At 47.9% G+C, this 45,249-nt stretch carries 43 protein-coding genes, 1 rRNA gene, 1 pseudogene and 1 riboswitch; of the genes and pseudogenes, 34 read left to right on the top strand and 11 right to left on the bottom strand.

What is annotated here, in order from left to right; translation table 11 throughout:
* A pseudogene (locus tag QMA35_RS09870) lies at positions 1 to 119 on the top strand (ISAs1 family transposase); the annotation flags it as partial.
* Positions 120 to 206: 87 nt separating this feature from the next.
* On the opposite strand, the gene QMA35_RS09865 reads toward QMA35_RS09870, so the two are convergent.
* The 3 genes from QMA35_RS09865 to QMA35_RS09855 all read right to left on the bottom strand — a co-directional run bounded on the left by QMA35_RS09865 (position 207) and on the right by QMA35_RS09855 (position 2,751).
* Positions 207 to 422, bottom strand: a complete 216-nt coding sequence (locus tag QMA35_RS09865) for a hypothetical protein (protein ID WP_281646979.1) — start codon at positions 420 to 422, stop codon at positions 207 to 209.
* Positions 423 to 738: 316 nt separating this feature from the next.
* Complete coding sequence (locus QMA35_RS09860) at positions 739 to 915, bottom strand: hypothetical protein (RefSeq protein WP_281646978.1); 177 nt, start codon at positions 913 to 915, stop codon at positions 739 to 741.
* A 183-nt stretch (positions 916 to 1,098) separates the two neighbouring features.
* Positions 1,099 to 2,751: a hypothetical protein gene (locus QMA35_RS09855; RefSeq protein WP_281646977.1), complete on the bottom strand. Its 1,653-nt coding sequence runs from the start codon at positions 2,749 to 2,751 to the stop codon at positions 1,099 to 1,101.
* Between the two features lie 234 nt (positions 2,752 to 2,985).
* On the opposite strand from QMA35_RS09855, the gene QMA35_RS09850 reads away from it, so the two are divergent.
* The 4 genes from QMA35_RS09850 (at position 2,986) to QMA35_RS09835 (ending at position 8,934) form a co-directional block, all read left to right on the top strand.
* Positions 2,986 to 5,766: a hypothetical protein gene (locus tag QMA35_RS09850; RefSeq protein ID WP_281646976.1), complete on the top strand. Its 2,781-nt coding sequence runs from the start codon at positions 2,986 to 2,988 to the stop codon at positions 5,764 to 5,766.
* A gap of 476 nt (positions 5,767 to 6,242) precedes the next feature.
* Positions 6,243 to 6,351: riboswitch (TPP riboswitch) on the top strand.
* A 76-nt stretch (positions 6,352 to 6,427) separates the two neighbouring features.
* Positions 6,428 to 7,207, top strand: coding sequence for an ABC transporter ATP-binding protein (locus QMA35_RS09845; protein ID WP_281646975.1), 780 nt, complete (start codon positions 6,428 to 6,430; stop codon positions 7,205 to 7,207).
* Positions 7,204 to 7,953 carry an ABC transporter permease gene (locus QMA35_RS09840; RefSeq protein ID WP_281646974.1) on the top strand — a complete coding sequence of 250 codons (750 nt, stop codon included), beginning with the start codon at positions 7,204 to 7,206 and terminating at the stop codon, positions 7,951 to 7,953. Before QMA35_RS09845 ends, QMA35_RS09840 begins: the two co-directional genes overlap by 4 nt.
* 30 nt (positions 7,954 to 7,983) lie before the next feature.
* Entirely contained in the window at positions 7,984 to 8,934 is a 951-nt protein-coding gene (locus QMA35_RS09835; RefSeq protein ID WP_281646973.1) for an ABC transporter substrate-binding protein, read from the top strand.
* A 95-nt stretch (positions 8,935 to 9,029) separates the two neighbouring features.
* On the opposite strand, the gene QMA35_RS09830 is transcribed toward QMA35_RS09835, so the two are convergent.
* Complete coding sequence (locus tag QMA35_RS09830) at positions 9,030 to 9,743, bottom strand: hypothetical protein (protein ID WP_281646972.1); 714 nt, start codon at positions 9,741 to 9,743, stop codon at positions 9,030 to 9,032.
* A gap of 470 nt (positions 9,744 to 10,213) precedes the next feature.
* The gene (locus QMA35_RS09825; RefSeq protein WP_281646971.1) at positions 10,214 to 10,486 is read right to left on the bottom strand and encodes a hypothetical protein; all 273 of its coding nucleotides are present in this window, start codon (positions 10,484 to 10,486) and stop codon (positions 10,214 to 10,216) included.
* Positions 10,487 to 11,251: 765 nt separating this feature from the next.
* Here QMA35_RS09825 and QMA35_RS09820 point away from each other — a divergent pair.
* Together QMA35_RS09820 and QMA35_RS09815 are read left to right on the top strand one after the other, a co-directional pair.
* Positions 11,252 to 12,850 (top strand): ABC-F family ATPase, encoded by a 1,599-nt coding sequence (locus tag QMA35_RS09820; protein WP_281646970.1) that lies wholly within the window; start codon positions 11,252 to 11,254, stop codon positions 12,848 to 12,850.
* Between the two features lie 147 nt (positions 12,851 to 12,997).
* Positions 12,998 to 13,294 carry a hypothetical protein gene (locus QMA35_RS09815; protein WP_281646969.1) on the top strand — a complete coding sequence of 99 codons (297 nt, stop codon included), beginning with the start codon at positions 12,998 to 13,000 and terminating at the stop codon, positions 13,292 to 13,294.
* Between the two features lie 12 nt (positions 13,295 to 13,306).
* On the opposite strand, the gene QMA35_RS09810 is transcribed toward QMA35_RS09815, so the two are convergent.
* Positions 13,307 to 14,956: a long-chain fatty acid--CoA ligase gene (locus tag QMA35_RS09810; RefSeq protein WP_281646968.1), complete on the bottom strand. Its 1,650-nt coding sequence runs from the start codon at positions 14,954 to 14,956 to the stop codon at positions 13,307 to 13,309.
* A gap of 82 nt (positions 14,957 to 15,038) precedes the next feature.
* On the opposite strand from QMA35_RS09810, the gene QMA35_RS09805 reads away from it, so the two are divergent.
* Positions 15,039 to 15,569, top strand: a complete 531-nt coding sequence (locus QMA35_RS09805) for a YcgN family cysteine cluster protein (RefSeq protein ID WP_281646967.1) — start codon at positions 15,039 to 15,041, stop codon at positions 15,567 to 15,569.
* On the opposite strand, the gene QMA35_RS09800 is transcribed toward QMA35_RS09805, so the two are convergent.
* Positions 15,538 to 16,971 (bottom strand): hypothetical protein, encoded by a 1,434-nt coding sequence (locus tag QMA35_RS09800; RefSeq protein WP_281646966.1) that lies wholly within the window; start codon positions 16,969 to 16,971, stop codon positions 15,538 to 15,540. The genes QMA35_RS09805 and QMA35_RS09800 overlap by 32 nt on opposite strands.
* 410 nt (positions 16,972 to 17,381) lie before the next feature.
* Between QMA35_RS09800 and QMA35_RS09795 the strand changes: the two genes are divergently transcribed.
* Positions 17,382 to 18,626, top strand: coding sequence for a lipoprotein-releasing ABC transporter permease subunit (locus QMA35_RS09795; RefSeq protein ID WP_281646965.1), 1,245 nt, complete (start codon positions 17,382 to 17,384; stop codon positions 18,624 to 18,626).
* Entirely contained in the window at positions 18,619 to 19,311 is a 693-nt protein-coding gene (gene lolD, locus QMA35_RS09790) for a lipoprotein-releasing ABC transporter ATP-binding protein LolD (protein WP_281646964.1), read from the top strand. Before QMA35_RS09795 ends, lolD begins: the two co-directional genes overlap by 8 nt.
* A 54-nt stretch (positions 19,312 to 19,365) precedes the next feature.
* Here the strand turns inward: lolD and QMA35_RS09785 are convergent, their stop codons facing one another.
* Positions 19,366 to 19,659, bottom strand: coding sequence for a hypothetical protein (locus QMA35_RS09785; RefSeq protein WP_281646963.1), 294 nt, complete (start codon positions 19,657 to 19,659; stop codon positions 19,366 to 19,368).
* 59 nt (positions 19,660 to 19,718) lie between these two features.
* On the bottom strand, positions 19,719 to 20,255 hold the full coding sequence (locus tag QMA35_RS09780) for a DUF2062 domain-containing protein (RefSeq protein ID WP_281646962.1): 537 nt from the start codon (positions 20,253 to 20,255) through the stop codon (positions 19,719 to 19,721).
* 197 nt (positions 20,256 to 20,452) lie between these two features.
* Between QMA35_RS09780 and QMA35_RS09775 the strand changes: the two genes are divergently transcribed.
* The 8 genes from QMA35_RS09775 to murB are packed head-to-tail and all read left to right on the top strand — an operon-like array spanning position 20,453 to position 27,406.
* Positions 20,453 to 22,771, top strand: coding sequence for a DNA internalization-related competence protein ComEC/Rec2 (locus QMA35_RS09775; RefSeq protein WP_281646961.1), 2,319 nt, complete (start codon positions 20,453 to 20,455; stop codon positions 22,769 to 22,771).
* Positions 22,772 to 22,812: 41 nt separating this feature from the next.
* Entirely contained in the window at positions 22,813 to 23,448 is a 636-nt protein-coding gene (locus QMA35_RS09770) for a MotA/TolQ/ExbB proton channel family protein (RefSeq protein WP_281646982.1), read from the top strand.
* Positions 23,445 to 23,867: a biopolymer transporter ExbD gene (locus QMA35_RS09765; protein WP_281646960.1), complete on the top strand. Its 423-nt coding sequence runs from the start codon at positions 23,445 to 23,447 to the stop codon at positions 23,865 to 23,867. The genes QMA35_RS09770 and QMA35_RS09765 overlap by 4 nt, the downstream gene beginning before the upstream one ends.
* Positions 23,867 to 24,886 carry a tetraacyldisaccharide 4'-kinase gene (lpxK, locus tag QMA35_RS09760; RefSeq protein ID WP_281646959.1) on the top strand — a complete coding sequence of 340 codons (1,020 nt, stop codon included), beginning with the start codon at positions 23,867 to 23,869 and terminating at the stop codon, positions 24,884 to 24,886. The genes QMA35_RS09765 and lpxK overlap by 1 nt, the downstream gene beginning before the upstream one ends.
* A gap of 37 nt (positions 24,887 to 24,923) precedes the next feature.
* Positions 24,924 to 25,103: a Trm112 family protein gene (locus tag QMA35_RS09755; RefSeq protein ID WP_281646958.1), complete on the top strand. Its 180-nt coding sequence runs from the start codon at positions 24,924 to 24,926 to the stop codon at positions 25,101 to 25,103.
* A gap of 22 nt (positions 25,104 to 25,125) precedes the next feature.
* Entirely contained in the window at positions 25,126 to 25,908 is a 783-nt protein-coding gene (gene kdsB, locus QMA35_RS09750) for a 3-deoxy-manno-octulosonate cytidylyltransferase (protein WP_281646957.1), read from the top strand.
* A complete protein-coding gene (locus tag QMA35_RS09745) occupies positions 25,905 to 26,378 on the top strand; it encodes a low molecular weight protein-tyrosine-phosphatase (RefSeq protein ID WP_281646956.1) in 474 nt (157 codons plus the stop codon). Before kdsB ends, QMA35_RS09745 begins: the two co-directional genes overlap by 4 nt.
* Positions 26,378 to 27,406: a UDP-N-acetylmuramate dehydrogenase gene (gene murB, locus QMA35_RS09740; RefSeq protein ID WP_281646981.1), complete on the top strand. Its 1,029-nt coding sequence runs from the start codon at positions 26,378 to 26,380 to the stop codon at positions 27,404 to 27,406. The genes QMA35_RS09745 and murB overlap by 1 nt, the downstream gene beginning before the upstream one ends.
* A gap of 81 nt (positions 27,407 to 27,487) precedes the next feature.
* On the opposite strand, the gene rne is transcribed toward murB, so the two are convergent.
* Positions 27,488 to 30,427 carry a ribonuclease E gene (rne, locus tag QMA35_RS09735; protein ID WP_281646955.1) on the bottom strand — a complete coding sequence of 980 codons (2,940 nt, stop codon included), beginning with the start codon at positions 30,425 to 30,427 and terminating at the stop codon, positions 27,488 to 27,490.
* A gap of 428 nt (positions 30,428 to 30,855) precedes the next feature.
* Between rne and rluC the strand changes: the two genes are divergently transcribed.
* Together rluC and QMA35_RS09725 are read left to right on the top strand one after the other, a co-directional pair.
* Entirely contained in the window at positions 30,856 to 32,007 is a 1,152-nt protein-coding gene (gene rluC / locus QMA35_RS09730; protein WP_348650939.1) for a 23S rRNA pseudouridine(955/2504/2580) synthase RluC, read from the top strand.
* 44 nt (positions 32,008 to 32,051) lie between these two features.
* The gene (locus tag QMA35_RS09725) at positions 32,052 to 33,020 is read left to right on the top strand and encodes a S49 family peptidase (RefSeq protein ID WP_281646954.1); all 969 of its coding nucleotides are present in this window, start codon (positions 32,052 to 32,054) and stop codon (positions 33,018 to 33,020) included.
* A 456-nt stretch (positions 33,021 to 33,476) separates the two neighbouring features.
* On the opposite strand, the gene QMA35_RS09720 is transcribed toward QMA35_RS09725, so the two are convergent.
* Complete coding sequence (locus tag QMA35_RS09720; protein WP_281646953.1) at positions 33,477 to 34,052, bottom strand: Maf family protein; 576 nt, start codon at positions 34,050 to 34,052, stop codon at positions 33,477 to 33,479.
* Positions 34,053 to 34,200: 148 nt separating this feature from the next.
* Between QMA35_RS09720 and QMA35_RS09715 the strand changes: the two genes are divergently transcribed.
* The 14 genes from QMA35_RS09715 to QMA35_RS09650 all read left to right on the top strand — a co-directional run.
* Entirely contained in the window at positions 34,201 to 34,746 is a 546-nt protein-coding gene (locus tag QMA35_RS09715; protein WP_281646952.1) for a YceD family protein, read from the top strand.
* Between the two features lie 20 nt (positions 34,747 to 34,766).
* Positions 34,767 to 34,946 carry a 50S ribosomal protein L32 gene (rpmF, locus tag QMA35_RS09710; RefSeq protein WP_281646951.1) on the top strand — a complete coding sequence of 60 codons (180 nt, stop codon included), beginning with the start codon at positions 34,767 to 34,769 and terminating at the stop codon, positions 34,944 to 34,946.
* 16 nt (positions 34,947 to 34,962) lie between these two features.
* Entirely contained in the window at positions 34,963 to 35,973 is a 1,011-nt protein-coding gene (plsX, locus tag QMA35_RS09705; protein WP_281646950.1) for a phosphate acyltransferase PlsX, read from the top strand.
* Between the two features lie 182 nt (positions 35,974 to 36,155).
* Positions 36,156 to 37,079: an ACP S-malonyltransferase gene (gene fabD / locus QMA35_RS09700; RefSeq protein ID WP_281646949.1), complete on the top strand. Its 924-nt coding sequence runs from the start codon at positions 36,156 to 36,158 to the stop codon at positions 37,077 to 37,079.
* A gap of 41 nt (positions 37,080 to 37,120) precedes the next feature.
* The gene (gene fabG / locus QMA35_RS09695; RefSeq protein ID WP_281646948.1) at positions 37,121 to 37,879 is read left to right on the top strand and encodes a 3-oxoacyl-ACP reductase FabG; all 759 of its coding nucleotides are present in this window, start codon (positions 37,121 to 37,123) and stop codon (positions 37,877 to 37,879) included.
* A 148-nt stretch (positions 37,880 to 38,027) separates the two neighbouring features.
* Positions 38,028 to 38,261 carry an acyl carrier protein gene (acpP, locus tag QMA35_RS09690; RefSeq protein WP_281646947.1) on the top strand — a complete coding sequence of 78 codons (234 nt, stop codon included), beginning with the start codon at positions 38,028 to 38,030 and terminating at the stop codon, positions 38,259 to 38,261.
* Between the two features lie 139 nt (positions 38,262 to 38,400).
* Positions 38,401 to 39,642: a beta-ketoacyl-ACP synthase II gene (fabF, locus tag QMA35_RS09685; RefSeq protein WP_281646946.1), complete on the top strand. Its 1,242-nt coding sequence runs from the start codon at positions 38,401 to 38,403 to the stop codon at positions 39,640 to 39,642.
* Positions 39,643 to 39,657: 15 nt separating this feature from the next.
* Complete coding sequence (gene pabC / locus QMA35_RS09680; RefSeq protein WP_281646945.1) at positions 39,658 to 40,482, top strand: aminodeoxychorismate lyase; 825 nt, start codon at positions 39,658 to 39,660, stop codon at positions 40,480 to 40,482.
* A 38-nt stretch (positions 40,483 to 40,520) separates the two neighbouring features.
* Entirely contained in the window at positions 40,521 to 41,570 is a 1,050-nt protein-coding gene (gene mltG, locus QMA35_RS09675; RefSeq protein WP_281646944.1) for an endolytic transglycosylase MltG, read from the top strand.
* A gap of 15 nt (positions 41,571 to 41,585) precedes the next feature.
* On the top strand, positions 41,586 to 42,236 hold the full coding sequence (gene tmk, locus QMA35_RS09670) for a dTMP kinase (protein WP_281646943.1): 651 nt from the start codon (positions 41,586 to 41,588) through the stop codon (positions 42,234 to 42,236).
* A complete protein-coding gene (locus QMA35_RS09665) occupies positions 42,229 to 43,227 on the top strand; it encodes a DNA polymerase III subunit delta' (protein ID WP_281646942.1) in 999 nt (332 codons plus the stop codon). The genes tmk and QMA35_RS09665 overlap by 8 nt, the downstream gene beginning before the upstream one ends.
* A 36-nt stretch (positions 43,228 to 43,263) precedes the next feature.
* The gene (locus QMA35_RS09660; RefSeq protein WP_281646941.1) at positions 43,264 to 43,611 is read left to right on the top strand and encodes a PilZ domain-containing protein; all 348 of its coding nucleotides are present in this window, start codon (positions 43,264 to 43,266) and stop codon (positions 43,609 to 43,611) included.
* Between the two features lie 4 nt (positions 43,612 to 43,615).
* A complete protein-coding gene (locus QMA35_RS09655; protein WP_281646940.1) occupies positions 43,616 to 44,401 on the top strand; it encodes a TatD family hydrolase in 786 nt (261 codons plus the stop codon).
* A gap of 503 nt (positions 44,402 to 44,904) precedes the next feature.
* Positions 44,905 to 45,249: ribosomal RNA gene (locus QMA35_RS09650) — 16S ribosomal RNA — on the top strand; the annotation flags it as partial.

The raw sequence follows: 45,249 nt of genomic DNA, 5'->3' as shown, positions 1-45,249 counted from the left end.
ATAACCTGCACTGGGTACTGGATGTTTCGTTCTCCGAAGATGCTTGCCAGGCTAAAGCGGGAAATAGTGCTGAGAACCTATCGATTCTCAGGCGTATAGCATTGAATACGATCAAGAAAAACAAAGGCAATAAAAGCATTAAAAGGCATCGGAAAATAGCAGGCTGGAACCGTGAGCATTTGGAAATGCTTCTTTGCTCTATCGTACTAGATTGATGCAATCGCCCTGGACATTTCCCCGACATCACGCTTAAGAATTTCCTTTCTTGCTGGCGTTATACGACTGGACGTTTCGACGGAAGCCATAGTTCTGTCACGGTCTGAGCGCCACGTTTCCCGCAATCTCTGATCTGCTTCCTGAAAAGCCTCTGGCTGTGGCTGGCTGACTGTTAAGGCAATAACCAAAGTTGTCAAGAATTTCATTATTGTCCCCTCTGATTGTTGTTTTTATCTGTTTATTGTTATGAATACCGGAAATGTTCTTCTTTAAACAGGGCATGGCGGGAATAATTATTAAAAACTGTATTCTTTCGAGCTTTCGCAATCTCTAAGGTTTTTCGCAAACCTGTATGGCTTTGTATCAAAGAGTCATAGATTGTTTACCCTCCTAAAGCGGAGGAATTCCACGGCGTTGCGAGTTAACGTGGATACTATTAGGGGAGATGTCCGGTTTTTAACAATAACAGTTTGACCAGTATTCCGCTGGTGCACCGGCGAAGGCGGCTTTCATGAATGCGGCTCAGTCTTCTGTTGTGGAAATGCCATTCAAGCCCTCTACCTTGTCCAGTTGATCCAGCTCCGCTTCAGAACTGCCCAGATAAATCCAGCCTTTGCTGGTGTTAACACCGATTTTGCAATGGTGAGTATGATGACGAAAACGGTCAGACCACTGGATTGAAAACCTGATACGGGACACCGCAGTTATGATGCTGTAAGTTTTTTTAGGACAATCCAGAGCGGATCTCATCGTGGAGGGGATGCGTGGAGCCTCCCATTAAAGATTCCGAATACATTAGCGCAGACCAACTCCGTTATCATAAATTGTCATTGCAAAACGGGGCGGACCATACATTGTCCTGTACACAGGTCCCGACATTAGTCAGGCTGAGCACTCATCAGATAGGGGCATATATTTGGTAAGCTCTAATTGTGCTGAACCCAAACTATTTAGAATATCTTGGAACTTTTCTTTAATAGGAACCAATCTCTGCTCATCATCATCATCTAGTGCTGTATTCTGAAAACCCGCGAGCGCTAAATCTGACTGGTGAGATTCTACTACCTCTAGTAACAGTTTTTTTGCTGTTTCTAGGCTAGCTATTGATGATTTCACACGATTATCATTGTTCTTGATATACTGAAGGTCTAACAGGATTCCATGCTGCGTGAAGATACCCTGTGAACCTCCATGACTTGTGGAAGCGCATTCATTTAAATTGTTATCATCACTGACAGTAACACTAGCACCAGCATCCTGATCTGGCGTGTCAGGAAATGGTGATGGTGAGGCAGGGGCATAGAGTGTAACGTTATTAAAATCAGAAACCAAAACCATAGTAGCAGGTTTTACAGAGTGTACACCAGGCTTAAATGATAATAGCCAGTCTCGCCAGTTGATAATCTTATTCTGAGGCTCGCCCTCCTGTTTGAGTTCGAGAGTCACATTCATTGCGGCAAGACCTGCATCCAGTAAATGAGCCAGCTGCTTTTTTTCATGGATGGTGAATGCAGATTTCTTTGAAAACGCGGATCTTAATAAAAAATAGATAAACTCAGAATTCATAAGATCGTCCAGGCCAATATTAAACTCTGATCCAAGTTCACAGCTGGCATCTATTGTCCAGATATTGAGAAAGTTTTTAGCTGTATTCCATACATCAGAGCTCAGGCGTGATGCCCAGCGATTTTTGAAACACCGTGGATTTGTTACGGCTTTGCAAATGGCCGGCCATTGGTTTGAAAACATCTCCGATCCCGTTGCCTCCATATTCTCTTTAGGGCATGGCGAAAGGACATCACCGATATCGACTGGGTAGGTTTCGAACTCTTTATTGGCAATAAGTTCGATAAAACCTTCATGCTTTATGTTATAAGCGCCAAGAAGATTTGCAAAAGCAATGAGAAATGCACTTTTTACATTTTGTGGCTGAAGTGGTGAGTCTTCACTAAGGGCTCTGTTAATAAGAATAAGATAGAGATTAATCTCCAGTTTTGGCATGTTCTTTCTCTCTTCCCAGATTTCTAAAACACGGAGCCAATCATCAGGAGTAAAAGCTCTTCCTTCTCCATTTTCAAAAGTATGAAGGCTAGCAACAAGTTCAGTGATTGGCTCACGCAGACACGGAGCTTTTGTATGCTGTGAGAATGCCCATTCGGGGTCTGAGCCATTTATTTTCGTCGCCCGAAGATTGAGGTGATCACTTTCTTGGAATAGTTGGATATCCTGCCAAATATCTTGTCGGGCTGTAGACGACGATAGGTATTTGTCATGGTTTGCCAGACTTTGCTCCTTTGCATTCTGACCAGCTACAGCGGTTCGTTTGATGACTTTTTTGCTGCGATCCCTGGTTGACCCGGGTTTTGGAGCAGGGACATGTTCTGTAGCTTCTGTGGTAGATACCCTCTGTTTCTTGGTGGATTGTTGTTTCGCGCCCTGGTTGCGTGTGGCCCTTTTTTTCCTGACTTTTTCATGAGTGGGTACAACAGGGGGTGATCGATGATAAGTAACTTCTTTCTTAATACTGCCATCCACAATAATTATACCCCTTTCACTTAAGTGTTATTCAATGATTTAAATTCATAAGACCCTTTTGAATAAGAAATGTTCGGGTTGTAATATTTCTATGAATAACAATGTTGTTATGGAGTTGACTATTGCTATATGTAAATGTGTTCAGTAGTCAAGGGGAGTGGTTTTTCTGGATGTTGTTATCTGAATGTCCGTCAGGTATTTTTAAATAGATTGTGTTTAATTATGATGCACCATGTGAAGTCAACAGAGTCAGGTTTTGTTAAGCCAGTGGGGCGTAAAAGATCTCAGGCGCCCGAGGAGCCTAGTGATGGAGGGACAGTCTATAGGAAAAAAATAAAAACAGATTTTATTTATAGAGAAAAGCGTTCTTCGAAACGAATAGCTTCCAGAAAATTAGAGCCTGTATGTAGTAATTTGACCCTTAACAAAGGGACGCCCAATTTTAAAATAATTAATAGGGGGGGGCTTAATTTAAGATTTGGAGATGATGATAAGATAAAATATAGTGAGTTTATTCGTGAAATTCATTGTCTTCATTCTTCTAATGCCCAACATGGTTTGAAAGATACTTATTCTAAAAGTTTTTTAAAATCGGAAAACCATTATATTAGGGAAAGAAGGAATCAAGAAGTATATCAGAAAGGCCAGGATTTATTAGAGGAGTTACCACCACATGAGCTTCATTCAGGAAAGCTGTTTAAGGCTGTTGTAAAAGGTCAGCTGGTACGGGAGCTGGAAACAACACGGTGTGATGGGTGGTGCTATAGCTGGATTTATGACTGGTTTTTTCATGGATCACTTATACCAAGTGTTATGTTGGCCACACTCGAAGTGAAAACAGGCAATGGCAGGGAGATTTTGAGACATTACTTTCTTCTTGTTCCTGTCGATACAGACACTGAAGTGAAAAAGTGTTTGAAAAGTGAGAGAGTAAATACCCTTTACATTAGTGGAGAAGATAGCTGCAAAAAAGTGATAAGTGGAAGTGAGCTTTTTATATATGATCCATCATTTTGTAATTTATCACTATTTAATCCTGATAATGTTTTTAGAATGGCAAAAGATTATTGTGATATTGATGGATATACTCTTGATAGTTTTAATGTAAAAAAAGTTGAATTTTTTCAAAAAAACCCAAAATTGATGGGCTTTGAAGAAAGTGATGTTGCTTTTCTGGCAAGAAGGATATTGTTGGCATCAATCTCGTGGTTCTTTGATGGGGTTTACCAATTTAACTCGGTATATGATAATGATTGTGGTGTTATCAGCCAGTTAAAATTTGAACCATCAGATATCTGCCCGAATGAATTAAAAAAGGGTCTGAAATTCCATATTTCAACACTATATTGCCTGGCGAAAATTATTCCAGGAAGCTTGCTTCCAGAAGGTGGGGTCAGACCAAATAAGTTGGATGTTCTTCAGTGCTATAGGCCAGACCACTCCCTTTTTACATTGACATTAACAGAAACTCTCAAGGAATTATTACAAAAAGGGTTTGCACCTGGGGCTTGCATAGCAGCTTTATCTGCTGATCATGGTGGAAATAATGCGCTTAAGAATAAAGTACTGGTTCCCATTCCTGAAGAAATTTACAATAAATATTGTAGTAAACTGAAGGATCAATATGACTGGGCAAATCTGGGCGAAGCTCTTTTTGTTGAGCTGGGTATTGATACTGAACAAGAACCTCCTTCCTTTTCTAAAGTATTGATTATTTTATTTGAAAAATACAAAAAACCTGGCGAATTTGTCTCAAAGTTGCAGGCGTATATTGATACTTGGGGTGGAGTTGAATCCCGTGAATTTCGCAGATCTCTTGTTTTTAATCATAAAGAATTAAGATCTGATTTACAAAAGGCTATTGCTCTGAGTGGAAAAATGTATACTCCCCACTGTTTGTTGAAACATTGCATAAGACAATGCTGGCAGGATAAAGATCAGGAGTATAGTGAGATTATAAAGCGCTGTAAGCCAATACATACTCTGGCTGTTTGTGCCACAGAAAGTGAAGCTTACCAGCGGGCACTTGTAGAATACTTTCAGAATGCAAGTGAAAGAGAGTTGTCATTTAAAGAGATGGCTGAAGAACTTAATTTTAATCAGGGTGGACGTTGTAATATTTGTATTGCTCCTCCTGTTTCAGTTACTAAGAGTGGCAAGAGGATAGATAGCTGGAATGAGTTATTGATAGAAGAAATTATGACTGATTATATCAATGAAGACAAGGTTATTCCGAGAAGTATACCGCCTGAAGATAAATTAAAATTATTTATTTATAAGCTTAGTGATTTTTGCTGTGCAAGAAAACCACTCTGGTCTATGCGGTCATCACTCTTTAATAATAAAAGTATTATCAATATTATAAGCTCAGCTCACCCTGAACTTTCCAGATCTCAAGTTGAGAAAAATAATTCTTCGTGTTTGAGATATTTGTTGAAATTGTATCAATCTCCTGTGTTGAATGATGAAATAATACAGAGCAATAAGGGAAAGGCTGACTTTGATCTTTATCTTCATCCTTATGATGAGGTAATGATACTTGAACCTCATTCAAAAGAGTGGAATGAATCATTAACAATGTTCATTGAACACTTGCTTAGTGAAGGTTTTAATCTTACTAAAATATCTTACTTTTTTAGAGAAGGAACTATCAATCATAACAAGTATTCCATTCCTCTATCCGGTGGTTCTGGTTGCCACTGGACGTTTGTGGATTTAATTGTATTCCTGGAGGGGCAAGGTAAAAACACTGCTTGTCTAAGAGAGAAATTCAGTAAAAACAGGGCTTTTGATCTCGAGTTAAAACTCTATGAAAAGGATCAATCTGTAGGGGAATATGATGGTCTTTTATTTTATTATATGAATTACAGCATCAAAGATGAGGGAAGAAGAATCAATGCCCTTACTACTTTCGTCAATAGAAACAGTATAACTATACCTGAAAAAGCTGAAGAGTTTTCATCAAAAACCCAGTATTACGAACTGCTATTAGACCGTTTAGATGTAGAAGTGTGATTACGGCTCTGTTCACATCACGAATATGAAAATGAGCTAATGGCGTGCCGTTCAATGCGTTACAGGTACGCCCGCATTCGTTCCAGCGGTAGGGTTGTGTGCAAGCATGTCAGTTGTTCGGGGGACAATGTACTGAGAGATTTCAGGAACTCTTGGAATTGTGTCTGTTGCACGACGATGGTTCTAATTATACGACAGAAACCGGTGCTCAGAAGTATACGGAGTCTTTCAAGATAGTTCATGCCACCAATATCTATTGTGAGCAGAGCCGAACATCCGGTTGTAGGGTAATGCTGCCGATTTTTCCAGAAATACTTGGAGAAACCGAAATTTGGCTTGTGGCCCCCATGCCTGAAGTGCTGACTTTGGTATGTTCCTTGTTTCTCCTTAAGCAGGAATCTGCATGTTCGAGGTCAAGAAATAAAGACTTAGCAGCAAAAACAGGTGCTTTTTAAAATCAAAACCTATAGATTGCTGCACGTTGGTTGGGGTGTTGCCCGTATGTTTTGCGTAGCAGGGCGGCTGAGAAAGACCCACAGACCTGAACCAGATAATGCTGGCGTAGGAAACCGACAGGCCTGCTTACTCTGCCTGATACTGCACGTAGAAGGTATTCCCACCTGTCTGCTTCCTCCGCTTTCGGACGGAGCTTCCGCCTTTTATGTTTGATATCACTCTCCATAGTGCCGGGCTGGCCTATGGTGATAACCAGATTTTTGAGAACTTGAATTTAACTCTGGAAGGCGGTCACTGGACCTGCCTTCTGGGGGGTAGCGGTGTAGGAAAAACTACGCTGTTAAGAATGGTTGCAGGATTAACTGACGCCCTGAATATTTCTACCAGCGGCGAAGTTATCTGTAGTGATGACCAGCCACTGCAGGGGCGGATTGCCTGGATGTCCCAACAGGATTCACTGCTTCCCTGGGCCAGTGTTCTGGAGAATGTGACGGTCGGTGAGCAGTTGCGCAGTCGCTCTTTGTTTCGAAAAAAGAAACTGTCTGATGATGTTTTGGAACGGGCACTATCTGTACTTGATCGGGTAGGGCTTACTGACAAAGCTTCGACTTTGCCTCAGAATCTTTCCGGAGGTCAGCGTCAGCGAGTAGCGCTGGCTCGTACGTTGATGGAAAATCGTCCGGTTGTGTTGATGGATGAACCCTTTGCCGCTGTAGATGCCATTACCCGCCTTGATTTACAGGATCTTTCCTGCGAACTGCTTAGTGGGCGTACAGTGCTGCTGATTACCCATGACCCTTTGGAAGCCCTGCGTCTGGGGCACCGTGTTTACCATCTCCGCGGGAATCCCGCACAATTGACTGCCCCCATTGCGCCCCCTGGGCAAACGCCACGATCATTGGAAGACACTGAACTTATGTCTTTGCAGGGGCAACTGCTGGATCGTCTGCGCCATGAAGGGGCAGATGTGGGGGCAAGCTTGTGAAAGACTCTTTGAAACCGCTGATTGTACTGATCGGATTACTGTTGCTCTGGCAGGGTATCATTACCCTGTTTGATGTTCCGCCTTATATAGTTCCGGAACCTGGCGCCGTTTTCGACAGAATGATCGACGATGCCGGATTACTGCTGGAACATACACTGGTGACCTTCTCAGAAATGTTGCTGGGATTATTTTTAGGCGTGTTATTTGGAATATTGATGGCTCTGGTGCTGGTGTATTTCGCTAGGGTGAGACCATGGCTATTACCGCTGTTGTTGATTACTCAGGCAATTCCTGTTTTCGCTTTGGCACCTGTTTTGATGCTTTGGTTTGGTTACGGCATGGCCTCCAAAGTAGTGATGACAGTACTGATTATCTTCTTCCCCGTTGCTACCTGTTGTTATGACGGTTTACGCCATACACACCAGGGCTGGCTGGATCTGGCTCATACCATGGGTGGAAACTCCTGGTCCATGCTGCGAATAATTCGCTGGCCCGCGGCGTTGCCTGCCTTGGCCTCCGGTTTAAGAGTGGCTGTTGTTGTCGCACCCATTGGCGCCGTGGTTGGCGAGTGGGTTGGTTCCAGCGCCGGGCTTGGTTATTTAATGCTGCAAGCGAATGCACGACTGTGGGTTGATCTCATGTTTGCGGCGCTCACGGTTTTGGCCGTGTGCTCCGTTAGCCTGTACTACCTGACAGATTCCCTGTTGCGCTGGCTGATTCCCTGGCAGGAAAACACGGTTCACTGATTTAGCGGTAGTTCTGAAAGAGAAAACAATATGATGAAGAAAATGATAGCGCTGGTCTTGGGGTTAATGATGCCACTTGCGGCCATGGCGGCTCCCCAGAAGCCGGAAGAGTTAAAGCTGATGCTGGAGTGGTTCGTTAACCCGGATCATGGCCCAATTATTATTGCCCAGCAGAAGGGGTACTTCGATAAAACGGGTGTAAAGGTCACAATTCAGGAACCCGCTGACCCTGACCTGCCACCCAAGCTGGTCGCGGCAGGGGATGTGGATCTGGCAGTGTATTATCAACCCAGCTTGATTCAGGGGGGCAGTGATGGTCTGCCGCTATCCTGGGCGGGCTCTCTGGTGGCTACGCCTCTGGATGGTTTGATTGTATTGGCAGATGGTCCGATCAAGTCGCTGGCAGATATGAAAGGAAAATCCATCGGTTTTAGTGTGAATGGTTCCGAGAAGGCCATTCTCGATACCATGCTCGCACCTTATGGTTTGGGCTTTAAAGATGTCAAAATGGTGAATGTGGGTTGGAACCTGTCTTCCTCTTTGATGGCCGGCCGCGTTGATGCACTGTTGGGAGCTTACCGAAACTTTGAACTGAATAGTCTTGAGTTACACAAGAGCAAAGGCAAGATGTTTTATATGGAGGAAAATGGTGTTCCTCCTTACGATGAACTTATCTATATCGCTAACACTCAAACGGCCAATAAAGAGGCGATTCGTCGTTTTTTGGAAGGGGTTGAACTGGCAACTCAGTTTATTATCAATAATCCGGATGAAGCCTGGAAAACCTTTAAAGATTACAACCCCGGTACTCTGGATAACGAACTGAACAAACGCGCCTGGAGAGATACTGTGAATCGTTTTGCTTTACGCCCTGCGGCGGTCGATAGAGGCCGTTACCAGCGCTACGCCGAATTCCTGAAAAAACATGGCGAGATCAAGCAACTACCAGATATGAATAAGCTGATGCTGGAGCTTTATTAATCAACCTAATGCTAGCGGATAAAGCGTTTTGGAGAGAGTCAGGGCTTTTATCCGTTGGCTGGTTTTGTTTTGGTAACATGGCTCTACCTTTCCGTTTACCAGCTAAATCCGTAACCAATCCCACCGCCTTTAACAGAGCTGGCAATACCTGCCTTAATCTGAATAAGGTGCTGTTTGTCACCTCCCCATTTCTGGGAATAACCAGCAGCGAACGCTGTCTTGTTAGCATTGTTAGCTATGCCGAAACCAATCATTCTTGGTCGATCCATGGTTTGCGGAACCATGGCTAAGGCGCTGGCTAACGAAGCACTGTTACGAGATCGATTATCATACTTGTTCAGTCTGCTGCAGGCAGAACATCCAATATCAGCTTCTTTCTGAATGTCCTGAACTTCTTTTGCCAAGGGAGCCACAGTATTCTGTACCTGTTGTACATCTGTCTGCAGAGTGCTAACACTTCCCTGAACCTGTTGTAAGTTGCCCTGCAAAGGAGCAAGTGAATCATTGACCTGTTTCAGTTCAGACTCAAGTGGGTTAACCGTTTCGATAATGAAAGTTTTGGTTGCAAATTCACCAACTTTGGTTTGGTTGTTTACTTCCCATATATCCTTGTTTCCATGATCTGTACTCCTGAATATTTCCCCTGTTTTCATATCCACACCAATAGCGTATTTCTTAGCTCCCGCATCGTCATAAATACCGCCTCCAGTACCTGTTCGCACAACGTCGGGAATATCTGAATACAAATAGGAAGAACAAAAAAACAATGCCGCAGCGGTTGAAGTAGTATGGAGTACACGGGAAAACATAACGAGCCACCAGCCGACAAACCTGCAAGCATAGCCCAGGCCCTCAGGGTATGAAGGACATTAAAGCGAACGCTTTGCCTTTTTTTTGATAAGCCTTCCAGAGAGAGACAATGTTCTGGGGTGCAGATTCAGGTTCAACGGAAACGAAACCGTGTTTTTGATAAAAGTCTTGCAGGTGGTCGTAAGGGTAACACCACACAGATTCTGAAAAGTCAGAAAGAGATCGCTTCAACAGTTGCCCACCAACCCCAAGGCGTCTTTTGTCTGCTGCAACCCACAAACCTCTTAGCAGCCAGTTGTGTCCTTTTGGGGTAATACGAACTGCAGCCACGATCGATGTGTCTTGCCGTGCAATATAAACATGATCTTGTCTACCGCACTTGCCCTTATTGCCATGAGTTTTGTAGAACCGGTTAACCAGCCCAAGCTGGTTACCGGAGACTGGTGAAAAACTAAGATTGTCCACGAAATTAAATAAAGGTATCCAGCCAGGGTGTTTCTGGCAGCTGTTCAAGCTTGGCTATGTATTGTTTGGTGTCGAATGGTTTGCCACTACTCACCATCTTTTCCATTTCCAGCCCTAGAGCGCAGGCCATCATTTCAATGGCGTCCTCTTTCTCTGTACCGGTCATCACCAGCCGCATCAATTGCTCTTTGACTTCAATAGGGGTGCCTTCTTCTAGTTGGTTTTCGACGATGGTTTTCAGCTGCTCACCGTCGAGCAGGTCTTCTGTTTCAGACATTAGAGTTTCCGATGAAAAGATGGCGCCATCATAGACAAAACCCGGTTTAATTACGACCGGATACTGGCTGTGACGACACAGGCGGTGGTGTTGTCGGCCACATATTTCAGCGGCCCGCCGTAAGCTGATTTGTTGGCGGCTTCCAAAGTAAAATTAACCGTATATCTGGCTACCTGCTCTGGTGACAGCTTTTTTTCAGAAACAAGGTGGTGAATAAGTTTGCTCAGAGTTCGCAGTTTCTATTCGTCGTTGGGTTTCATCTTTATCAACACAAATCCGGTACTCCAGGCCCAAAAACTCTTCCACCTTGAACTCATCTCTTTTTAGTGGAACTGATTGACCCTCCACCTTGCCACTTATGGACGGGTAGTGTTCTGGCTCTAAAAGAACAATTTTGTCAGCGGTGTAGGCCGTTTTACCCTTACGTACAATCGAGTGAGCTTCAACGGTTAAGCCTTCGCAATAAGGAATAGTTTGTACAGTTTGAAAACTGTGATGCTTCACTGCCGGTATTGGCGCTGTGGCTGGTAATTACGAGAGTTATCGACAGAGTCATTTGCAGAAGGTTGACTTGTAGTTAAGTAAGCTGACAAGTTTGTTAGCTGATAAGTGTTTGTTTCCTCTATATGAGTGAAAAGAGTGGCTATTCTGTAAAGAATCTGATTGCTAGAAAGAGGCTGGCAAGGTAGTCTGCCCCGCTTTTGTATCCGGCAAGCACTCAGCACCGGAACATTCCAAATAGAAAAGATCTGACAGGACACGAATTTGATCACAACAGCCAATATCACCATGCAGTTCAGCGACAAGCCGCTGTTCGAAGATATCTCCGTTAAATTTGGTGACGGCAACCGTTATGGACTTATTGGTGCCAATGGTTGTGGCAAATCCACTTTTATGAAAATCCTGAGTGGTGAACTGGATTCATCCGCAGGTTCTGTTTCTCTTGCACCGAATACCCGTATGGCCAAACTGAATCAAGATCAGTTCGCCTATGAAGAGTACAGTGTTATCGACACTGTACTGATGGGGCACGCAGAATTGTGGAAGGTGAAAGCTGAGCGGGATGCCATTTACGCTAAGGGCGATATGTCTGAAGAAGAAGGCATGCGTGTTGCGGATCTGGAAGTCCTGTTTGGGGAAATGGATGGTTACTCTGCTGAAGCCCGTGCCGGTGAACTGTTGTTAGGTCTGGATATTCCTCTGGATCAACATTATGGTCCTATGAGTTCTGTTGCACCGGGCTGGAAACTCCGTGTTCTGTTGGCACAGGTGCTGTTTGCTGATCCGGACATCATGTTGCTGGACGAACCTACCAACAACCTGGATATCAACGCAATTCGCTGGCTGGAAGGTATTCTGAAACAGCGCGACTGCACAATGATTATCATCTCTCACGACCGTCACTTCCTGAATAGTGTCTGTACTCATATGGCCGATCTGGATTACGGTCAACTGAAAGTATTCCCGGGTTCCTACGACGAATACATGATGGCTGCCGAGCAGGCTCGTGAGCGGATGCAGGCAGATAATGCCAAGAAGAAAGCCCAGATTGCTGAACTGCGCACCTTTGTAAGCCGCTTCTCTGCCAACGCTTCCAAGGCTAAGCAGGCGACTTCCCGCCAGAAGCAACTTGATAAAATCAAGCTGGAGCAGATGAAGCCTTCCAGTCGCCAGAGTCCGTTCATTCGTTTCGACCAGGAAAAGAAACTGTTCCGAAATGCACTGGAAGTCAATGGTCTGTACCAAGGCTATGAAGAGCCACTGTTTAAAGATGTGAACATGCTGGTGGAAGTCGGTGAGCGTATTGCCATTATCGGTCAGAACGGTATTGGTAAAACGACACTGCTGCACACTCTGGCTCAGAAAATGGCACCTAAAGGTGGTGAGGTGAAGTGGTCTGAGAATGCCAGCATTGGCTATTATGCTCAAAATCACAGCGATGATTTCGATGTAGATATGAACCTGTTCGAATGGATGAGCCAGTGGCAGAACGAAGGTGAAGACGAGCAAACCATTCGCGGTACCCTTGGCCGTATGTTGTTCTCCCAGAACGATATCAAAAAATCCGTGAAAGTGATTTCCGGTGGTGAACAAGGTCGCATGCTGATTGGCAAGCTGATTCAACAGAAGCCAAATGTTCTTCTGCTCGATGAACCTACCAACCATATGGATATGGAAAGTATTGAATCCATTAATCTGGCGCTGGAAAACTACCCGGGTACATTGATTTTCGTATCCCATGATCGTCAGTTTGTATCCTCTCTGGCTACGCGGATTATTGAAATCACCGATAAAGGTGTCACTGATTTCCACGGTAGTTATGACGATTACCTGAAGAGTCAGGGTGTTGTTGAAGAGGTCTGATCTTTTTTAAATATCAGTTTCTGGTGGAACCCGTGCAGTGAGTCGCTGTACGGTTTTTTATGTGGTACTACTCCGTATAACCCTCTTGCCTGCGTGAATTTATGATGTGCTGTCATATCAAGCTTCAGGTATAGAGAACACAAAGGAATGGCGGTAAGTCCCTCTCTTCTGCAACGTTATCGGATTGAAGTGAAACTGCTGAAGCTTTCTCTACCGATAGTTGGTGCGCAATCGGCAGCTGCAACCATGTCGTTTGCTGAAACAATGTCGTTTGTTGATGCGATGGACCCTCACGGTTTCTGGACAGGTCTGGTATCAGCGCTATCCGCTTCCGCTATTTTTAATTCCTACCGATTGAAAAACATAAGTAGTCGGGCTATCAATCAGCACCAATGGAAAACCTGTAAATGTGATAGTCAGATTCCTTCTGGCATTGCGGCTTGATCTCGTAGAGGTTTATTGGCTTAACAAGGTTTCAAGTTGACCCCGTAGTTGGGATTTGATGACCTTACCTGTTGCCGTATGAGGAAGTTCATTGATAAAAACGACTCTGTCTGGATGCATCCATTCGGGTAGTTTCCCCTGATACCACTCCTGTAATCTTTGTTCATCCAGTGAGTTATTGTCCTTCTTAACAGCAACAAGCAGTGGGCGCTCTCCCCAGGTGCCGTCTGGCATGGCTATGGCTGCAGCTTCGGCAACATTCGGGTGTGCCATAGCCAGGTTTTCCAGTTCGATGGAACTGATCCACTCGCCTCCGGATTTAATCACGTCTTTGGCCCGGTCGGTAATTTGCAGGTAACCATCTTCATCAATAGTGGCGATATCTCCAGTGTTCAGCCAGCCATCACTGTCGTGCAGGCTGGTATTGGGAGATTCTTCTCCTTCGCCAAGGTAACCACTGCAGATTGCGTAACCGCGTACAAAGAGAATGCCGGGGTCTTTACCATTGTGGGCAACCGGGTTGCCGTGGTTGTCTTTGAGTTTCATTTCTACGCCAAAAGCTGAACGCCCCTGTTTGCAGCGCAAATCCATTTTTTCATCGTAAGAAAGGTCAGTACGCTTTTCGGCCTGATTCAAAGTTCCGAGAGGGCTGAGTTCTGTCATACCCCAGAGATGAACGGTATCCGTGCCGTAAACCCGTAACAGGGTGTCCATAATATGTCGTGGGCAGGCTGTACCGCCTGTATAGACGCGATTCAAACTATCAATGCGTTTGTCGCTGGATTCAAGATAGTGAACCAAAGCCAGCCAGATAGTGGGAACCCCGAAAGCAACAGTCACCTGTTCTTCTTCAATCAATGCCTGCAACAGTTGTCCATTAGCCATATGGGGGCCAGGAAGAACCATTTTTGCCCCTGCCATAACGGCGGAATAGGGTATACCCCAGGCATTAACATGAAACATCGGCACAACTGGCATCACGACATCTTGCTCATTGAGGTTAATCGTTGCAGCAATATTGCTCATTAATGTGTGCAGAACTGTGCTGCGGTGACTGTAGAGTACGCCCTTGGGGTGGCCTGTTGTACCGGAGGTGTAGCAAAGAGAGCTGGCGGTGGTTTCCGGAAACTCCGGCCACTCGTATTCATCACTGGCTGGGTTTATGAGGGTTTCATACGGAATTGCGCCGGGAAGGGGGATTGTAGATGTTTCCCCATCGTTTCCAAGAATAATAAAGCCTCTTACCCCAGATATATTGGGGAGAATTTTTTCCAACAGAGGAATAAAATCAACTGAGGCAAAGAGCCAACTGTCACCAGCATGATTAATGATATAAGTGATCTGCTCTTCCGGCAGTCGTGGGTTAATGGTGTGGCAGACACTGCCGGAACAGGCAACAGCATAATAGATTTCTATATGGCGATAGTCGTTCCAGGCCAAGGTGGCAATACGATCGCCGGGGCGTATTGCCAAGTCTGCCAGTACATTGGCCAGTTTGCGGGTTCGCCGAAATGTTTCTTGAAATGTTGTACGGTGACGCTGACCGGAGCCACTGACGGAAACGATTTCCTGTTCAGGCCAGGTGCGCTCTCCGTGAAGCAAGATGTCCCGTATCAGAAGAGGTCGATCCGTCATAATGCCGGTAAGTGGGGAAGAAGCCACAGCGCCACCATTTTGCTCATTAAAACAAAAGACCTTCAAAAAGTAGTTGTCAGAACCCTAAACTCAAGCACAGATACGGACTGTGCGAGTTGCTGCGAACTGGCGTATGATGTGCCGCTTTTCATCACCTCTGAATACCATGTCCCAACCTGACAGTTCCTCAGCCCCTTTCTGGCATACCAAATCCCTGACTGAGATGACCCGAGAGGAGTGGGATTCTCTCTGTGATGGCTGTGGTCGCTGCTGCCTGAACAAGGTGATTGATGACGATGACCAGATTCACACTACCGCTGTAGCCTGCAAACTGCTGGATCTGGATAGCTGCCAGTGCAAAGATTTCCCCAATCGTTGGCACTATGTACCGGATTGCATCCGCTTTACCGCAGACAATCTGGAAGAAAACCTGAAATGGTTGCCTGACAGCTGTGCTTATCTACTGTTGCTGAAAGGTTATGACCTACCGGAGTGGCATCCCCTGGTGACAGGTGACCCCAATAGCGTGCATGAAGCTGGTTTTTCAGTGCGAGGTATGGCCGTTTCCGAAGAAGAATGGCCAAACCCCGATGAGTGGCATCAGCTGATTATTGTAACTGAGGAAGAGGCCGAATCCTGATTTTCATAGCGACCCGGGTCACAGTTATTCTGCGAGGTGTTTTTAAGGTTGCTGCTCCAGAGTGGGTATCAATATCAACATTGGGTGTTTTGCCAGATATTAAAATCCGTTTCACAGAGTCAGCGCTGGCCAGCTCCCTGAACGAGAGTGGTGTGTCACTGGTCATCATTTCCAGTTCCCTCAGGTCATCCACTTCCTCAAGGGTGTTTAAGATCAGGGGCAGCATTGTGGACACGGTTCTGGCGATACCTGCCATTTTGAAACCATTGGCCAGCAAGGCTGGGATATAAGTTGGTGCGGCAACGGGTTGAATGGAGAACTGTTTGTCACTGTATTTTATCCAGCGAGCCTGATCCTCTTGCGATAGTTGCTTAAATCCTTGTATCAGATTTTTTCCTTGATCCGGCGTGTACACTCGACTCAGGGCTGCCAGAAGCCCGATAGCGTTTGAGTTGTCATCAGTCGTTTCTATACCCAGGCTTCTGGTCCTGGCGGCTATATATTCTTTGAGTTCAACCGGTGCGTCAGGGTTATTGCTGTACGTTGCCATTACGTTAAACAGCTCTCCCAGAGCCGTATAGGTATGTTGATCGAGATAGATAGATCCTTTTGGGACTATATGACCTTGAGAACCACTGATGTGAACGATCCAGTGGAGTATCCATAGCTTCCGCTTTTCCTCACAGTCACTGATGCAGGCCAGCCTGCGAAAGTTTTTAAACATGGCCTGAGAGCCTTCACCATAGAGCATGTGGTGAAGATTGCTGTCAGGCAGAAAGATTGCTTTAAATTTTTCCTCTGCACCCGGATACTTTGAGATGACCTGTCTTGCCAGAGGGTAAATAGAGGCCGCATGCTCGGCAGTCTGTGTGAGGAACTGGCTACTATCTGAAGGTATGTTTTTCAGGATCACGTCCGCTCTTTCCCTTGCTCTGGGAGACAGCGCGACAGCATGGATGATGGCAGCCGCTTTTAAAGTTTCGAGAGACTCTTCATCCAGCTTTTTGAATTCAGCAGATATCTTTTGAAAACTCTCGTAAGAAAGGAAAAGCTGTTCACCAGACAGTTGCGGTGCCACAAAAGCCCGGTAGTCTTTTTCTGTTCCCGATCTCAGCAACTGAAGGTTATAAAGGCGGGAGAGTGCCCTTGGCACTTCTCTGTGAATAGTTCCGGTTTTTTGATTAGTCCGATAAACAATATCCATTGCCGGAGTGCTGATAGGGTTTTCCAAAACCCAGCTCAGTTGTTGCACCTGGTCATCGCTAATTTCCAGGGCGGGGCCGAAAACCTCCTGAATAAAGCGATAAAGCTTGTTGGCCGGGGTATCCACAACAGGCAAATTTGCCATAAGGGTAAACAGCGTCAGAAACCCTGGCGCCAGAAGAGAGGATTTCAATTTCATGGCAACACCTGCCGCACTTCACTCATTTAAAGGTGAACAGAGCATAGACTCTGGTGAAGGATTAGCAGGTAACCAACTGTTAATACCCATCCAGGAATGGCTCATCCTGTATGGGAGTCGTTTCATTTGGCTGGGGGGTATGGGAAGCCTGAGAGAGGCAAATTCACGGTTTTATTGATTGTCTTGATGCGTGCTTCTGGCGTAGCAGCGTATGGTGGCTTTCAGCGCCACCCGAAGGGCACTGCCTAATTGAGAGCCCCTTGGCTCCTTGGGCTAAAGCCGTTTTTATTTGTATGTTTATTTTTCTCTAAACTAATCGCAGGGTTATCTGTGATTTCTTTCTGCCAGTTATCCCCTTCTCTGGCATAATGTTTTCTTTTTCGTCCCGGGGACATTCAACAGGAGATCGAATGTTCAAACCCCTGCCGTTTTTTATTGGCTTGCGCTATACGCGGGCCAAGCGCCGGAATCACTTTATTTCGTTTATTTCTGCCATGTCCATGGCCGGGCTTGTACTGGGCGTGATGGTTTTAATTGTCGTGTTGTCAGTGATGAACGGTTTTGATCGCGAATTGCGCCAACGTATTTTGGGAATGGTACCCCATGCCACAATTTCTGCCGCACAGGGTGAACTGACAGACTGGCAGGATTTGCAGAAAACCGTGCAGGCGATTCCAGGTATTGAAGCCTCAGCCCCTTATATTGAGGGGCAGGGTATGACGACTGCCAGAGGTCAGGTAAAAGGTGCCATGATTTATGGTATTGACCCTGAGCTGGAAGATACAGTCTCGATTCTCCCACAGCATATGGTGGCTGGTAGCCTGAATGATCTTGAGGCTGGTGAGTTTCGCATTGTTTTAGGTGAGTTACTGGCTCGCTCCCTCGGTATTTCTGTTGGCGATATGGTTACTGTAGTTTTGCCGGATGCCTCTGTGAATCCTGCCGGTGTATTTCCTCGAATGAAGCGTTTTCGTGTGTCTGGCCTGTTTGCTGTTGGAGCCGACTTGGATGCGTCTTTGGCCTACATCAATATCACTGATGCTGCTCGCTTTATGCGTTACCAAAGTGGGGTTGAAGGGTTGCGGCTCAGAATGACAGATCTTTTTGACGCGCCTCGCCTTGCCTGGGAAGCAGCCATGCAATTGCCTGGCCGTTATTACGTTAATGATTGGACCAGAACTCAGGGGCGCCTGTTTCAGGCGATCCAGATGGAGAAAACCATGGTTGGCCTTTTACTGTCACTGATTGTGGCGGTAGCAGCTTTCAATATTGTTGCCACTCTGGTGATGGTGGTGACCGACAAGCAGGCGGATATTGCTATCCTGCGTACCTTTGGAGCCCGGCCGGGAACCATTATGAGCATCTTTATGGTTCAGGGCTCTGTAATTGGCATTGTCGGTACCTGCTTCGGTACAGTTCTTGGTGTTATTGCTGCCCTTAATGTGGCGTCTGTTGTTGGTTTTATAGAAAGGGTTATGGGTGTCTCTTTCCTGAGTGCGGATGTGTACTTTATCAGTGACCTGCCATCTCAGCTGCTTTGGTCTGATGTTGTCACAGTCTGTGCTGCCAGTCTTGGTTTAAGCTTCCTGGCGACTCTTTATCCCTCCTGGCGTGCGGCCAGAATTCAGCCAGCAGAGGCATTGCGCTATGAATAATTCCAGGGATGTTGTGTTGTCATGTCAGGCGCTGACTAAAGCCTATGACGAGGGCCCGGAAAAACTCACAGTTTTAAGCGGCATTGAAGTGGAGATTTTCCGTGGCGAGCGGGTCGCTATTGTTGGTAGCTCTGGCTCAGGTAAAACCACTTTGCTGAATATGCTTGCGGGTTTGGATAAGGCTTCGTCAGGTTCAGTGGCCATCTGCAGTCATGATATGGCGACGATGAGCGATAATGAGCGGGGCGAGCTTCGCAATCGTTATCTTGGTTTTGTTTATCAGTTTCATCATTTGCTGCCGGAATTTACCGCTCTGGAAAATACTGCGATGCCTTTGCTGATAAGAAAAGGAACCAGTGTTGCTGAAGCTAATAAGAGGGCAGAAGAGTTGTTGATCAGAGTAGGGCTTGAGCAACGCCTTCATCACAAGCCTGCGGAACTGTCTGGCGGTGAGCGGCAAAGGGTGGCTATTGCCCGGGCTCTTGTGACCCAACCGGCGCTGGTGCTAATGGATGAGCCGACCGGAAATCTCGATATCCATACTGCAGAGCGTATTCATCAATTAATGTTGGAATTAGCAGAGCAAGTGGATACAGCTTTTGTTGTAGTTACCCATGACCCTGACTTGGCGGGGAAAATGAGTCGGGTTCTAAGGCTGGTTGATGGTCAGCTGCTCGAAGATTGATTCTAAGGGCTTTGAATACAAAAAGGCCGAACTCCTGAGGGTTCGGCCTTTTTGTTAGAGATTCAGGCTTGCCGGGTCAATGGCAATGCCAAGAGAGCGTTTATCAATGCGCTTCTCTTTGCCGGTTTCCTGGTAGCGGAAGCAGACAAGATCACCGATGCTGACATCAAGATCTTTGTCAGCGCTGAGGTATTTGTATTCCTCACCTTCCACTGTCAAGGTGTGGATGTAGTAATCCGGCATGCCCAACCAGTCACTGTGGGGACCATCTGAGGCAATGTTCTCGAGTTTTCCCCGACCCTGCAGTTTTGGCTTGCGACGGCTAAAACCGCGGTTGCTTCTATTCATGATGCACTCGTTAACGGTGTTGTTTTAGGTGAAAATAATACGGTTAAGCAGATTGGTGCTTATTCGTTTCCAGAATTGCAAGAACGATTTTTCTGTCTCTGTTTCCATGTTCGGACGATATGCCAGCGCCAGAACAGTCGTATACCTACATAACTGATAATGGCAAAAAATAGCCCGGTAAGAAAGGAGCCAAGGTAGAGTGGTAGCCAGATTCGTGCGAATTCTGCGGTTAACCATTCCAGGCTGATTTCAAAACCATGGTGAGGCGCCACAGGTGTTTGCAAAATAAAACAGCCGATCTTGTAGGTTGTGTACCACATGATTGGCATGGTCACTGGATTAGTAATCCAGACCAGAGCAACAGAAACCGGCAGGTTGCAACGGATAAGAAGTGCCAGACAAGCTGCCACAACCATTTGAAAGGGGATGGGGATAAAGGCAATCAGAATTCCGACAAAAAATGCCAACGCCACTGAGCGCCGATTCAGGTGCCAGATGTTTGGGTTCAGCAAATGATCGCCCAGAAATTTAAGAGATTTATTCTCTCTTAATTGAGCCGGATCCGGTAAATACCGTTGAATCAGTTTCCTCGCCATGCCGATAGATTAGGCCTGTTCCTTGATAATTCACAACGTTGTGGCGACTTAAAAGTCAAAGCCTGCCTGCAACACACAATAGTCTATGTTTCAGGGTTTTCAGGCATCGATGCAGTATGCCCTGAAAACTGATGATTCTCTATACGTGACAGGTGCTTATGTGGCAGGTACTGACCGGCTTACCCATCGGAATAATAGTGTCTATTTACCTACGGGCTGATGCCTATCCTGTCGTGCTGATTATCTCAGCCGCCAGCCTTCTTATATTGACAGCGGTTTTGCGGAAAACGTTCCCTTACTTGCTTTTTATTGCCTTGCTGGGTGGATTTGTTTATGGGGGCTGGAATCAAATTCAGCGTGTTAATAACTGGCTGCCGGATGAGTTTGCAGGTCGTGATCTGAAAATGTACGGAAAAATTGCCAACCTGCCAGATATTAAAGGGGAGCGTACCCGGTTTATCTTTTCAGGGGAGATTATTCCCCCGGCAGGATTACCCATTATTGATAATAAGGTGTCTCTCAGCTGGTTTGATGCACCGCAATTGCTTCCCGGAGAAATCAGACAGTTATGTGTGCGTTTAAAGCAGCCTCACGGGTTCGCCAGTGAAGGTGCTGGTGATTACCAAACTGTATTGCTGCGCCAAGGGATAACTGCCACCGGTTATGTGAGGGCTTGTGACGAAATTGAAAACCTTCTTTTAGAAGGTGTACCTGCAACAGGTGTTCTGGTTTGGCGTAACCAATTGAGTCAGTGGTTGGAGAATCATCTCCCCGAAACAGGAGGTGGTATTGTTCGTGCGCTTCTCCTTGGAGATACCCGCGGAGTGTCACAGGAAAGCTGGCAAATATTCCGTAAAACCGGAACGGTACATTTGCTGGTTATTTCCGGGTTGCATGTCAGTTTGATGGCTCTGTTTGGCTGGGGGCTCATTCGGTGTATGGCTCTTTTGGGGGTGCTGCCATTGCATAGCTGGCCTGTTCCCGTTCTTGGGCGAGTTGCAGGGCTGGGAATGGCGTTGCTCTACAGTCTTATGGCTGGTTTTGGCTTGCCGGTTCAGCGGGCCCTGATCATGCTAGGGGTCGGCAGTGCTGTGCTGAGTTTAGGGTTCCGGTTGCCCAGACTTACTATTTACCTGTTTGCTCTTTGTAGCGTGCTTATTATTGAACCCTTGGGTGTGACTGCCAATGGCTTTTGGCTTTCATTTCTGGCGGTGGCTGCGCTTTTGTATGCATTCAGTTATCGACGAAGTGAATCGCGATTCGGTTCAATTTTTTGGTCACAGTTGGTGGTTGCCCTGGCGCTGACGCCGGTTTTGGCCTCGATGCATCAGCCGGTCAACTTTTTCTCACCTTTTGTAAACCTTGTCTCTATACCATTGGTAGGATTGATACTGATCCCCCTGATATTTATTGGGATTATTCTCTCTGCATTTTGGCAAACTGTAGGATTGACGATTCTTCAATGGGTAAGCCGAGTTCTTGAAATCTGGCAATCGAGCCTTGGATGGGTCGTTCAATTGACGCCTGAGGGCCTTCTGGTGCCTGTCCCTGCTTTGCCAGTTATGCTTATGGCAGCTGTTGGTGTAGCGATTGTTCTTACCCCGGCAGCTCTGGGTTGGCGCTGGCTTGGGCTGTTTTGTTTTATTCCTTGGTTATGGCCGGTGGTTAAGAAGCCGGATGAGAGAACAGTTGAAATCTCCGTACTTGATGTGGGGCAGGGGTTGGCAGTCGCGGTTCGTACCCGGAATCACAGCTTGGTCTATGACACCGGTGATCGTTTCTCGCCCCACTTTTCAGCAGCAGAGGCCGTTATACTTCCTTATCTGCAGCAAGGCGGGCACCTGTATCCGGATAAAATTATTATTTCCCATAGTGATCGGGATCATATCGGTGGCCTTGATGTACTGCGTTCTCATTTTCCTGAAGCCGAGTTTTTTGTTCCGGAAGATAATCTTGGCAATTATTGTATGGCTGGCACTGGCTGGGAGTGGGATGCGGTAAAGTTTGAGTACCTTGGAGCTGGTAACGGGTTAGATCATTTACCGGTTAATGATCGCTCCTGTGTCATAAAGGTTTGCGCTGGCAGCGATTGCGCTCTGCTGACAGGAGATATTACTAAGCGAAGAGAGCGATTGTTGATAGAACAGTACGGAGAAACACTGCAGAGTCAGCTTCTGCTTGCTCCCCACCATGGCAGTGATTCGTCTTCTACCGCTGCATTCCTGAATACTGTGAAACCTGCTTATGCTTCCGTTTCAGCAGGCTATAAAAATAAATTCCACCACCCGGCCATCGCTGTTATTCGCCGTTATCATGATAGGCAGATCACAGTACTGAATACTGCAGAAACTGGCACGCAAACCTATGTGCTTGGCAAGCAGGGAGGGCTGAAGCTGAGTTGTTACAGGGAAAGAGCAGGGTACTGGTGGAGTCGTTTTCTCCATGATGGTCGACAGCTTGAAAACTGTGAGCCAGTTCGGTCTATGGCCGGTAGACTGGCGCAGGGGTTATGGTAAAGTGGTCAGCCGAATTTACATTTTTAAAGGTGTTTCCGCAGGTGTTCGAGCTGATAAAAGCTGGTGGCTGGTTGATGCTACCGATTGTACTTTGTTCTGTGCTGGCAACGGCTATTGTAATCGAACGCCTGTGGTCCCTGCGACGGGAGAAAGTAGCTCCCAAAAACCTTCTGCCACAGGTGTGGAAGTGGTTTAAGGATGGCGATCTCACCAATGACAAGTTGAAAGAGTTGCGCCGTAATTCCCCGCTGGGCGAAATCATGGCGGCCGGTTTGGTCAATGCTCGCCATGGCCGGGAAATTATGAAAGAAAGTATCGATGAGGCCGCCAGTAAAGTTGTTCACGAACTGGAGCGCTACCTGAATGCTCTGGGTACTGTGGCCGCCGTGGCCCCGCTGCTGGGTTTGCTGGGTACTGTTATCGGTATGATTGATGTGTTTACCGTTATTATGCTGGAAGGCAGTGGTAATGCCGCTATTCTTGCCGGTGGTATTTCCAAGGCGCTGGTTACAACCGCAGCAGGTTTGAGTATCGCGATCCCCGCAGTCATCTTTCACCGTTTCCTTATTCGCCGTGTTGATGAGTTAGTAGTAACAATGGAGCAGGATGCCACCCGTCTGGTGGAAGTTGTTCAGGGTGAGCGGAAGGTGGACTTCAGTGAAGGTGGTAAGGCATGAAGTTCCGGCGCCAGCCTGTTCAGGAAGTAACAGTTAATCTGACGCCCCTGATCGATGTTGTTTTTCTGCTGCTGATCTTCTTTATGGTGTCTACCACTTTTACCAGGGAAACCCGTTTAGAGGTTGATCTTCCAGAAGCGTCTGTGTCGTCTCAAGCTCCTAAAGAGCAACGGGAAATAAAGATGGAGATCAGCCAGACTGGTGTTTATGCGATTTCCGGTCAGGTGTTGCCCGGCAATAGCCTTGAAATTGTAAAGGCTGCTCTTGAAAGGGCATCTGGCGGCGATATCACCCGTCCCGTTGTTCTTATAGCTGACGCTAAAACACCTCATGAATCTGTGGTAATTGCCATGGAAGCAGCAGGAGAGCTGGGCTTTTCTAAACTCAGTATTGCAACTCAGGAAGCTGAAGCCAAATAATGGGGTCTTCCTTTTTGTCTCGCGTGAAAAGCGCCTTATCTGAAAAACTGGTTCGGGCCTGGTACAGGCCTGAACTCAGCCCCTCTCTTTACCCCTTTGTGCCATTGGCTGCTCTTGTTAAACGTGAAGCTGATAAACGCTTTCAGGCTTTTAGGTCTAATCCACCTTGGAAGCCGCCAGTTCCCGTTATTGTCGTTGGTAATGTAACTGCGGGAGGTACGGGGAAAACCCCCATGGTGGCCGCATTGGTCAAGCGTTTGCGGAATGAAGGCTATCGTCCTGGTGTGATTAGCCGTGGTTATGGTTCTGGTAATAATGGCCAGTCTCAATTGGTAGGTCAGGGATGTGATCCATTAATCTGTGGAGATGAGCCGGTTATGCTGGCTGAGCTGACTCAGGCTCCAGTGGTTGTTGATACTGACCGCCAAAGAGCAGTGAAATATTTACTGGAGAATACGGACTGCAACCTTGTAATCAGTGATGATGGGCTTCAGCACTATCGCTTACATCGGGATCTGGAAATTGCTCTGGTTGATGGCATCCGAGGTTTAGGGAATGACTATTGCTTGCCTGCTGGGCCACTCCGAGAGTCTGGCGAAAGGTTGCTGAGTGTTGATCTGGTAGTCAGTAACGGTGTGTTACAACGAGAACTTCCTGTTGAATCTGTCCTGATGGAATTGAAGCCCGCAGGGGTGATCGCTGTTGATGGCAGTTCCCGAAAATTCCCTGATAATCCTCCAGGTCAGGTGCATGGTGTTGCTGGTATTGGTAATCCTGAGCGGTTTTTCTTAACTCTTGAGCAGCAGGGGTTTGCCGTTCAACGGCATTCTTTTGTGGATCATCATGCTTTTCAGAGTGAAGATCTGTCGTCCCTGGGGGAGGGAATCGTTATAATGACCGGCAAAGATGCCATCAAGTGCCGATCTTTTGCCAGGAAAAACTGGTGGTATCTGGCTGTTGAGGCCCAACTTCCCGAGCCATTCTGGGCTAAAGTACTGGATCGTCTGGGTAATCTCTGATGCTGGCTAAAGCTGGCTTTCAATGTGGTGATATTTCATGGACAAGAAACTGTTTGAAATTCTTGCCTGTCCCCTGTGTAAAGGGGATTTGAAGCATGAGCGTGAGACACATGAGTTGATTTGCCGTCCCTGTGGGTTGGCGTTTCCGGTACGGGATGATATTCCGGTGATGCTGGAATCAGAAGCTCGTACTTTAACGACCGACGAACGACTCTGATCAGTACAAGATTATTACCAACATGTCCTATACCGTAATTATTCCGGCCCGGTTTGCTTCCACTCGTCTCCCGGGTAAGCCTCTGGCTGATATTGGTGGTAAGCCAATGATTCAGCATGTCTGGGAGCAAGCATCCCGCAGCCAGGCTTCACGTATTATCATCGCTACAGATGATGAACAGGTGCAGGGCGTGGCTGTTCGTTTTGGCGCTGAGGTATGTATGACCCGCGCTGATCATCCGACTGGTACAGATCGTCTTCAGGAGGTGGTCAGTAAGTACGGTTTTTCTGAAGATGATATTGTCGTCAATGTTCAGGGTGATGAACCCTTAGTACCGCCAGCGGTTATTGATCAGGTGGCTGAAAACCTTAAAGCCTGTGTTCAGGCTTCGGTTGCGACCCTGTCTCATCCTGTTACCGAAGCTAATGAGTTGTTTGACCCCAATGCGGTGAAAGTCGTTTCTGATCTTACCGGGCTGGCGCTTTATTTCAGTCGTGCGCCTATGCCGTGGGATCGCGATCATTTTGCTGCTAGCCGGGACACTGTTGGAAACAGTGCTTTGCATCAGCGGCATTTGGGTATCTATGCCTATCGGGTTGGTTTGTTAAATCGCTTTGTAACTTGGGGGGAGTCTCCTCTGGAAGTGACGGAGCGGCTTGAGCAGTTACGTATTCTGTGGAATGGCGATCGCATTCATGTTGCAGAGGCCTGTGAAGCTCCTCCGGCTGGTGTGGATACAGAAGCTGATCTGGAGCGGGTTCGCACTGTTTATGCTGCACAGCGAAATATAGAGGAAGCCGTGTGAAAAGGATTTTGCTGGTCTGTTTGGGAAACATCTGTCGCTCGCCAACAGCCCATGGTGTTCTGCTGGGTAAAATTGAAGACGCTGGCCTTTCCGGTTCTGTAGAGGTGCAGTCTGCTGGTACCGGTATGTGGCATGTTGGTGAGGCTCCAGATGTCAGGGCAATTGAAGCCGCAAAAACCCGAGGTTATGACCTTTCCGGATTGCGGGCTCAGCAGGTGCAGGATGGTGATTTCTCTCGATTTGATCTGATTTTGGCTATGGATTACAGCAATTACGATGAGCTGATGATCCGTTGCCCGGAAGAAAGCAAAAGTAAGATCAACCTGTTTCTGCCTTTCTCTGGTGTCAGTGAAGTCGATGAAGTGCCTGATCCTTATTACGGGGGCGCAAAAGGCTTTGACAAGGTACTTGACCTGGTAGAGCAGGCAGCAGATAACCTGGTTGCCCGGTTTACAGAGAGAACCTTGTGATGCTGGAGTTAAGTCATCACGTAGATCTTAAGCCCTATAACACAATGGGGATATCCTGCTTTGCAGATTATCTGACCCGGGTTTCTTCAGAGGGTGAACTCCGTGAGGCTTTGGAGTGGGCCGGTGAGAAAAAGCTGCCTGTTTGCCCGCTGGGTGAGGGGAGTAATGTTATTTTCAGCGGCGACTTTCAAGGGTTGGTTATTGCTATTGGCATCAAAGGTTGTGAGGTTGCAACCGGTGAAATTGATGGTCAGGTGTTGGTAAAGGCTGGTGCTGGTGAAAGCTGGCATGAGTTTGTGCAGTGGAGTCTGAGTCAGAATTATTACGGTCTGGAAAACCTGTCGCTTATTCCCGGTTGTGTGGGAGCTGCTCCTATTCAAAATATTGGGGCTTACGGCGTTGAGGTCAAAGATGTTTTCCATAGCTTGCAAGCTATGGACGTGGTGACCGGTGAGGTTGTTACTCTGACTGGTGAAGATTGTCAGTTTGGATACCGCAATTCTGTCTTTAAGGGAAAGTATCGAGATCGGTTTATTATTGTCTCAGTCACTTTTTCTCTATCAAAAACCTTCGAACCTCAACTGGATTATGGTCAGCTTCAAAGGGAAGTACTGCAGACTGCAGGTGTTAATCCTGTTACCGGTCAATTGGTCAGTGATGTTGTCTGCCGGATTCGAAATTCCAGGTTGCCTGCTCCGGAACAGCTTGGTAATGCTGGAAGTTTCTTTAAAAATCCGATGGTTACCCGCGAGCATTACCAGAAATTGCTAGAGCAGGAGCCTGAAATGGTTGCTTTTTCTTCTGGGGATGAGTGCTGGAAGCTGGCAGCTGGCTGGTTAATCGATCAGTGCGGTTTTAAGGGTGTTGCCTACAGTACTGGAGCTGGTGTGTATCGCTATCAGGCTCTGGTTCTGGTTAATCACGGGCATGCTGATGGGCAGGCAATCCTGACTCTTGCTGGTGATATACGTGAAGCTGTGAGTGAGCGATTTGGTGTTGATCTCGAAATCGAGCCAAGAATTTATTAAATCGTTTTACGTTTTCAAAGTATAAAAAATCCCCGGTCAGAAATGAACGGGGATTTTTTTATCAGCTTGTTTTGGTAGTACTCACTGATCAGAGCTTTGATCAACAACAGGTGTCTGTGTTGCTGGTCTGGGTTGCTCAGGATTCACAGTTGCCAGTGGTTCCTGGACAATTTTTTGCTCTGGCTGTTGAGTAGGCTGAAGTTGTTGCTCAGACGCTTGCACTGGAGCAGGTTTTTGCACGGGTGCTTGAGCTTCTACAGTTGCAGGTTTGGCTGCTTCGGTCGCGGACTTTTCAGCTTCCAGCTTGCGGCGGCGAATTTCTCGCGGGTCGTTAGCTGCACGGCTGGCGCGACGACGGCGGCGAGGGCGTTCGGTGGCTTGAGCTTCTTCTGCCGGAATTGGCGTTGCAGTCTGTTCTGCTACTTCAGGTTTTGGAGCCGTTTTTTCTGCAGCAGGCGCTGGAGCCTGTTTTGCCTCTGCCGTTTTGCTCTCTTCAGCTTTTGGTTCAGCTGGCTGAGTTTGTGTAAGTGTATCAGCAGGCTTCTCTTGAGCTGGTTTTTCAGCAGCTGCTGGCTTTGCCTGTGTAGGTGCAACGACAGGCGCTGCAGGTGCAGGCTGAGGTGCTTTTTCCGCCTGCACTGCAGAAGCTACTTCAGGCGTTGCAGCTTTGGCAGCTTCTTTCTGTGTCTGCTGTTGAACAGGTTTTTCTTCAATCTTCCTCTCAGCGGCCTCTGTTTTTACAGGCTGCTGTTCCTGCTTGGGCTTGCGAGGCGCTTGCTTCTGCTCCTGTTTTGCAGGCTGCTGTGAAGTAGCTTCTGGCTTGGCAGTTTGCTGAGCTTGAGGCTGTGCTTGAGGCTGTGCTTGTTGTGCTGTAGCTTCAGAAGTCTGTTGTTGCGCATCTGGCTGAGCACGATCCCGCTGGGACTGGCGGTTATTGCGTCGACGGTTCTGCAGGTTGCGTGGACGACGGCGCTTTTCTTCCTGCTGCTCGCCGGGTCCAGATGTTTGCTGTTGGCGCTTTAGGGCTTCGCTGGAGCTTGCTTCACTCTGGCGGTTGTCCTGCTGCTGGCGACGAGGGTCTTCACGCTTTTCCTGGTTGCGCTCATTGCGCTGATCGCGACGTTGAGGTTGGCGACGTTCGCGATTCTGGCGATCTTCCTGCGCGTCTTTTCGCTCACGACGCTGTTCGTTGCGGGTGTTGCGATCATCCCGGCGACGGTCATTGGTGCGGTTGCGGTCGTTACGACGGTTGCCGCCCTGACGGTTGTTGTTGGATTTTTCCTGACGCTGTTGCGCCTTAGGTTCAGGCTTCTCTTCCTCTGGAGCGGAGAACAGGCTACCAAAGGTTTTGGCAATAGCTTTCAGCAGGCCACCGGGCTCAGGATCGGTTGTTTTCTGCGCTGGGGTGCGTGCAGGGGCTGGTTTGTTCGGAGTAATGTTGCGAACTGCAGCTTCAGGAGTTTTCTGCAGTTCTTTATCCTGCAGATATTCCTGGGCTTCAGGTTGAATCTCTTTGCTGATGTCCAGGCTACTTGCCGGAATTTCACCGATGTGGTCGTCACGCAGTCGCTGAACCTCGAAGTGAGGTGTTTCCAGGTGCGGGTTGGGGATAACCAGAACACGGGTTTTGCTGCGCTTTTCAATGCGGCTGATAACATCACGCTTTTCGTTTAGCATGAATGTACCAACTGCAACGGGTACAGTTGTGCGGATTTCAGAAGTACGCTCTTTCAGAGCTTCCTCTTCTACCAGGCGCAGGATAGACAGGGCCAGAGAGTGGATGTCACGGATTGTGCCCTGACCATTACAGCGTGGGCAGACAATGCCACTGGTCTCTTCCAGGGAAGGGCGTAGGCGCTGACGGGACATTTCCAGCAGGCCAAAACGAGAGATGCGGCCTAGCTGAACGCGGGCGCGGTCCATCTGCAGGGCTTCGCGCATCTTGTTTTCAACGTCACGCTGGTTCTTGTTTGAACTCATGTCGATGAAGTCGATAACGATCAGGCCACCGATGTCACGCAGGCGCAGCTGACGAGCAATCTCTTCGGCTGCTTCAAGGTTAGTGTTGCGTGCGGTTTCTTCGATATCGCCACCGCGGGTTGCCCGGGCAGAGTTGATGTCGATGGAAACCAGAGCTTCAGTCGGATCAATAACAATGGAGCCGCCTGATGGGAGTTTTACTTCCCGCTGGAAAGCTGTTTCGATCTGGCTTTCGATTTGGAAGCGGTTGAACAGAGGGACGTCGTCCTGATAAAGCTTCACCCGGTTCTGATACTGAGGCATTACCTGAGAGATAAACTCCAGAGCTTCCTTGTGAACGATCGGGTTATCGACCAGAACTTCACCGATATCCTGACGCAGGTAATCGCGGATGGCGCGAATGGTGACATTGCTTTCCTGATAAACCAGGAATGGAGCAGGGCGGTCACCAGTGGCTTCCTTGATGGAATTCCAGACTTTCAGCAGGTAATCCAGATCCCACTGCAGATCTGAGGCGTCACGCCCAAGACCTGCGGTACGAACGATCACTCCCATTTCCTGTGGAATGTCGAGCTGAGCCAGAGCTTCGCGAAGCTGGGTGCGCTCTTCACCTTCGATACGGCGAGAGATGCCGCCGGCACGAGGGTTGTTAGGCATCAGGACCAGGTAGCGGCCTGCCAGGCTGATCAGGGTAGTAAGGGCTGCGCCTTTGTTGCCGCGCTCTTCCTTATCTACCTGGACAATAACTTCCTGACCTTCCTTGATCACATCGCGAATACTGGGGCGGCCGGAGCCGGGATTGCCGGTAAAATATTCGCGGGAAATCTCTTTGAGAGGGAGGAAGCCGTGACGCTCAGAACCGAAGTCAACAAAAGCCGCTTCAAGGCTTGGTTCTACGCGGGTAATTTTACCTTTGTAGATGTTGGCTTTCTTTTGTTCACGCGCGCCCGATTCAATATCGAGATCATAAAGCTTTTGGCCATCGACCAGTGCAACACGCAGTTCTTCCTGCTGTGTTGCATTGATTAGCATTCTTTTCATGCAAATCCGGTTCTATCTGTAGGCCATCCTCTTCATGCCTGGTACGTCCTATTATTCATTCTTCTTATCATCCTGAAACTGCAGCATTCTGCATAACAGGGAATGCCCTGAGCTATTTTCTCTCAGGGGCTAATCTCGCCTTTGGCGAACCAGGGTTCAGGTCTTATCTGTTGCCGAGTCTTGTAACTCCTTAATGCGGGAGCATTTCTCAGCAGTGAACGAGTGCCTGAAGCCTTGACTATTGAATTAGTAATAGGAGCGTCCAGCCAATCTGGATAGCGCTGTTTAACTCGCAGCGCAAAGTATATTCTTTCGCTTTGCGCCATTCTGTAAATATGCCTTAGAGGGATTCTGGTTTTCAGAATACCATTCAGGCTATGCCGTAGAGGGCACTGGTCAGTTGGACAGCCAAAAGGGGCATTTTCTCCATGACACGAGTGCGGGTATACGGACTTTTCATCACTTTGTTACATTCGCTGTTGCGATTGTATGTAATCCGCAACAGTACTGGAAATATATCAGCTATTCCTAAGTGCTTCAAACTGCAGGAAAACTGTTACCATAAGCGAATGATGAATGAAGTCCTGAAAACCGGTGCTCCGGTAGACAATGATGTTAAAGGTAGTATGAGCGAAAGCCCCAAGAAAGGCTCGGCGGTTCGTTTCATTACGGTTGACGAAGATCAGGCCGGGCAACGGCTTGATAATTTCCTGCGTGCGGTTCTGAAAGGCGTACCCAAAACCCGAATTTACCGAATTATTCGCAAAGGCGAAGTGCGGGTTAATAAGGGGCGGGCTAAGGCGGAAACCAAACTCCAGGGTGGGGATGTTGTCCGAATACCGCCTGTTCGTGTGAGTGAGGCGAAGATGCCTGTTGCTCCAGGTATGGAGGTTTCCAGAAAACTTGAAGCAGCAATAATCTATGAAGATGATTCCCTTCTGGTGCTAAATAAACCCAGTGGTTTGGCTGTTCATGGTGGAAGTGGCGTCAGTCTTGGTGTGATTGAAGCGCTGCGCCAACTCCGGCCTGATTGTCGCTTTCTTGAACTGGTGCATCGCATCGACCGTGATACTTCCGGCTGTCTTCTTGTGGCTAAGAAGCGCAGCATGTTGCGCCATCTTCATGCCCAAATTCGCGAGCATCATGTGTTGAAGGTTTATAACGCTTTAGTGGATGGCCGCTGGCCGGCCCGTAAAGCGGCTGTTTCCGCACCGCTGCGAAAAAATGTTTTGCAGTCTGGTGAGCGAATGGTGAGCGTTGCGCCTGATGGTAAGCCATCCCGTACCCGATTTAAGGTGTTGCAGTGCTACAGTGAGTCAACCTTGGTTGAGGCTAGCCTTGAAACCGGGCGAACTCACCAGATTCGTGTTCATACTCTTCATGCCGGGCATCCAATCCTTGGAGATAGTAAGTACGGTTTTGAGCGTACGGCCCAGCTTGCCCAGCAGGCAGGTTTGAAGCGGTTATTTCTTCATGCTGCAAAGGTAGGGGTAAATCTTCCCGATGGCAGCTATCGTGAATTTAATGCGCCGTTGCCAGAAGAGCTGGTTACGGTGCTGAAAGGTTTGTCGCAGGTTTGATACATTCAAACCTGTACCGGGAAAAGACATCTGGAGAATAATAAATGTCAGATAACCAGGGTGGTGGAGAGTCCATGGCTTCAGAAGATCGACAGTTAATAGAGAAATTGTTGTTCAATGCGGCTAACGAGCAGCGGCGGGCAAGGCGCTGGAGTATATTTTTCCGGTTTTTGTTCTTTATCTGGTTATTTGCGGCAATTGGTTCCGTTGTCTTTTCCTTTTCCTTGAGAGGAGGCAAGCCTGCTCCAAAAGAGTATGTTGCGTTGATTGATATACGGGGTGCTATTGCAGCCGACAAAGAAGCTAATGCAGACACTATTGTTACCGGTTTGCGTAAAGCTTATGAGGATGACAAGGTTCGTGCAGTGATTCTTCGTATAAATAGTCCTGGTGGTAGCCCGGTGCAGGCCAGTTATGTTTATGACGAAATTAACCGCCTTCGTGATACTCGTAGTGATATCAAGATCTACGGTGTAATTTCTGATGTAGGTGCATCTGCTGCCTATTACATGGCAGCGGCAACCGATGAGATTTATGCGGATCAGGGCTCAGTGGTGGGTTCTATTGGTGCCTATATGGCCACATTTGGTTTCGAGGAGGCTATGAAAAAGGTGGGAGTGACTCGCCGCTTTTATGGCTCCGGCGAACATAAAGCTCTGACCGATCCTTTCCAGCCTGAAGAGCCTGAAGTGGCGGAACACCTTCGTGGCACGGTACGTAGTATTCATGAGCAGTTTATCGCCAGCGTGAAAGATGGGCGTGGAGATCGTTTAAGTGATGCACCGGAAATTTTCTCTGGTCTTATTTGGACTGGTCAGCAGGCTCTTGGCTTGGGGTTGGTAGACGGTCTGGGCAGTTCTGGCTATGTAGCTCGTGAAGTGGTGGGTGTGGAAGATATTGTCGACTTCACAGTAAGGCCTGGTGTGCTCGAGCGCTTTGCCCGGCAGGTCGGTGCCAGTGCGGCTGAAACTATCAGTGTCAGTTTGGGATTAGAAGGGCCTGTCATTCGATAATTTGTTTGTTTTCCTAAATATAAAAAATGGGAGTCCGGGTATTTGGCTCCCATTTTTTTATTGAAAAATTAAAAGTGGTAAACGGCGCCGATGAAGGCTGACGTTGTTATCAATATCCTTGTAGGGGGCTGTCAATATGTGCTGCTGCAAGCCCCAGAGGCCATTGCCCCTTTTAGGGTTCGAATGCGTTGGAGGATGTAGGTTCAATATCTGCCGTCAGATCTGCTGCTAGAGTTTGCCCGGCAAATAGTGGGGTAAATAACAGAGTGTATGTCCTGTATCTCTGTATTGGCATAAATTCACCTGTGACTGGCTGGGGAAGTATTGGTGGGGTCGTGGCTGGAGGTTGGTATTTCACCTCCAGTAGGCGAGGGTGTTGTGGTTTGTGGTGCGAAGATCGTCAAAAGTTAAACGCTCTATGGCACTTGTATATGCGTGTTAATACGGGGCGCGGGGTTAAGGGATTTCTCGTCTGTTTTCCCGAAGTAGCTCGCAGAGGGTGATCAGTGGTAACCCTTCCAGCGCGGTTGGGTCGCTGCCTTCCATCTTTTCGAAAAGACTGATGCCTAACTTTTCCCATTTAAAGCTTCCGGCACAATTCAGAGGGTTATCCGCTTTTACATAGCGAATAATCTCATCCTCGGAGAGTTTGCGGAATTTTACCTGATAAGGGATAACGCGAACGATCGGTTCTTCGTGGTCGGGAATTTGAAGGCAGAGGCTGGTGAGGAATTTAACAGTCTGCCCACTGGACTGTTGTAGCTGGGAGATTGCGTTTTCTTCAGTGCCGGGTTTTCCAAGAATTGTATCGTTACGAACGGCGACTTGATCCGAGGCGATAATAAGGCTGTCTGGGTGTGAGGCGTGAATAGCGGCAGCTTTGTTTCTGCTCAAGCGGGCTGCCAGAAATATTGGAGCTTCATTGGGTTCAGGGGTTTCGTCAATATCTGGGCTGATGCAGGTGAAGGGGATATTAAGTCTGCTGAGTAGCTGTTTGCGATAAGGAGAGCTGGATGCGAGTATAGTATTCATGGGTGTTAACGGGGCTTTTGGTCGTTGAGATAAGAGAGTGATGTTAGAAAGTGGTGGTTGTGCGCTAGTCTATAGGGTCAATCCGGTGTGTGGAAATCATGTATTGCATCTTTACACCCGGTTTTGATGTCCCTATTATTGCGCGCTTATGTTTATCGGACAGTTACCCAAGCATGTTTCACCTCGTAAGCTGGCATATCAGAATGCCAAGTTGGAAGGTGAATTAGCTGTAGCCTCATGCCCCAGGCTAAAAGATATTCTTGTTGACGACCGGGCGAGTTTGCAGGTGACACTGAAGTTTGACGTTGACCATCAACGTCGAGCCGTTGTTCAGTGTGAGATGCAAGGAACTCTGCTCATGGTTTGTCAGCGTTGTCTTGATGTGGCTGAGATTCAATTTGCTGCCTGTGTCAACATGGCTGTTGTTCGGAATGAAGAGCAAGCCCGGAACCTGCCGGCAGATCTTGATCCGTTATTTGTTGTGGAAGACGAAAGCGTAGAGCTGATGCCACTTCTGGAACAGGAAGTGTTGCTTGGTTTGCCTGCCTTCGCCTACCACGAAAATGAAACATGTCATAGTGGTCAGGAGGCATACAGCACTCTGCCGGAAGGCGGTGCTGAAGAGTTGGATGTCGAGGATGTCCAGCGCCCCAACCCGTTCAGTGTGCTGGCCGGATTGAAAACCGGTGAGTAATTTTTTCAGGAGATTTATCCATGGCCGTTCAAAAAAATCGTAAGACTCGCAGCAAGCGTGACATGCGTCGTTCTCACGATGCGCTGACTGCTCCTTCCCTGTCTGTAGATGCAGCTTCCGGTGAAACTCACCTGCGTCACCATGTGACTGCAGATGGCTTCTACCGTGGTAAGAAAGTTATCGCCGACAAGGCTGAGTGATTCACGCTTGGGTCAAATGACGACCATAGCGCTGGATGTGATGAGTGGGGACTGCGGTCCCCATTCTCGTATTCGGGCTGCGCAGGATGCGCTAAGCAGGCATGCAGATCTTCATCTGGTGCTTGTGGGGGATTCATCTTTTATACGCCAATGTTTGAAAGATGACGGATTTCCCGATAGTGAAAACGACAGGGTTACGGTTGTACATGCCGGGCAGACTGTCACCATGGACGACAAGCCGACCCAGGCTTTGCGTCGTAAACAGGATTCTTCCATGTGGCTTGCCCTGGAGCAGGTTGCAATGGGTATGTCTCAGGCCTGTGTCAGTGCCGGTAATACTGGAGCGCTGATGGTTATGGGGTGCCACCTTCTTAAGACTCTCCCCGGAATTGATCGCCCCGCACTTGTTGGTCAGTTGCCGTCTGCCTCTGGGCACACGTTGTTGCTTGATCTTGGGGCGAATGTGGATTGTTCCTCCGATCTTCTTATGCAGTTTGCTGTACTGGGTTCACTGATGATGAGTGAAGTCTATGGTATTGCAGAGCCTCGGGTGGGCTTGCTGAATGTTGGTGAAGAGGATGCGAAGGGTTGTGAACGGGTGCGTCTTGCTCAGCAGTTGCTGGTACAGCATGAGCAATTAAATTACTGTGGCTATGTTGAGGGTGATGGCCTGTTTTCCGGGCGTGTTGATGTTGTTGTTTGTGATGGTTACCCGGGTAATGTTGCGCTAAAGGTCAGTGAAGGTGTGGTCAGGTTTGCTGTCAGTCGGTTTATGAGTGGAGATGGTTTGTCGTGGTGGCGTAAGGCTTTGTTGTGGTTGGCGCGCCCGCTGATCAAAATGTTGACCGCAAATATTGACCCGGCAAGATTTAATGGTGCTACTCTGCTTGGCTTGCAGGGCGTTGTCGTAAAAAGTCATGGCTCATCTGATGAACGACAATTTGGGTATGCTATTGATCAGGCGGTCAAGGCTGTTGAGCAGTCTGCGGTTCAGCGCATTAATGAGCGCCTGGAGTTAATGCTTTAAACTGCACATTTGTGGGTGCGGTTCCGGTTTTGCTTGCGGGTTTTTCCTGAATTTCTCTTGTTTGTCTCAGGAATGTCATGTTTCTGTTACCTTACAGCAATGTCCGAGAAACATATTTTTACCGACTGCGTAATTTCATTTCCCTATAATAGGGTCATTCAGTAACAGGATTTACCGAGTCAATGAGTTCCAGTACTGCGTTTATTTTTCCAGGGCAGGGTTCCCAGAAAGTGGGTATGCTGGCCGAGCTGGCTTCTCAGGAAGCAGTAATTAATGACACTCTGGTGGAAGCTGGAGAGGCTTTGGGTTTTGATCTTCGCAACATGATTCTTAATGGCCCGGCTGACGCGCTGAACGCGACTGAGAATACTCAGCCGGCGCTTTTGGCGACCAGTGTCGCTTTATGGCGTTTGTGGCAGGTTCGCGGCGGTGAGCAGCCCGCTTTTGTTGCTGGGCATAGTCTTGGTGAATATTCCGCCCTTGTTGCGGCTAGCGTTTTGGCGTTTGATGATGCTGTGCGACTGGTGCGTAATCGTGGTTTGTACATGCAGGATGCGGTACCTCAGGGCGAAGGCGCTATGGCGGCTGTGCTGGGGCTTGATGATGACAAGGTTATCGAGCTGTGCACGAAAACAGCGCAGGTTGGTGAGGTGCTATCCGCTGTCAACTTTAACGCTCCCGGTCAGGTTGTTATTGCAGGCTCGGCATCTGCGGTAGAACGCGCAGGCTCTGTATTTTCTGAAGCGGGTGCCCGTAAGGTTATGCCTCTTCCTGTGAGTGTGCCTTCCCATTGTGCTCTGATGGAGCCCGCGGCTGTTAAGCTGGGCCAGGATCTGGCAGGTATTACATTGTCTGCTCCGGCTATTCCTGTGGTTCAGAATGTTACAGCGCAAGTGACCGAAGATGTCGATGTCATCCGTACAAACCTGGTCAGCCAGCTGAGTCAGCCGGTGCGCTGGGTTGAGTCGGTGAAGTTTATAGTTGCCAATGGTGTAACTGGATTTCATGAGTGCGGGCCAGGCAAGGTTCTAGCCGGACTCGGTAAGCGAATTGAGCGTTCTGTACCGGTTGCCGGGATGGAAAGTCTTTCAACTTTCCCTGCGTAGGTAGTGAAAGTTGATATTGTTTGATAAGAGGATTCAAAAGCATGCAGCAGGATAATGCTGGCCTGTCTGGTAAGGTAGCTCTGGTTACCGGTGCGAGTCGTGGCATTGGTCAGGCTATTGCTTTGCGTCTTGGTGTGGCTGGAGCCACTGTAGTGGGTACGGCAACCAGTGACCGTGGTGCTGAGGCGATCTCGGAATTTTTGCAGCAGAATGGTGTTGCAGGCACTGGCATGTGCCTGAACGTGGCTGATCAGGATTCTGTGGTCAGTGTTGTTAAGGAGATTGCTGAAAAATTTGGCGCGCCGACAATTCTGGTGAATAATGCGGGTATTACTCGTGATAATATTCTGATGCGTATGAAAGAAGATGAGTGGGATAGTGTTATTAACACCAATCTGAGCTCCATCTATCGCATGAGTAAAGCCTGTGTGCGAGCCATGACAAAGGCCCGCTGGGGTCGGATTATCAATATCAGCTCTGTAGTAGGCTCTATGGGTAACGCTGGGCAGTCCAACTATGCGGCAGCCAAGGCTGGTCTTGAGGGCTACACTCGCTCTCTTGCCCGTGAGCTGGGAAGTCGGCAGATTACAGTCAATGCTGTGGCGCCAGGTTTCATTGATACAGATATGACTAGAGAGTTGCCAGAAGAGCATCGTGCAAACCTACTGAATCAGGTTCCACTGGGTCGACTCGGGCAGCCTGAAGAAATCGCCGGTGTGGTAGCTTTTCTGGCTGGTGATGAAGGTGCATACGTGACAGGCGAAACTCTGCACGTAAATGGTGGTATGTATATGGGGTGATATTTGGCATTTGCATGACTGCATAGCTAATGTATCACCTAATGTATGAATTTTGATTTGGTTAATCGCTTGAAATTCTTTCAGGCGTTTATATACACTACTCTTTCGCAGTTCAATCTGCATGGAATAGACAGGAGCAAAGTAAGGCATGAGTACTATTGAAGAACGCGTCAAGAAGATTGTTTGCGAACAGCTTGGCGTTAAGGAAGAGGAAGTAAGCAATGAGTCTTCCTTTGTAGAAGATCTTGGTGCTGACTCTCTCGACACGGTAGAACTCGTGATGGCTCTTGAAGAAGAGTTTGAAACCGAGATTCCCGATGAGGAAGCTGAAAAAATTACTACTGTGCAGGAAGCTATCGATTACGTTGTTACTCATCAGTAATAGATTTGCACGTCAGTAGTTGGCGCGAAATTTTGAGAGGCTGCACCTGATCCGTTCATAAAGAACTGGTGAGTGTGCGGCCTTTCTGCTTCATAGGGCAGTAGAAGCCCGCTGCAACAGGATATTGCAGGAGAATAAAATGAATCGCAGGCGAGTTGTGATTACCGGGGTTGGTGCAATAACTCCTTTGGCTTCAGGTTTTGAAGCAACCTGGCAGGGGCTGCTGCAAGGGGAAAGTGGTATTGGTTCTATAGAGCATTTTGATACCACTTCATATCCAGTTAAAATCTGTGGGGCTGTGAATGATTTTCAGGTGGGGGATTGGTTTTCACCAAAAGATGCCCGGAAGATGGATCTGTTTCTGCAGTATGGGCTGGCAGCATCAATTGAAGCGATTCGTAATTCTGGTCTTGAGATTGACGATAAATTAAGTCCTCGGGCAGGTGTCGCTTTTGGTTCGGGCATTGGTGGTATTACGACCATTGAAGAAACTGCCGCTCTTATTGGTGAAAAAGGGCCTCGTCGTGTATCTCCATTCTTTGTTCCTTCTGCCATAACCAACATGGTTGCTGGCTGGCTTTCCATGCAGTTTAACCTCCGTGGTCCCAACTTTGCGCTGACAACAGCCTGTACGACAGGAACCCACTGTATAGGGATGGCGGCACGCACTATTGCCTGGGGTGATGCCGATGTTATGGTGGCCGGAGGTTCCGAGAAGGGTTCGGCTGAAATTGGTGTCGCTGGTTTTGCTGCGGCTCGGGCGCTTTCAACCCGTAATGATGATCCGACGGCAGCCAGTCGCCCTTGGGATCGTGACAGGGATGGCTTTGTTTTGTCTGATGGCGCAGCCGCACTGGTGTTGGAATCCCTTGAGCATGCCCAGGCTCGTGGTGCAATAATTCTTGCAGAGGTCAGTGGCTTTGCCATGAGTGGTGATGCTTATCATGTGACTTCACCACCTGAAGATGGACATGGAGCCGTTCAGGCTATGACTGGTGCACTGAAAGATGCGGAATTAAATACTGATCAGATCGATTATATCAATGCCCATGGCACTTCCACGCCTGCAGGTGATGTGGTGGAATCCCGAGCTGTTGAGCAGGTATTTGGTCATCGTGCGAAAGCACTGGCGATAAGTTCCACTAAATCCATGACTGGACACATGCTTGGTGCTGCAGGGGCTCTGGAGGCTGCAGTGGTTGCCCAATCTATTTATCGGCAGGTGGCAGCGCCAACCATTAATCTGGATAACCCTGATGAAGGGTGTGTTCTGGATTATATTCCCGGCAAGTCCCGTGACATGAAAATAGAGCATGCGTTGTCTAACTCTTTTGGCTTTGGTGGCACCAATGCGACTCTGGCTTTCTCCCGTTATCAGTAAGGTTTTGAATTGAAGGTGTCTGAAGAGGTCTTTCCACGGTTCTGGGTAGATGGTGAGCAGGCGGTAAGTGTGCCGGTCGCGGATCGTGGGTTTCAGTATGGTGATGGTGTTTTTGAAACCATTCGTATCGCCGGAGGCAGGCTTCCTCTTGAAAAATGGCACTATCGCCGCCTTCAGCGTTCCTGTGACCGGCTGCATTTGCCATTGAATCTGGATCATATTGCTCAGCAGGTTTCGAATGTTCTCCGTGATTGTGGTGATGGAGTTCTCAAGGTGATGGTCACCCGTGGCAGTGGTGGGCGCGGCTATAGTCCTGCCAATGCCTCTGGTCGCGTTGTTTTAGGCTGGTTTCCTTCAAGTGATGTTCCTGTGTCCTGGATTGAAGAGGGTATCAGAGTAAAGGTGTGTGAAACGCGTCTTGGTCACACTCCAGTGCTTGCTGGTCTGAAACATATGAATCGACTTGAGCAGGTGCTTGCCAGGGGGGAGTGGCGGGGCTCTGAGTTTCAGGAAGGGGTGGTGAGTGATATTGCTGGTAACCTTGTTGAAGGCACTATGTCGAATGTTTTTCTGGTAGTATCGGATGAAATTCTGACACCAGATCTTTCTCTGTGTGGTGTAGAAGGTGTGTGTCGCCAGTGGTTGCTGGAAGCCTCCCGGAAGAGTTTTTCTGTGAGGGTTTGTCATCTTGCTCTTGATGACTTGTTGGCGGCTGATGAGGTGTTTTTCGCAAATAGCGTAATAGGTGTTTTGCCTGTCAGAGAGTGCGGTGACAGGTACTGGGAGCCGGGCTCTGTCTCCCGTGATATACAGAAAGAGCTGGCAGAGCTTTTTGTTTAAGGATTGTTTCGAATGCTAAAGGTTAATGGTTGGCAGTAATGTTGAAGGGTTATCTAAGAGTTTTTTCATTACTTCTAACGTTGGGTGTTGTTTTTGTGGGGGGCTTTTCCCTCTACTTTTCTTCCTGGTTGCAGCGGCCTGTCTCCGATCGGGATATTATTTTTGTTGTAGATAAAGGTGATAGTTTCTCTGCGGTAACTTCTCGCCTGGTTTCTGAAGGATTAATTCATCAACCCTTTCTGTTTAAAGTTTATGGCCGGTTGACAGGGCAAGATACTGGACTTGTTGCTGGTGAATACTCAATTTCCCCCGGTACAACCGTTGCCAGTCTGGTAGAGCACCTGTCTTCCGGTGATGTCATTCAATACTCCGTCACTCTTGTTGAAGGGCAGACTCTGTCGGAAAATTTGTCGGGATGGAAGGCGTCGCGTCTAGAGTTGGTTCTGGATTCAGTTGATGATGAAAGACTGAAGTCTATTCTCCAAATCGATGCATTATCATCAGAAGGTCTGTTCTTCTCAGATACCTATTTTTATGAGGCCGGAGATACTGATATCTCCATCCTGCGCCGAGCTCATCGGCGGTTAATGAATGTTTTGCAGGAAGAGTGGGAAGGCCGCCAGAAAGGGTTACCGTACAAAACTCCTTATGACGCGCTGGTTCTGGCTTCCATTGTTGAGCGTGAAACTGCTGTAAGCAAAGAGCGTCCTGTTATTGCTGGGGTGTTTGTGCGTCGCCTGCAAAAGGGTATGCGGCTGCAAAGTGACCCAACAGTGATTTATGGGATGGGTGAGGATTATCAGGGGAAAATACGCCGCAGGGATTTGAATGCCCGTACACCCTATAATACCTACCGGATCAACGGTCTGCCGCCAACTCCCATTGCCTCTGTGGGGCGTGAGGCTATTCGGGCAGTTCTGAATCCAGCTGAGGGTTCGGCGCTTTATTTTGTTGCTCGTGGTGATGGCTCCCACAAATTTTCCAATTCTCTCGCAGAGCACAACCGTGCTGTGCGAAAGTATCAGTTAAACCGACGCGAAAATTATCGCAGTACGCCGGTGGCGGCTCAGTCACCGGAAACGAATTAGGGTGCAGGAAGTGTTATGTCTGAACAGGATAAAACCGGTTATCCCGGTTTCTTTCTAACCATTGAAGGTGGAGAGGGTGCCGGAAAGACAACCAGTATTGAATTTATTTCTGCCTGGCTGAAAAATCAGAATATCGATTTTGTGCAGACTCGTGAACCTGGTGGAACACCTCTTGCCGAACGGATTCGTGAACTGCTTCTGGCGCCGGGTGATGAGAGAGTAGCGGATATGACCGAGTTGCTAATGATGTTTGCTGCTCGTGCGCAACATCTTGAGTCGGTTATTAAGCCGGCTCTGGCGGCGGGGAAGTTGGTGTTGTGTGACCGGTTTACTGATGCCAGTTTTGCTTATCAGGGGGCAGGGCGTGGCTTGAGTATGAAGTCATTGTCTGTTCTGGAATCACTGGTTCAGGGGGGGTTGCGCCCAGATATGACCATACTTCTGGACCTTCCTGTTGAAGTGGGTATGGCCCGAGCTTCTGGGCGTGGCGAGCTTGATCGTATTGAGTTAGAAAAGATGGATTTCTTTGTCCGGGTGCGTCAAGGTTACCTTTCTCGTGCTGCAGGCGAGCCTGATCGATTTGAGATTGTTAATGCTGCGCATTCTATTCAACAAGTCCAGGATGCTCTTAAAGCGGTTCTGGAAAGTCGGGTGAATCATGGGTGAGTCACGGCTCTACAAGCCGATGGCCTGGCACAATAATAACTGGCAGCAGTTAAGTCAGCGTCTGGCCAATGAGCAGTTGCCCCATGCGCTTTTGCTGCGAGGGCAAGTTGGTGTGGGGAAGCGTGAGTTTGCCATGGCCTTTGCTCAGTATGTGTTATGCCATGACAAAACTACCGGGGCGGCCTGCGGGCGGTGCCGGAATTGCCAGTTGAATCAGGCTGGCACTCACCCTGATCTTTTATTGATCGAGCCAGAGGAGCGGGGCAAGCAAATTAAGGTTGCTCAGGTTCGTAATATGATTGAATTTACCGAGAAAACCCCTCAGCAGGGTGGTTTTCGGGTTGTTGTGCTTTGCCCGGCCGAGGCTATGAATATCAGCTCTGCCAACGCGTTGTTGAAGTGTCTGGAAGAGCCCGGGCGAGATACATTAATGCTTTTGGTAAGTCAGCAGGTCAGCAGTCTGTTGCCAACTATTCGTAGTCGTTGTCAGCAGGTGTTGTTTGCCAGGCCGGAAGCAGAAATCGCCCTTGAGTGGCTGAAAGAATTTGTTCCTGAACAGGAAAAGGCTCGGACGCTTTTACAGCTTGCTGCTGGTGAACCTTCTACTGCTCTCCGTTATGAGCAGGATGGATTACTCGAGCAGTGTGAAGCTATGAGAGCCGGGCTGACAGGTTTAACCAGAGGTAAAGTGGCTCCTGCCGAAATGGCATTAGTGTGGCAGGCCTATGATCAGGTCGTTGTGCTTGAGTGGCTCGGGTTGTGGCTGCAGGAAATGATACGCTATAGCACGACGGGTAATGATAGCTATTTGCAGACGGTTGATATGGCGAAAATGCTTCGTTATATCGCTGATCGGGCCGGCTCTCGCAAGTTGCTGGAAATGTTGCGGTGGCTGTTGGAGCAGAGAGCAATAGTCCAGTCTCAGGTGACCCTGAATAAACAGTTGTTGGTAGAATCTGTTTTAGGTCGCTGGCTGGCGCTGACCGTATAGAATATAAATAAAAGAGATATGTGAGGGGCGCTTTATATGGCAGGTTTGGGCGGTAAGGGAAGTATCATCTCTGTAGCTATTAAAGATAAAGCGATGCTTTACGCGGCTTATATGCCTTTCCTGCTGGGGGGAGGGTTGTTTATACCAACCAATAAAAGCTACAACATTGGTGACGAGGTTTTTCTACGACTGACTTTGATAGATGAGCCGGGTAAATTACCTGTTGCCGGGCGGGTTGCCTGGGTTACTCCGGGTGGTGCTCAGGGTAATCGTCAGCCTGGTATTGGGCTGCAGTTCACCGACCAGGATGACCTGGTTCGCGGAAAAATCGAAACTCATTTGGCTGGTGCGCTCAAATCTGAGCGTCCTACCAATACTATGTGATTCTATGTTTGTTGATTCTCACTGCCACCTTGATCGTCTGGATCTCGAACCCTATGGTGGCGATGTAAAAGCGGCTGTTCAAGCTGCCCGTCAGGCTGGTGTTGATGGCATTCTTTGTGTCTGCATTGATCTCGAAAATTTTCCTTCCGTGCTTAAGCTTTCTGAGCTGGACAATGTTTGGGCTTCTGTTGGTATTCACCCTCTGGAAGATAAGTGCAGAGAGGCTACGGCTGACGAACTGTTTAAGTTAGCTCAACATGAGAAAGTGGTAGCGATCGGTGAAACCGGGTTGGATTATTTCTATGCCGGTGATCGTAAGGAAGAAATGCAATCGCGATTTGTGACTCATTTAGACGTGGCGGCTCAGGCGCGTCTGCCGGTTATTATTCATACCCGTGATGCCCGGGCTGATACCCTGAATTTGATGAAGGCTCATGTGTGTCAGGAGTCTGCAGGTGTTTTGCATTGTTTTACTGAAAGTTGGGAAATGGCAAAGGCTGCCATGGATATGAATTTTTATATTTCTCTCTCAGGAATTGTGACTTTTCGAAATGCAGATGCTCTGCGAGAGGTGGCAAAGAAAGTTCCACTTGATCGCCTTTTAATTGAAACGGATTCTCCTTATTTAGCTCCTGTTCCCCATCGTGGGAAATCCAATGAGCCTAAATACGTTGCTGATGTGGCTCGCTACCTTGCTGAATTAAAGGGTGTGAGTGTTGGAGAGTTAGCGCAGATAACAACGGATAATTTTTATCGGCTGTTCAATACAGCTTCTCCCACTGTCGTGTAATTATCTTCTTTAAGCTCTTGTAATCATAAGGGCTGAATGTATAATTCGCCGCCTGTTGATAGTCATTGGTTGCAAGTTATTGCACCGCCTTTCAAGTTTCAATGTGTTTTTGAAATTTGAATAAAATGAATAATTGACACCGGCAGCTTCCACGGTAAAATGGCGGCCTCGCTGATCGGACAGCTTCTTAGCTTCCTTCTCTTCTAAAGAGTCTTCTCTTGAAAAGAGTCAGCAATCCTCATCACGAAATGGGTTGATGAGCGATCTTTAACAAAGAATTCAGGCAATTCGTGTGGGTACTTGCCTGGTGAGATGAAGCTTTCTGATTAATCCTTCGTGATTATGAAGAAATGCAAAAGATACTTTGTCTCATTCAGTAAGTACTCATCAATTAGCTTTCTTGTTGGCTTTGCCAATATAGAGAGTTTGAGATATTTGCGACAATGAGTCGCTATAGCTGTTCCTGGGCTTCTGCTCGAGAATTGACTGTAGCAAAACGATTTAAACTGAAGAGTTTGATCATGGCTCAGATTGAACGCTGGCGGTAGGCTTAACACATGCAAGTCGAGCGGAAACGATGAGAGCTTGCTCTCAGGCGTCGAGCGGCGGACGGGTGAGTAACACGTAGGAATCTGCCTGGTAGTGGGGGATAGCCCAGAGAAATTTGGATTAATACCGCATACGCACTAGCTCTTTAAGGGCGGTGGAAAGCAGGGGATCTTCGGACCTTGCGCTATCAGATGAGCCTGCGTTGGATTAGCTTGTTGGTGGGGTAATGGCTCACCAAGGCGACGATCCATAGCTGGTCTGAGAGGATGATCAGCCACACTGGGACTGAGACACGGCCC

Source organism: Parendozoicomonas sp. Alg238-R29, assembly GCF_947331445.1.
Lineage (GTDB): Bacteria > Pseudomonadota > Gammaproteobacteria > Pseudomonadales > Endozoicomonadaceae > Sansalvadorimonas.
Note: the sequence above shows the minus strand (reverse complement) of the source record. Positions and strands in the feature narration are given on the sequence as shown.

Coding starts and splice junctions, on each gene's coding strand:
- QMA35_RS09865 (WP_281646979.1), bottom strand. CDS start 422: ATGAAATTCTTGACAACTTTGGTTATTGCCTTAACAGTCAGCCAGCCA.
- QMA35_RS09845 (WP_281646975.1), top strand. CDS start 6,428: ATGTTTGATATCACTCTCCATAGTGCCGGGCTGGCCTATGGTGATAAC.
- QMA35_RS09835 (WP_281646973.1), top strand. CDS start 7,984: ATGATGAAGAAAATGATAGCGCTGGTCTTGGGGTTAATGATGCCACTT.
- QMA35_RS09830 (WP_281646972.1), bottom strand. CDS start 9,743: ATGTTTTCCCGTGTACTCCATACTACTTCAACCGCTGCGGCATTGTTT.
- QMA35_RS09825 (WP_281646971.1), bottom strand. CDS start 10,486: ATGTCTGAAACAGAAGACCTGCTCGACGGTGAGCAGCTGAAAACCATC.
- QMA35_RS09815 (WP_281646969.1), top strand. CDS start 12,998: ATGGCGGTAAGTCCCTCTCTTCTGCAACGTTATCGGATTGAAGTGAAA.
- QMA35_RS09800 (WP_281646966.1), bottom strand. CDS start 16,971: ATGAAATTGAAATCCTCTCTTCTGGCGCCAGGGTTTCTGACGCTGTTT.
- QMA35_RS09795 (WP_281646965.1), top strand. CDS start 17,382: ATGTTCAAACCCCTGCCGTTTTTTATTGGCTTGCGCTATACGCGGGCC.
- lolD (WP_281646964.1), top strand. CDS start 18,619: ATGAATAATTCCAGGGATGTTGTGTTGTCATGTCAGGCGCTGACTAAA.
- QMA35_RS09785 (WP_281646963.1), bottom strand. CDS start 19,659: ATGAATAGAAGCAACCGCGGTTTTAGCCGTCGCAAGCCAAAACTGCAG.
- QMA35_RS09780 (WP_281646962.1), bottom strand. CDS start 20,255: ATGGCGAGGAAACTGATTCAACGGTATTTACCGGATCCGGCTCAATTA.
- QMA35_RS09765 (WP_281646960.1), top strand. CDS start 23,445: ATGAAGTTCCGGCGCCAGCCTGTTCAGGAAGTAACAGTTAATCTGACG.
- lpxK (WP_281646959.1), top strand. CDS start 23,867: ATGGGGTCTTCCTTTTTGTCTCGCGTGAAAAGCGCCTTATCTGAAAAA.
- QMA35_RS09755 (WP_281646958.1), top strand. CDS start 24,924: ATGGACAAGAAACTGTTTGAAATTCTTGCCTGTCCCCTGTGTAAAGGG.
- kdsB (WP_281646957.1), top strand. CDS start 25,126: ATGTCCTATACCGTAATTATTCCGGCCCGGTTTGCTTCCACTCGTCTC.
- murB (WP_281646981.1), top strand. CDS start 26,378: ATGCTGGAGTTAAGTCATCACGTAGATCTTAAGCCCTATAACACAATG.
- rne (WP_281646955.1), bottom strand. CDS start 30,427: ATGAAAAGAATGCTAATCAATGCAACACAGCAGGAAGAACTGCGTGTT.
- rluC (WP_348650939.1), top strand. CDS start 30,856: ATGACACGAGTGCGGGTATACGGACTTTTCATCACTTTGTTACATTCG.
- QMA35_RS09725 (WP_281646954.1), top strand. CDS start 32,052: ATGTCAGATAACCAGGGTGGTGGAGAGTCCATGGCTTCAGAAGATCGA.
- QMA35_RS09720 (WP_281646953.1), bottom strand. CDS start 34,052: ATGAATACTATACTCGCATCCAGCTCTCCTTATCGCAAACAGCTACTC.
- QMA35_RS09715 (WP_281646952.1), top strand. CDS start 34,201: ATGTTTATCGGACAGTTACCCAAGCATGTTTCACCTCGTAAGCTGGCA.
- rpmF (WP_281646951.1), top strand. CDS start 34,767: ATGGCCGTTCAAAAAAATCGTAAGACTCGCAGCAAGCGTGACATGCGT.
- plsX (WP_281646950.1), top strand. CDS start 34,963: ATGACGACCATAGCGCTGGATGTGATGAGTGGGGACTGCGGTCCCCAT.
- fabD (WP_281646949.1), top strand. CDS start 36,156: ATGAGTTCCAGTACTGCGTTTATTTTTCCAGGGCAGGGTTCCCAGAAA.
- fabG (WP_281646948.1), top strand. CDS start 37,121: ATGCAGCAGGATAATGCTGGCCTGTCTGGTAAGGTAGCTCTGGTTACC.
- acpP (WP_281646947.1), top strand. CDS start 38,028: ATGAGTACTATTGAAGAACGCGTCAAGAAGATTGTTTGCGAACAGCTT.
- fabF (WP_281646946.1), top strand. CDS start 38,401: ATGAATCGCAGGCGAGTTGTGATTACCGGGGTTGGTGCAATAACTCCT.
- mltG (WP_281646944.1), top strand. CDS start 40,521: ATGTTGAAGGGTTATCTAAGAGTTTTTTCATTACTTCTAACGTTGGGT.
- tmk (WP_281646943.1), top strand. CDS start 41,586: ATGTCTGAACAGGATAAAACCGGTTATCCCGGTTTCTTTCTAACCATT.
- QMA35_RS09665 (WP_281646942.1), top strand. CDS start 42,229: ATGGGTGAGTCACGGCTCTACAAGCCGATGGCCTGGCACAATAATAAC.
- QMA35_RS09660 (WP_281646941.1), top strand. CDS start 43,264: ATGGCAGGTTTGGGCGGTAAGGGAAGTATCATCTCTGTAGCTATTAAA.
- QMA35_RS09655 (WP_281646940.1), top strand. CDS start 43,616: ATGTTTGTTGATTCTCACTGCCACCTTGATCGTCTGGATCTCGAACCC.